General features: G+C 61.1%; 53 protein-coding genes and 7 pseudogenes (2 of these 60 only partly in view). 26 read left to right on the top strand and 34 right to left on the bottom strand.

All coding sequences use genetic code 11. From position 1 onward, the window contains the following. On the top strand, positions 1 to 854 hold the 3' portion of the coding sequence (locus AC6CIG_RS19980; RefSeq protein WP_457813148.1) for a glycosyltransferase family 9 protein. Its footprint begins 97 nt before the window's first position; only the last 854 of its 951 coding nucleotides appear in the window; the start codon falls outside the window, past its left edge; it ends in the stop codon at positions 852 to 854. Between the two features lie 115 nt (positions 855 to 969). Next, a complete protein-coding gene (locus AC6CIG_RS19975; RefSeq protein WP_457813149.1) occupies positions 970 to 1917 on the top strand; it encodes an aldo/keto reductase in 948 nt (315 codons plus the stop codon). A gap of 136 nt (positions 1918 to 2053) precedes the next feature. Here the strand turns inward: AC6CIG_RS19975 and AC6CIG_RS19970 are convergent. The 5 genes and pseudogenes from AC6CIG_RS19970 to tnpB form a co-directional block, all read right to left on the bottom strand. After that, positions 2054 to 2476: pseudogene (locus AC6CIG_RS19970) on the bottom strand (IS66 family transposase); the annotation flags it as partial. A gap of 122 nt (positions 2477 to 2598) precedes the next feature. Beyond that, positions 2599 to 3336, bottom strand: a complete 738-nt coding sequence (gene istB, locus AC6CIG_RS19965) for an IS21-like element helper ATPase IstB (protein ID WP_127615839.1) — start codon at positions 3334 to 3336, stop codon at positions 2599 to 2601. A gap of 12 nt (positions 3337 to 3348) precedes the next feature. Continuing rightward, a complete protein-coding gene (gene istA / locus AC6CIG_RS19960) occupies positions 3349 to 4878 on the bottom strand; it encodes an IS21 family transposase (protein WP_498323639.1) in 1530 nt (509 codons plus the stop codon). Positions 4879 to 5048: 170 nt separating this feature from the next. Further along, positions 5049 to 6251 (bottom strand): annotated as a pseudogene (gene tnpC, locus AC6CIG_RS19955) (IS66 family transposase); the annotation flags it as partial. Positions 6252 to 6325: 74 nt separating this feature from the next. Continuing rightward, positions 6326 to 6520 (bottom strand): IS66 family insertion sequence element accessory protein TnpB, encoded by a 195-nt coding sequence (gene tnpB, locus AC6CIG_RS19950; RefSeq protein WP_127624086.1) that lies wholly within the window; start codon positions 6518 to 6520, stop codon positions 6326 to 6328. A gap of 330 nt (positions 6521 to 6850) precedes the next feature. Here tnpB and AC6CIG_RS19945 point away from each other — a divergent pair, with 330 nt between their 5' ends. Genes AC6CIG_RS19945 through AC6CIG_RS19935 form a run of 3 tightly spaced genes read left to right on the top strand, consistent with a single transcriptional unit; the run spans position 6851 to position 9106 of the window. Further along, entirely contained in the window at positions 6851 to 7039 is a 189-nt protein-coding gene (locus AC6CIG_RS19945; RefSeq protein WP_203530131.1) for a hypothetical protein, read from the top strand. After that, on the top strand, positions 7017 to 8177 hold the full coding sequence (locus AC6CIG_RS19940; RefSeq protein ID WP_498323637.1) for a recombinase family protein: 1161 nt from the start codon (positions 7017 to 7019) through the stop codon (positions 8175 to 8177). Before AC6CIG_RS19945 ends, AC6CIG_RS19940 begins: the two co-directional genes overlap by 23 nt. Further along, positions 8165 to 9106 (top strand): hypothetical protein, encoded by a 942-nt coding sequence (locus AC6CIG_RS19935; RefSeq protein WP_498323635.1) that lies wholly within the window; start codon positions 8165 to 8167, stop codon positions 9104 to 9106. The genes AC6CIG_RS19940 and AC6CIG_RS19935 overlap by 13 nt, the downstream gene beginning before the upstream one ends. A 181-nt stretch (positions 9107 to 9287) precedes the next feature. On the opposite strand, the gene AC6CIG_RS19930 is transcribed toward AC6CIG_RS19935, so the two are convergent. The 4 genes from AC6CIG_RS19930 to AC6CIG_RS19915 form a co-directional block, all read right to left on the bottom strand. Beyond that, positions 9288 to 10295: a tyrosine-type recombinase/integrase gene (locus tag AC6CIG_RS19930; protein ID WP_498323633.1), complete on the bottom strand. Its 1008-nt coding sequence runs from the start codon at positions 10293 to 10295 to the stop codon at positions 9288 to 9290. Then, a complete protein-coding gene (locus AC6CIG_RS19925) occupies positions 10292 to 11224 on the bottom strand; it encodes a tyrosine-type recombinase/integrase (protein WP_498323632.1) in 933 nt (310 codons plus the stop codon). The genes AC6CIG_RS19930 and AC6CIG_RS19925 overlap by 4 nt, the downstream gene beginning before the upstream one ends. Further along, positions 11221 to 12459, bottom strand: coding sequence for a site-specific integrase (locus tag AC6CIG_RS19920; protein WP_498323630.1), 1239 nt, complete (start codon positions 12457 to 12459; stop codon positions 11221 to 11223). The genes AC6CIG_RS19925 and AC6CIG_RS19920 overlap by 4 nt, the downstream gene beginning before the upstream one ends. 247 nt (positions 12460 to 12706) lie before the next feature. Continuing rightward, positions 12707 to 13054 carry a transposase gene (locus tag AC6CIG_RS19915; protein ID WP_498323628.1) on the bottom strand — a complete coding sequence of 116 codons (348 nt, stop codon included), beginning with the start codon at positions 13052 to 13054 and terminating at the stop codon, positions 12707 to 12709. A 278-nt stretch (positions 13055 to 13332) separates the two neighbouring features. Here AC6CIG_RS19915 and AC6CIG_RS19910 point away from each other — a divergent pair. Further along, positions 13333 to 14737: pseudogene (locus tag AC6CIG_RS19910) on the top strand (mannose-1-phosphate guanylyltransferase/mannose-6-phosphate isomerase); the annotation flags it as partial. 394 nt (positions 14738 to 15131) lie between these two features. Here the strand turns inward: AC6CIG_RS19910 and AC6CIG_RS19905 are convergent. From AC6CIG_RS19905 to AC6CIG_RS19895, 3 genes are all read right to left on the bottom strand, one after another. Further along, positions 15132 to 15623 carry a hypothetical protein gene (locus AC6CIG_RS19905; RefSeq protein ID WP_457813154.1) on the bottom strand — a complete coding sequence of 164 codons (492 nt, stop codon included), beginning with the start codon at positions 15621 to 15623 and terminating at the stop codon, positions 15132 to 15134. 187 nt (positions 15624 to 15810) lie between these two features. Then, entirely contained in the window at positions 15811 to 16485 is a 675-nt protein-coding gene (locus AC6CIG_RS19900; protein ID WP_457813155.1) for an integrase catalytic domain-containing protein, read from the bottom strand. Between the two features lie 154 nt (positions 16486 to 16639). Then, positions 16640 to 16930, bottom strand: a complete 291-nt coding sequence (locus tag AC6CIG_RS19895; RefSeq protein ID WP_457813156.1) for a hypothetical protein — start codon at positions 16928 to 16930, stop codon at positions 16640 to 16642. Positions 16931 to 17702: 772 nt separating this feature from the next. On the opposite strand from AC6CIG_RS19895, the gene AC6CIG_RS19890 reads away from it, so the two are divergent. Genes AC6CIG_RS19890 through AC6CIG_RS19880 form a run of 3 tightly spaced genes read left to right on the top strand, consistent with a single transcriptional unit; the run spans position 17703 to position 19559 of the window. Then, a complete protein-coding gene (locus tag AC6CIG_RS19890) occupies positions 17703 to 17960 on the top strand; it encodes a type II toxin-antitoxin system VapB family antitoxin (protein ID WP_018096619.1) in 258 nt (85 codons plus the stop codon). Next, entirely contained in the window at positions 17957 to 18358 is a 402-nt protein-coding gene (locus tag AC6CIG_RS19885; RefSeq protein WP_102761949.1) for a type II toxin-antitoxin system VapC family toxin, read from the top strand. Before AC6CIG_RS19890 ends, AC6CIG_RS19885 begins: the two co-directional genes overlap by 4 nt. Before the next feature lie 25 nt (positions 18359 to 18383). After that, positions 18384 to 19559, top strand: a complete 1176-nt coding sequence (locus AC6CIG_RS19880) for a site-specific integrase (protein WP_275598567.1) — start codon at positions 18384 to 18386, stop codon at positions 19557 to 19559. 270 nt (positions 19560 to 19829) lie between these two features. Here AC6CIG_RS19880 and arsH read toward each other — a convergent pair whose 3' ends face one another. The 5 genes from arsH to AC6CIG_RS19855 all read right to left on the bottom strand — a co-directional run bounded on the left by arsH (position 19830) and on the right by AC6CIG_RS19855 (position 23059). Next, positions 19830 to 20585, bottom strand: a complete 756-nt coding sequence (gene arsH, locus AC6CIG_RS19875; RefSeq protein ID WP_102764421.1) for an arsenical resistance protein ArsH — start codon at positions 20583 to 20585, stop codon at positions 19830 to 19832. 18 nt (positions 20586 to 20603) lie between these two features. Further along, positions 20604 to 21671, bottom strand: coding sequence for an ACR3 family arsenite efflux transporter (gene arsB, locus AC6CIG_RS19870; RefSeq protein WP_498323624.1), 1068 nt, complete (start codon positions 21669 to 21671; stop codon positions 20604 to 20606). An 82-nt stretch (positions 21672 to 21753) separates the two neighbouring features. Continuing rightward, complete coding sequence (gene arsC / locus AC6CIG_RS19865; RefSeq protein WP_498323622.1) at positions 21754 to 22185, bottom strand: arsenate reductase (glutaredoxin); 432 nt, start codon at positions 22183 to 22185, stop codon at positions 21754 to 21756. Beyond that, the gene (locus AC6CIG_RS19860) at positions 22182 to 22709 is read right to left on the bottom strand and encodes an arsenate reductase ArsC (protein WP_379937790.1); all 528 of its coding nucleotides are present in this window, start codon (positions 22707 to 22709) and stop codon (positions 22182 to 22184) included. Before AC6CIG_RS19860 ends, arsC begins: the two co-directional genes overlap by 4 nt. Beyond that, positions 22706 to 23059 carry an ArsR/SmtB family transcription factor gene (locus AC6CIG_RS19855; protein ID WP_498323620.1) on the bottom strand — a complete coding sequence of 118 codons (354 nt, stop codon included), beginning with the start codon at positions 23057 to 23059 and terminating at the stop codon, positions 22706 to 22708. The genes AC6CIG_RS19860 and AC6CIG_RS19855 overlap by 4 nt, the downstream gene beginning before the upstream one ends. A 245-nt stretch (positions 23060 to 23304) precedes the next feature. On the opposite strand from AC6CIG_RS19855, the gene AC6CIG_RS19850 reads away from it, so the two are divergent. The 4 genes from AC6CIG_RS19850 to AC6CIG_RS19835 are packed head-to-tail and all read left to right on the top strand — an operon-like array spanning position 23305 to position 27086. Beyond that, positions 23305 to 24222, top strand: a complete 918-nt coding sequence (locus AC6CIG_RS19850; protein WP_498323652.1) for an ABC transporter substrate-binding protein — start codon at positions 23305 to 23307, stop codon at positions 24220 to 24222. A gap of 22 nt (positions 24223 to 24244) precedes the next feature. Then, on the top strand, positions 24245 to 25249 hold the full coding sequence (locus AC6CIG_RS19845) for a FecCD family ABC transporter permease (RefSeq protein WP_498323619.1): 1005 nt from the start codon (positions 24245 to 24247) through the stop codon (positions 25247 to 25249). Beyond that, positions 25246 to 26280, top strand: a complete 1035-nt coding sequence (locus tag AC6CIG_RS19840; protein WP_498323617.1) for a FecCD family ABC transporter permease — start codon at positions 25246 to 25248, stop codon at positions 26278 to 26280. Before AC6CIG_RS19845 ends, AC6CIG_RS19840 begins: the two co-directional genes overlap by 4 nt. Positions 26281 to 26288: 8 nt before the next feature. After that, positions 26289 to 27086, top strand: a complete 798-nt coding sequence (locus tag AC6CIG_RS19835) for an ABC transporter ATP-binding protein (protein WP_498323615.1) — start codon at positions 26289 to 26291, stop codon at positions 27084 to 27086. On the opposite strand, the gene AC6CIG_RS19830 is transcribed toward AC6CIG_RS19835, so the two are convergent. The 4 genes and pseudogenes from AC6CIG_RS19830 to AC6CIG_RS19815 all read right to left on the bottom strand — a co-directional run. Beyond that, the gene (locus AC6CIG_RS19830) at positions 27058 to 27759 is read right to left on the bottom strand and encodes a class I SAM-dependent methyltransferase (RefSeq protein WP_498323613.1); all 702 of its coding nucleotides are present in this window, start codon (positions 27757 to 27759) and stop codon (positions 27058 to 27060) included. The two genes, AC6CIG_RS19835 and AC6CIG_RS19830, sit on opposite strands and share 29 nt — an antisense overlap. Before the next feature lie 364 nt (positions 27760 to 28123). Further along, on the bottom strand, positions 28124 to 28849 hold the full coding sequence (locus AC6CIG_RS19825; RefSeq protein WP_498323650.1) for a calcium-binding protein: 726 nt from the start codon (positions 28847 to 28849) through the stop codon (positions 28124 to 28126). Between the two features lie 105 nt (positions 28850 to 28954). Continuing rightward, positions 28955 to 29077, bottom strand: a pseudogene (locus tag AC6CIG_RS19820) (hypothetical protein); the annotation flags it as partial. 26 nt (positions 29078 to 29103) lie between these two features. Beyond that, a pseudogene (locus AC6CIG_RS19815) lies at positions 29104 to 30057 on the bottom strand (calcium-binding protein); the annotation flags it as partial. A gap of 377 nt (positions 30058 to 30434) precedes the next feature. On the opposite strand from AC6CIG_RS19815, the gene AC6CIG_RS19810 reads away from it, so the two are divergent. Further along, positions 30435 to 30635 carry a type II toxin-antitoxin system VapB family antitoxin gene (locus AC6CIG_RS19810; RefSeq protein ID WP_018096606.1) on the top strand — a complete coding sequence of 67 codons (201 nt, stop codon included), beginning with the start codon at positions 30435 to 30437 and terminating at the stop codon, positions 30633 to 30635. After that, positions 30632 to 31015 carry a type II toxin-antitoxin system VapC family toxin gene (locus AC6CIG_RS19805; RefSeq protein ID WP_498323612.1) on the top strand — a complete coding sequence of 128 codons (384 nt, stop codon included), beginning with the start codon at positions 30632 to 30634 and terminating at the stop codon, positions 31013 to 31015. Before AC6CIG_RS19810 ends, AC6CIG_RS19805 begins: the two co-directional genes overlap by 4 nt. 92 nt (positions 31016 to 31107) lie before the next feature. Here AC6CIG_RS19805 and AC6CIG_RS19800 read toward each other — a convergent pair whose 3' ends face one another. The 4 genes and pseudogenes from AC6CIG_RS19800 to AC6CIG_RS19785 all read right to left on the bottom strand — a co-directional run bounded on the left by AC6CIG_RS19800 (position 31108) and on the right by AC6CIG_RS19785 (position 33988). After that, a complete protein-coding gene (locus tag AC6CIG_RS19800; RefSeq protein ID WP_498323611.1) occupies positions 31108 to 31497 on the bottom strand; it encodes an ester cyclase in 390 nt (129 codons plus the stop codon). A gap of 325 nt (positions 31498 to 31822) precedes the next feature. Beyond that, a pseudogene (locus AC6CIG_RS19795) lies at positions 31823 to 32197 on the bottom strand (type II toxin-antitoxin system VapC family toxin); the annotation flags it as partial. Positions 32198 to 32290: 93 nt separating this feature from the next. After that, entirely contained in the window at positions 32291 to 32911 is a 621-nt protein-coding gene (locus AC6CIG_RS19790; RefSeq protein WP_498323610.1) for a hypothetical protein, read from the bottom strand. A 366-nt stretch (positions 32912 to 33277) separates the two neighbouring features. Continuing rightward, positions 33278 to 33988 carry a LysM peptidoglycan-binding domain-containing protein gene (locus tag AC6CIG_RS19785; protein ID WP_411934084.1) on the bottom strand — a complete coding sequence of 237 codons (711 nt, stop codon included), beginning with the start codon at positions 33986 to 33988 and terminating at the stop codon, positions 33278 to 33280. Positions 33989 to 34224: 236 nt separating this feature from the next. On the opposite strand from AC6CIG_RS19785, the gene AC6CIG_RS19780 reads away from it, so the two are divergent. The 3 genes from AC6CIG_RS19780 to AC6CIG_RS19770 are packed head-to-tail and all read left to right on the top strand — an operon-like array spanning position 34225 to position 35707. Beyond that, the gene (locus AC6CIG_RS19780) at positions 34225 to 34674 is read left to right on the top strand and encodes an MgtC/SapB family protein (RefSeq protein ID WP_018096601.1); all 450 of its coding nucleotides are present in this window, start codon (positions 34225 to 34227) and stop codon (positions 34672 to 34674) included. Continuing rightward, on the top strand, positions 34671 to 35186 hold the full coding sequence (locus tag AC6CIG_RS19775) for a DUF421 domain-containing protein (RefSeq protein ID WP_498323608.1): 516 nt from the start codon (positions 34671 to 34673) through the stop codon (positions 35184 to 35186). Before AC6CIG_RS19780 ends, AC6CIG_RS19775 begins: the two co-directional genes overlap by 4 nt. Next, on the top strand, positions 35186 to 35707 hold the full coding sequence (locus tag AC6CIG_RS19770; RefSeq protein WP_498323607.1) for a hypothetical protein: 522 nt from the start codon (positions 35186 to 35188) through the stop codon (positions 35705 to 35707). The genes AC6CIG_RS19775 and AC6CIG_RS19770 overlap by 1 nt, the downstream gene beginning before the upstream one ends. A gap of 40 nt (positions 35708 to 35747) precedes the next feature. Here AC6CIG_RS19770 and AC6CIG_RS19765 read toward each other — a convergent pair whose 3' ends face one another. Further along, positions 35748 to 37034: a DUF2254 domain-containing protein gene (locus tag AC6CIG_RS19765; protein ID WP_498323606.1), complete on the bottom strand. Its 1287-nt coding sequence runs from the start codon at positions 37032 to 37034 to the stop codon at positions 35748 to 35750. A gap of 427 nt (positions 37035 to 37461) precedes the next feature. Here AC6CIG_RS19765 and AC6CIG_RS19760 point away from each other — a divergent pair, with 427 nt between their 5' ends. Next, the gene (locus tag AC6CIG_RS19760; protein ID WP_498323604.1) at positions 37462 to 38511 is read left to right on the top strand and encodes a PRC-barrel domain-containing protein; all 1050 of its coding nucleotides are present in this window, start codon (positions 37462 to 37464) and stop codon (positions 38509 to 38511) included. Between the two features lie 195 nt (positions 38512 to 38706). On the opposite strand, the gene AC6CIG_RS19755 is transcribed toward AC6CIG_RS19760, so the two are convergent. Together AC6CIG_RS19755 and AC6CIG_RS19750 are read right to left on the bottom strand one after the other, a co-directional pair. Then, positions 38707 to 39180, bottom strand: a complete 474-nt coding sequence (locus tag AC6CIG_RS19755; RefSeq protein WP_498323603.1) for a MarR family winged helix-turn-helix transcriptional regulator — start codon at positions 39178 to 39180, stop codon at positions 38707 to 38709. 267 nt (positions 39181 to 39447) lie between these two features. Further along, the gene (locus tag AC6CIG_RS19750; protein WP_498323601.1) at positions 39448 to 39861 is read right to left on the bottom strand and encodes a hypothetical protein; all 414 of its coding nucleotides are present in this window, start codon (positions 39859 to 39861) and stop codon (positions 39448 to 39450) included. A 165-nt stretch (positions 39862 to 40026) separates the two neighbouring features. On the opposite strand from AC6CIG_RS19750, the gene AC6CIG_RS19745 reads away from it, so the two are divergent. Then, positions 40027 to 41265, top strand: coding sequence for a bifunctional alpha/beta hydrolase/OsmC family protein (locus AC6CIG_RS19745; protein ID WP_498323600.1), 1239 nt, complete (start codon positions 40027 to 40029; stop codon positions 41263 to 41265). Between the two features lie 860 nt (positions 41266 to 42125). Here the strand turns inward: AC6CIG_RS19745 and AC6CIG_RS19740 are convergent. Both AC6CIG_RS19740 and AC6CIG_RS19735 read right to left on the bottom strand, forming a co-directional pair. Further along, complete coding sequence (locus AC6CIG_RS19740; protein ID WP_018096592.1) at positions 42126 to 42494, bottom strand: PRC-barrel domain-containing protein; 369 nt, start codon at positions 42492 to 42494, stop codon at positions 42126 to 42128. 78 nt (positions 42495 to 42572) lie between these two features. Continuing rightward, positions 42573 to 43685 carry a flavodoxin family protein gene (locus AC6CIG_RS19735; RefSeq protein ID WP_498323598.1) on the bottom strand — a complete coding sequence of 371 codons (1113 nt, stop codon included), beginning with the start codon at positions 43683 to 43685 and terminating at the stop codon, positions 42573 to 42575. Positions 43686 to 43933: 248 nt separating this feature from the next. On the opposite strand from AC6CIG_RS19735, the gene AC6CIG_RS19730 reads away from it, so the two are divergent. Next, positions 43934 to 45238, top strand: a complete 1305-nt coding sequence (locus tag AC6CIG_RS19730; RefSeq protein ID WP_498323597.1) for a PQQ-dependent sugar dehydrogenase — start codon at positions 43934 to 43936, stop codon at positions 45236 to 45238. Between the two features lie 19 nt (positions 45239 to 45257). On the opposite strand, the gene AC6CIG_RS19725 is transcribed toward AC6CIG_RS19730, so the two are convergent. After that, positions 45258 to 46223, bottom strand: coding sequence for a LysR substrate-binding domain-containing protein (locus AC6CIG_RS19725; RefSeq protein ID WP_498323596.1), 966 nt, complete (start codon positions 46221 to 46223; stop codon positions 45258 to 45260). A gap of 126 nt (positions 46224 to 46349) precedes the next feature. On the opposite strand from AC6CIG_RS19725, the gene AC6CIG_RS19720 reads away from it, so the two are divergent. Both AC6CIG_RS19720 and AC6CIG_RS19715 read left to right on the top strand, forming a co-directional pair. Then, positions 46350 to 46742 (top strand): RidA family protein, encoded by a 393-nt coding sequence (locus AC6CIG_RS19720; protein WP_018096585.1) that lies wholly within the window; start codon positions 46350 to 46352, stop codon positions 46740 to 46742. Position 46743: 1 nt separating this feature from the next. Continuing rightward, complete coding sequence (locus AC6CIG_RS19715; RefSeq protein WP_498323594.1) at positions 46744 to 47880, top strand: NADH:flavin oxidoreductase; 1137 nt, start codon at positions 46744 to 46746, stop codon at positions 47878 to 47880. 46 nt (positions 47881 to 47926) lie between these two features. Here AC6CIG_RS19715 and AC6CIG_RS19710 read toward each other — a convergent pair whose 3' ends face one another. Continuing rightward, entirely contained in the window at positions 47927 to 48811 is an 885-nt protein-coding gene (locus AC6CIG_RS19710; RefSeq protein WP_498323593.1) for a LysR family transcriptional regulator, read from the bottom strand. Between the two features lie 310 nt (positions 48812 to 49121). Here AC6CIG_RS19710 and AC6CIG_RS19705 point away from each other — a divergent pair, with 310 nt between their 5' ends. From AC6CIG_RS19705 to AC6CIG_RS19695, 3 genes are all read left to right on the top strand, one after another. Further along, positions 49122 to 51557 (top strand): penicillin-binding protein 1A, encoded by a 2436-nt coding sequence (locus tag AC6CIG_RS19705; RefSeq protein ID WP_498323591.1) that lies wholly within the window; start codon positions 49122 to 49124, stop codon positions 51555 to 51557. Positions 51558 to 51589: 32 nt separating this feature from the next. After that, the gene (locus AC6CIG_RS19700; protein ID WP_498323590.1) at positions 51590 to 53284 is read left to right on the top strand and encodes a peptidoglycan D,D-transpeptidase FtsI family protein; all 1695 of its coding nucleotides are present in this window, start codon (positions 51590 to 51592) and stop codon (positions 53282 to 53284) included. Positions 53285 to 53699: 415 nt separating this feature from the next. After that, the gene (locus tag AC6CIG_RS19695; protein ID WP_498323588.1) at positions 53700 to 54500 is read left to right on the top strand and encodes an SH3 domain-containing protein; all 801 of its coding nucleotides are present in this window, start codon (positions 53700 to 53702) and stop codon (positions 54498 to 54500) included. 64 nt (positions 54501 to 54564) lie between these two features. Here AC6CIG_RS19695 and AC6CIG_RS19690 read toward each other — a convergent pair. Together AC6CIG_RS19690 and AC6CIG_RS19685 are read right to left on the bottom strand one after the other, a co-directional pair. After that, positions 54565 to 54933: pseudogene (locus AC6CIG_RS19690) on the bottom strand (DUF6969 family protein); the annotation flags it as partial. Further along, positions 54930 to 55404, bottom strand: the 3' end of a protein-coding gene (locus tag AC6CIG_RS19685) for a GGDEF domain-containing protein (protein WP_498323587.1). The gene runs 806 nt beyond the window's last position; the window shows 475 of its 1281 coding nt (coding positions 807–1281); its start codon lies beyond the right edge, outside the window; it ends in the stop codon at positions 54930 to 54932. The pseudogene AC6CIG_RS19690 and the gene AC6CIG_RS19685, both read right to left, overlap by 4 nt.

Raw genomic sequence — 55404 nt, 5'->3', positions numbered from 1 at the left:
CCTTTGAGGGCCGGTTGACCCTTGTTTGCCGAACCGGCGCCCGTTGGACCTTTTTCGGCGACGTCGAGTTCGCCCGCGTCGTCGAAGTCCCCGCCGAATGCATCGGGCTGCAGTACTGCTTCAATGATGTGCCCGTGGCGGAGGCACTGGGCGACACGGACCTATTTATGTGCTTGAATCCCATATACGGAGAATCCGTCAAATCCCTCGTCCGCTCGTTACGACCGCCGGTTACGATCGGCTTCGATGCAGAATGCGTGCTGCCGCTCGAACTCGACTTCACACTACACAATGCAGACCTCGCCTTTCGGCTGCCGCAGTTGGTGTCGCCCGGTATCGTAATCGAGCCGTTCGCTGCCAAGCCGGCCGTGGGGCAATCCGCAAACGCACTCGCAGCGAAAATCCGCGCGACCCTGCCCGGTGACGCCACGCTGATCACCGTGCACGGTGACACTAAACCGGAAAAATGCTGGGCACACGAGCGATGGACCGCCTTTGCGGCGCTAGTGCAGCGCGAAGAAGGGACCTTCATCGCCGATCTTGGCGTTCGCCCCATCGATTTTGGGGACGGCATACTGGACGAAGACCGGATTATTCGGTTTGGAGAGCTGCCAATGCGCGAATCCATGGCAATCGTCGCGGCATCGGACTGCTTTGTCGGCGTTGACTCCTGTTTCTTACATGCGGCAGACCTGAGTCGCATCCCCGGTGTGGGCATCTTCGGCCCTACCGATGTCCATGAGTTCGGCTTCAGGTTTGCGCCGCACCGACATTGTGCTCGCCGGGATCTTGCGGGCCTCGAAGCCACGCTAGTATATGAAGCGCTGCTCCAGCTGCGTGACCACCATGTCTGATGGTACCCCGTCTATGTCGGGTCATGCAACCAGAGCCGGCACCTTAGGCGTCGCGCAGGCGGGCATCGCCGCTACAACTAGCGGTTTTTTTAGGGACTTCGCAGGCGGTCTGACGGTGTCCTCGATCGGCTTTGGGACAGGTGGAATCGACGGGCAACTCGAACTCAGCTCGAGAGAAGGCATTTTCTCAGCCTTCCATCTGGCCGTCTCGGGCGGCATTAATCTCATCGACACCTCCGATATCTACGGCTTTGGAGAGGCCGAAGCAGTCATCGGCCTCGCGCTCGCAGATCTTGCCCGCGATTTAGGCTCTAGACGTTCCGGACTCGTCATCTGCTCGAAAGGTGGCTACTTTCGACCGGGGACCGCTCTGCTCGAGCGGCGCGGGCGCTCGCTGCAGTCCGACCTTGGTATCGTTAGACAGTGTCATTCCATTCACCCAGCATATCTCGACAACGCACTGAGTCGTAGTGCCGCGCGATTGCGGTTGGGCACGATCGACGCCTACCTGCTTCACAATCCTGAGGAACAACTTCTGGCAGGTCCGGACCAGTTCGCCCACCGAGTACGTAGAGCCTTTGAATTCCTTGAGCAAGCCGTGGCGGACGGCCGGATTCTTTTGTATGGGATATCGACCGCTGACGCCCTGCTTGAACCCCATCCAGGGCCGCATACGTTGGATAGATTAGTCGGGTATGCCCGTGACGTTGCCGGCGATACGAACCACTTCAAGGTAGTGCAAGTGCCGTTCAACCTTGCTAGGCCGGATGCATTGTTTCGGCTCAATCATTTGGTGGCGGGGCGAAGCGTTTCGACCTTCGAGGCAGCGGCGCATCTCGGGCTAGCCGTAATCACGAGCGTTTCAGTGAATGGCGGAAGCATTTCCAAATTCATTCCTGGGGAATTGCGCGAGGCATGTCCGAGATTGAAAAAAGACATCCAGATTGCGTTGCAGTTTGCCCGCTCGGCCCCCGGCGTATGTGCGTCTCTCATAGGCCTTCGCAGCGTCGCCCACGTGTCCGATGTGCTCGGCCTTTGTCAAACATTGCCCCTCGCTTTGTAAGCGGCGCGTCAACTATGTGAACATCATCGGCAAGTCTCTCGTTAGCGCCGTCTCCAGCATGTGCTCCGTGGTGTGCCAGACGCTCGATAAACAGTCGGCGCAGCCCGATTTTCCGTAAGCGACAAGTTGAGGCCGTTCAGGCGGCGTAGTTCCACGGCATGAGTGCGTCGATTTCGCTGCTCGGCCAGCCGTTGGCGATGCTCTCGAGGGTCTGGGTGAGCCAGGCGACCGGATCGACGTTGTTCATTTTTGCCGTCTGCAGCAGCGTCGCGATGGTTGCCCAGCTTCTTCCGCCGCCGTCGCTGCCGGCAAAGAGTGAGTTCTTTCTCGTAATGGCCTGGGGCCGGATTGCTCGCTCGACGATGTTGGAGTCGAGCTCGATGCGGCCGTCGGTCAGAAAGCGTTCGAAGATGGCACGACGCGAGATCGCATAGCGGAGCGCCTCAGCCAGCTTCGATTTGCCGGAGACCCGCGGCAGGGTTTTCTGCCAGAGAGCGAAGAGCTCGGCGACAACCGCGGTAGAGGTTTGCTGACGCGCCGCGACACGGGCCTCAGGTGCCGATTCCGATGAAGCCGCCCCTTTGTTCCGAGATGATTGCGCCCCTGGATTCCGGGATGATCTCGCCCCCTGTTGGTGGGGTCTGCAGGCGATAATTGTTGTCAGTTCATTCAGGCGAGGTGTCAAGCTTTTCGCGGTAGGTTTCGGCGCAGACTGTCGCCGCTCAATTCGACACGGTGGGCATTGTGGACGAGGCGATCCAAGATGGCATCGGCGTAAGTCGGGTCTCCTATGACGCTGTGCCATGCGGATACGGGAAGCTGGCTGGTGATGATCGTGGATCGACGGCCATAGCGATCTTCGAGGATTTCGAGGAGGTCGTGTCGGGCCTGTTCGTTGAGTGGCTCAAGTCCCCAGTCATCGAGGATCAGGAGCTGAACATGCCCCAAGGTCCGTTGGAGCCGGGCATACCTGCCGTCACCGCGAGCGAGCGCGAGCTGAGCAAACAGTCTCGGGACACGCTGATAGAAAACGGAGCGATCGTCTCGGCAAGCCTTGTGACCAAGAGCACAGGCCAACCAGCTCTTTCCGACACCCGAGGGTCCGCAGATGGCAAGATTGTCGTGGGCATTGATCCAGTCGCCAGCGAGCAGCTTCATGAAGAGGGCGCGGTCAAGGCCGCGTTCGCTGCGATAATCGACATCTTCCGGGGTAGCCTGGTGGCGCAGCTTGGCGAACCTGAGGCGTGCCGCAAGCTTTCGATCGTAGCGGCAACTCCATTCCCGTTCGAGCAGCAGTCCGAGCCATTCGGCGTGTGAGAGATGTTCGGCTTCGCCGTTGGCAACGAGCTCGCCAAAAGCCTTTGCCATACCGGCCAGGCCCATGGCGTTCAGCCTATCAAGTGTTGGATGAGCTAGCATCTTTCCTTCTCCTTAGTGGTAATAGCGGGGTCCGCGGATGTTGGCGTGATGGATCGGTTCATGAGACGCCGATCCGTTCGGGGCAGTCGTTCGGTCAAGATGATTGTCGAGGATGGAGCGCACCGAGCCATAGGTCCGAGCCCCAATCTCCAGCGCCCGGCCGCAAGCGGCATTGACCCTGTCGCGGCCAAAGCTCTTGTTGAGGCGGATGATCCCGAGGCAAGCTCGAAAGCCCTGCTCGGGATGCGGCCTGTCGGCAAGGATGCGCTCGCACAACAGCGCAACATTTGGCCCCATGGCAGAGGCTTCGCGTTGAATCCGTTCGATCGTCCAGTCGGCGAAACGGCGATGTGCCGAGGGCATATGATCGGCGATCGTCGTGTGCTTGCCGTTGCCGCTGGAACGGCGATGGGCGGCAATACGCTCGCCCTTGTGGAAGATCTCGATCGTATTGGCGGTAATACGAGCCTCGACCTGCTCGCGGGCGAAGCGATAGGGCACGGAATAATAGTGCCGCTCGATCTCGACGTGATAATCCAGCCCGGCACGGCGGATACGCCATTCGGCAAAGACATAACGTTCGACAGGCAGTGGCCGCAAAGCCGGACGATCCAGTTCGTCGAACAAATGGCGGCGTGTGACGCCGACGCGGCGCAAGACACGCTTGTCGTTGAGGTCATGAAGCAAGTCGGCAATCGCCGCATTAACCTCGGCCAGGCTGTAGAAGGCGCGATGGCGCAACCGGCCCAACAGCCAGCGTTCGACGATACGAACCGCAGCTTCCACTTTTGCCTTGTCACGCGGACGTCGGGGCCGCGTCGGCAGGACGGCACTGCCATAGTGAGCCGCCATCGCGCAATATGTCCGGTTTACCTGGGGATCGAAGTGGCAGGCCTTGATGATCGCCACCTTGGCATTGTCGGGAACCAGCAAGGCTGGCGCACCGCCAAAGAACTCCAGCGCCTGGATATGGCATTCAATCCAGTCGGGTAGTGTCTCACTCCAGCGTGCCTGCGCGAACGAAAGGCTGGACGCTCCCAGAACCGCCACGAACAGGTGGGCCTGCCGTGTCTTGCCGGACAACCGATCAACAACCACCGTGACCGTGTCGCCGGCATAGTCGACGAACAGCTTATCGCCGGCCGCGTGGTCCTGCCGCATCGTCACAGGCAGCTTCATCGCCCAGCCGCGGTAAAGGTCACAGTACCGACTGTAACGATAGCCGTCCGGATGTCGGCTGATGTATTCGTCCCAAAGGATTTGCAGCGTCATGTGCTTACGCTTCAATTCCCGATGGACCAGCGCCCAATCCGGCTCAGGGCTCCGACGGTGCCCTGTCTTCGTCCCGGCCGCTTTGTAAAGCGCCCCCTCCAGGACGGCATCGCTCACATCGTCACCCAACGGCCACGATAGCTCCGCGATGGCCGCACGTCGCAGCGTCTCGCGCACCGTTGAGGGCGCGGCTCCAACCCGGATCGCAATCGACTTGTGCCCAAGTCCTTGCTCGAAGCGATATTTCAATATCTCGCGGACACGCCGCATCTCCAGTCTCTCCGCAGGCATCCCGTTCCTTCCTCGTCACAGTCGAAGGAAGAAACTTCACACCAGCAGAACACCCACGCCAGATGCCTCACCAAGGGGGCGGCATCATCTCGGAATCAGGGGGCGACTATTTCTCGGAATTGGGGGGCGAGATCATTTCGGAATCAGGGGGCGGATTGCCTCGGAATTTGCACCTCAGGGCTTTGCCCGCGCACGGTCTCCTCGATCTGCCAGAGCTTCGCCATCCGCTCGACCGTCTCCGTTGCGACCTTTGAGCTTTCCGCAGCATGCAGCTCGTAGAACTTGCGCCGGCTGTGTGACCAGCAGCCAGCCAATGTGACGCCGTCATTGCCGCCATCGGAGCGGACCAGCTTGTTGTAGGCGGCATAACCATCCACCTGCAGAATGCCGCGATAGCCGTTGAGATGCCGGGCGACGCATTCGCCGGCTCGGCTATCTTCGAAGCGATAGGCTACCATCGGCGGCCCACTGCCTCCGAATGGTCGATCATCCCTGGCATACGCCCAAAGCCAAGCCGTCTTTGTCGATCCGGAACCGGGCGCGAGCGTGGGTAGCGTGGTCTCGTCGGCGAAGATCCGCTCGCCCTTTTTGATCTCATCGAAGAGGTAGTCGGCCAGGATCTCCAACTCGAACCCCAGCTTTCCCATCCACTGCGCCATCAGCTTGCGATCGAGCTCGACTTGGTCGCGGGCGTAGATCGCCTCCTGCCGATAGAGCGGCAGGCCATCGGCATATTTGGAGACGGCGATCTGGGCCAAAAGCGCTTCCGTCGGAATACCGCCTTCGATGATGTGTGCCGGCGCTGGTGCCTGGATGACGCCGTCCTCGTTTTTGAAGGCATATTTCCGCCGGCGGGTGACGATGACGCGGAACTTCGCCGGCATGACATCCAGCCGCTCCGAGACGTCCTCGCCGATCAGCACCTTCTGCTTGCCGGAATGTTCCGGCAGATCCTCCGGCTCGATCACCACTTCGACCCGCTCCAGATGCGGTGCGAAGCCCTTGCGCGGCCGCGGCGGACGTTTGCCATCCGGACGCTCGCGGCCCTTGTTGACCTTCGCCCTGATCGCGGCGATGCCGGTCTCGATCTCCTCGAAGACAAAGGCCTGCTGCTCGTCGTCGATGGTGGGAGAGCCGAGCTTTTCCGATCGCCGGCCGAAGCGGGCGCGATCAAAGGCTTTCAGGATCTGCGTCAGCCGCTCGATGCGCTCGTCGGCATCGGCGTTGCGCGCCTTGAGATCGGCGACCTCGCTCGCTAGGGCCTCGGCCCGCGCCGCCTTTTCGGCCATGGCAAGCACCATGGCTTTCAGCGCTTCAACGTCGTCTGGGAGTTTGAGATCGGGCGGCGTCATCGGCCCGACCAGAGCACATTTTGCTCCGGTTTTCCCGCCCTTTCAGGCTGCTGATTCACTTCGCCGCAGGGCTTTTACCCAACAATCTCCGGCGGCTTCACCGGCACGGCGCGAACCCGCTTCCAGTCCATCCCATCGATGAGCGCCAGAAGCTGGGCATGGTTGAGCTGAACTCGGTTATGGCCGATCCGCGGCCAGCAGAACTGCGCTTTTTCCAGCCGCTTGGCATAAAGGCAGACGCCGGAGCCGTCCCACCAGACGATCTTCACTCTGTCCGGACAACTACCGCCATTCTGCATACGTTTCTCGCTTTTCGACGATTGCCTACCCTTGGCACCCGCTGTTCGGAAAGAAGGTGCAGGTCTCGCCGTTCAGGCGTGGCAAGAGTTTAACCTGCATCTACACGGATGAGCGTCCTGATCTGTGCCGCGAGTTGCCGAATTGGATGTTCGATCAAAGCTACTGCGCCAACATGGCGCTGGGGCTGCCCGAGATCAGCATCGCCGGCCTCAACGAGTTGGCAGCGGCGCTGGCATCGTTCGACGCGACTCGCTCACGAGGCGCAAAATCCCGTCCTTCGAGGAAGAAGGAGAAGGATGATGCGAAGCAGGCGACATCAAAATCGCGACCAACTCATTCTGCAGTTGGAGCGCCAAAATCTTCAGGTTCCGGCCGTCAAGAACGTCAAAGGGTTGGTGGAAGCGCTAGCGGATCTTCTGCTGGAAGCTTTGGAAGCGAACAGAATGACGAAGACGGGAGGCGTTGATGAACACGAAGATCACGCCTGACCATCTTGGCCGCGCCGCTGTGGTCTATGTCCGCCAGTCCACAATGACTCAGGTCACCGGCAATCTGGAAAGTCAACGCCGGCAGTATGATCTGGCTGGAGCTGCCGCAACGACCGGCTTCGCATCGGTGAGCGTAATCGATGACGATCTTGGCCGCTCCGGTTCAGGCAGCATGGAACGGCCTGGATTCGAACGGCTTGTGGCACAGGTTTGCTCCGGCAATGTAGGAGCGGTCTATTGTATCGAGGCATCTCGCCTGGCGCGCAATGGCAGGGACTGGCATCATCTGATCGACCTTTGCGCGCTTGCGGGGACGCTGGTCATCGATCCGGATGGCGCCTATGATCCGCGGCTCGTCAACGATCGTCTGCTGCTTGGATTGAAAGGCACGATGTCGGAGTATGAGCTTAGCTTGATGCGTCAGCGCGGCATCGCCGCACGTGATTCTAAGGCAGGACGCGGGGAACTGCGGTTCATGCTGCCGCCGGGCTTGTGCTGGAGCGAAGTGGGCAAGATCGAGATTGACCCGGACGAACATGTGGCAGAGACGATCAGGCTCGTTTTTGCCAAATTCCGGGAGCTGGGAAGTGGACGACAGGTCTTTTTGTGGCTGCGGTCGGCCGATATCAAGATGCCGGTTGTTCTGCGCAATGTCGACGTCTGCAAGCTTGTCTGGAAGGCGCCGGCCTACCACAGCGTCATGCAGATTCTCCACAATCCACTCTATGCAGGCGCCTATGCCTTCGGAAGACGCGCGCAGCGAACGCGGATCGTCGATGGCCGCGCTCGCAAGGCTACGGGGGTGCGCAAGCCGAGGGACGAATGGAGCGTGCTGTTGCGCGACAATCATCAAGGTTACATCAGTTGGCGGGAGTATGAGGAGAACCACAAGCTTCTGACCGAGAACGCGCACATGAAGAAGAATTGCGATCGCAAGTCAGCGCGTGGCGGTCGTGCCCTTTTGACGGGACTGATGCGATGCGGTCGCTGTGGCCGAATGATGCGCGTCTTTTACGGCAGCGCAAAAGGCAACGCCCATCGCTATCAGTGCCGCGGCGACGATGCTCACGTGGGTGTCGGCCTTTGTATCGGCATTGGCGGCGTCAGGTCGATCGCGCCGTTGCGATGCAGATTTTAGAAGCGGTGTCGGACCGTGCTGTCGAAGCGGCAATCTTCGCCTCGGATCAAGTCGAGCGGTCCCGAAGAGATGTCATTGCGGCAATCGAGCGGGACCTCGAAGGCGCACGCTACGAAGCGCTGTTGGCCAGTCGCAGGTATGAGCTTGTGGACCCGGCCAAGCGGCATGTTGCACGCGAACTGGAGGCCCGATGGAATGATGCCCTGGAGCGAGTAGGCGTGCTTGAGCGCAAGATCAAGGACCTGTCTGCACTGTCAGCAGCACGCCCCGTCATCGATCGTGGCCGTCTCCTGCAGCTTGCCCAGGATTTGCCGACCGTATGGAATGCACCCTCCACGGAGACGCGAACGAAGCAGCGGCTCATCCACATCCTGGTTCAGGAGATTATTTGCGATCTCGATGATGCGACCAACGAGGCGGTGCTCCTGATCCATTGGACCGGCGGTCGGCACACAGAGGTACGTGTGGCGCGCGTCAAGACCGGAAGATATCCTGCCGAGCTCGCACCATCGGCCGTCGAGGCACTGCGCAAACTAGGCGGACATTGGCCAGATCGGGAACTCGCGGTCTCCCTCAATAGGATGCTTTGCAAGACAGGTGATGGCGAGAGCTGGACGACCGTGCGTGTTCGTGACATGCGCGAGCGCCTGGGAATTCCCGAATATGATGCGACCAAAGTGGACGTACCGATGATCAGCTTGATGAAAGCGGCGGAGAAACTCGGTATTTGCGTCGGATCGGCCAAAAGCCTGGTGCAGAGAGGAATTTTGCCTGCAACGCAAATCCTTCCCGGCTCGCCGTGGATGGTTCCCGTCGAAGCATTATCCTCGGAAGCCGTCCGGATAGGGGTGCAGGGTGTCGTCGATCGACGCCCCAAGTTTTATGAAGATTATCAATACGATAAAGTCGTCCGGTTGCCCGGAATCTAATGGAGGGATGCATTATGAAGCGCACTGTGCCCGTTTGGCCCGGAAGACGTAAAGCGCGCCGTTGAACGGTTATGTGGCGCGCCACATAACCGTTCTTATGCGTCGAGCGAGATTATGTGGCGGAGCCCGTCTCGGCGCCAGCCGAGGCCTGCCAAATCTAGAATTCTCCGCCACATAATATTCAGATGCTGTTCAGCAGTTGCAGAACGGCGTCATTTGGTCGGAAACGCACGCCGAGATCGCCGGAGACTCCAGCCTTCTCGAGTCCTTTGCGCATCATTTCGACATCCGCGGCGGCATAGCGGTGGGTCGTGGCGACCTGTGCGTGCCCGAGCCAGGCTTGGATCGTCAAAAGGTCCACGCCCGACTGGAGAAGCTTCATGGCAAGTGAGTGTCGGAAGATGTGCGGCGATATGGGCTTTTGGGCCAAGGCAGGCTTGATGGTCACGGCCTGGGCCGCCGCACGCCGCACGATATGGGTTGCTCCGAAGCGCGTCAGGCGCTCTTGGCGGGCGCCGATAAAGATCGGTCGTGGCTCGTGGTTCGCAATACCGTGCTCGGCCAACAAGGCTGTCAGTGCTCTCGCCAGATCCTGAGGAATGGGGATGACGCGGTCTCTGCGCCCTTTGCCGCGCAGCAGCACTTGCGGGTGCGACCGCTCCAACTGAAGGTCGTTTGCGTTGACGCCGGTAGCTTCGGAGACCCGCGCGCCGGTCCGTGCCAGGAACAGTAGAAACGTACGGTCACGCCGACCACGGGACGTCCTTGGATTGGGCGCCGCAATGAGGGCGTCCACTTCGGCCTTGGTGAGGTGGTGTGTCACCTCGATGTGCGCCCGTTTTATGGGAATCGTCAGCACGCGTTGGGCGACACCGAAGGACGCCGGGTCGGCGGCTGCGACATGGTGGAAGAAGGATCGTATCGCCGCAAGGCGGGCATTGCGCGTGGCGACGGCATTGTTCCGCTTCTCTTCGAGTTCGTCGAGAAAGGCGAGAACGAGGTCTCGATCGAGATCTTCGAGTGCCAACGCCGCCGGCTTCTTCCGCAGCCGGGCGGCAGCAAAGAGGATCAGCATGCGCAAGGCGTCGCGATAGCTGGCCACGGTCGCGGGAGTGGCGTTGCGTTGTTTGGTCAAGCGCCGGCGAAAATAGGACTCCAAGAGCGGCGCCAGGAGTAGGTGTTCACTCATGCTGCGCCTCCATCGAGGAAGGCGCGCTCCGCCGCCATGGCGAGAAGATCCACCGAGCCAGTGAGGTAGTAGGCTGTGTCGCTGTAGCTGGCGTGGCCGAGATAGGTGGCGAGCAACGGGAGCAGCGCCTGGACGTTGGCGCGCTGCTGGTGCCAAAGGCTCAGGCGGGTCACGGCAAACCGGTGCCTCAGATCGTGCGGCCGCAACGGCTTGCCGTCATCAAGGCCGGCGAACTTGCGGACCTCAGCAAAACCGTTTTTTAGGCCGGTCGCAGAGAGACGGTTGCCACGGGAACTCAGAAAGAAGGCCTGGTCCTTAGGCTGAGGAAAAGCTGTGTCGCGCTCACGCACGTAGTGGCGAAGGGCAGCCTGGGTCGTCGTGTGAACTGGAACGAGACGGTCCTTGCGGAACTTCGTCTTCCGAACGAGGAGAACCCCGTTGGTCAGATCGACGTCGGTACGATCAAGCCTGACCACTTCGCCCGATCGCAGTCCCGAGCTTGCCAACAATCCGATCAGCGTCGCCATCGTGCGCCCCCTGAGGGGGATGTCTGGGGAAATGCGGGCGCATGCGTCGATGAGCGACGCCAACTCTGACTCGCTGAGGATCCGCGGAGGCGGAATCGCCCTGGACCTGGGAAATACTCTGCGCTCCAAGGTCTCGGTTTGGGCGTCATAGACGGCGAGGTACTCGTAGAATCGGGTGAGCACGCCGTGACGAGTGGCGCGGCTGTTGGCGGCGCCGCCAAACGACAGGACGAAGTCCAGCGCCATCGTTCGGGTGGCGGGCGCATCGAACTGAGCGCGTTCAACGTAGCGGACGAAAGCCCGCAACGTGCCGGCTTGTTTGCTGAAAGAGTAGCCGAGCGAGTGGCGCAGTTCGATGTAACGCTCAGCCTTCTCGCCGAGGAATCGGGCAAAGGCGGTCATGCCGCGCCTCCCGGAAAGGGGAGTGCGACCTCGGCGAGCTGCGAGGTCGCAACCTTCACGTACAGCGCCGTTGTGTTGATGCTGCGGTGGCCAAGAAGATCGGCGACCTCGTTGATCGGCCTTCGCTGCCCGACAAGCTGGGTAGCAAGGCTGTGGCGCAGGAGATGTGCACCTGCGACCCGCCCGAGTTCGACCCCGCCATGCCGCAACCGCTTCCGCACGATCCTTGAAACAGGCGCCGCACACTTGAACGGTCCCATCGGCGGCGTGAACGACAGAAACAGATACGGACTATCCACCTTCGGTCGAGCGCGCAGGATGTAATCGGCGAGTGCGGCGCCGGTCTCCTCGAGGAGTGGCACCACCCGATCACGCTTGCCTTTGGTCCGCCGGACAAAAACCTCGCCAGTACGCCAGTCGATATCGCGAAGCCGAATGGCGCGTAACTCGCCGTTGCGAATGCCCGTGGTGGCGAGCAGCAGCAGGACGGCTCGATCGCGGATGCCGACCGGCGTCGTTGCGCCGATTGCATCGATCGCGTGCCGAACGTCATCCCATGCAAGGCGCGGCGGCAAATGCGCCAAACGCCAAGAGGGCGTCCTTGGGACGATGCGGGCGAGATCTTGGTGATGGCGACCAGCCCAATATAAAAACCGAAGAAATGTTCGAATGTGAGAAGTCGCTGCCGTGCGACTGCCGGAGGTTGCCGATAGCGACAGCCGATGCTCGACAGCAGCAAGGACCTGCTCAGCCGTCAACGCCTCGAGGTCCTGGTCGGGATGGTCATGGCGGAACCAATCCAGAAAGCGGCGGCCGCCCAGAAGAACGCCTTCGCGGGTGTTCGGCTCCAGCCCCCGTACCCTATGCAGATAGTCCGAAAAGGAGGCCAGAAGCGGAGCATCCGGATCATCCTCTTCACTTGGAACAGCAATAATGAACCGCTCCGGAGCCACTCGCCGTGCGTGTCCTAGCGCCGACATTGCTCCAATGCGCGGCGTATCCGTAGGAAACGTGCGCAAATAGCTATCGACGACATCTTGATGGATCGGCATCGGACCGCAGCATGCCCCGGCAAACCGGCTGAAGCGCGCAATTCGGCTCAGATAAATCTTGGCCGACGCTCGTTTGTAACCAAGTCTGAAAAAATGCTCCGCGAGGCGATCCATCTCGCCACCGAGCGCACCACTACGCAGGCGCTTGAGCACCCCACCATACGAAAAATAGAACTCGAGCATCTTGCCTCTCCGGAGTAGCGGCGCAGGGGGATCCCACACCCATCCGAGAGGCACGAAATATTATGTGGCGCAGAATTCCAGACCCGGCAGGCCCCGGCTGGCGCCGAGACGGCCTCCGCCACATAATCTCGCTCGACACATAAGAACGGATCATTGCCGGCATCCCGCACCAGCGACAGCAAGCTGTCCGGCCCCTTGCGGAAGTCGACCGGATGACTGGCGAGGAACACCTTTACGCCGGATGGGATCATGCCGACCGCACCGCTCGGATCACCCGCTGCAAGTGCGCCTCACTGACGTCAGCGCGAGCACGCACGATCACATCGCCAATGACGATCTCGATCACCGCTTCGCCAGCAGACGCCGCGACTACCTCGCAACGCGCCGGTTCCGTGGGAACCTTCCGAGCGTCTAAGGCTGCACGACGCCAGCCAAAGAGCTGCGACGGGTGAATGCCGAGCCGATGAGCGATCGCCGAGACGCTCGCGCCTGGCTCCAATGCATCCGCCACCGCCCGTGCCTTGACCTCATCCGACCAGCGCCGGCGAAGCTGCCGCGGGGCACCCTCAAGGCGGTCGGCAACAGCTTCGATCATATGGAAGGTTCTAGTTCCAGAACTAGGCGCAGACATAGAAGCTCACAGCAGCTCATCGTGTCCGCTACCGATATCCCACCGCTCACCCCTTCCGCCAGACGGGGTCTGCTTGCCGCTTACGATTTTCCTGAATTTAAAGCCCCATTAAATCTCAGTCGGCGGCGCGCACAGATATTTTCACTACAGCACCACGTGCTGAGAGGTGGTACATTTAGGTAGATAGTTTAGTGTAATATATTTATTATGCAGTAAGCCTCTCTCTGATAGCGTGGTTATACATGCCAGCAAAGATTGTTCCTGTCATCCTTGCAGGAGGCAAGGGCACCAGGCTTTGGCCGCTGTCACGTGCGACGGCTGCAAAACAATTCTTGCAGATGCTAGGTGAGAAGACCCTGTTTCAGGAGACCTTGCAGCGAGTATCCGATGCATCGATCTATGAAGCACCACTCGTCGTAACTAACAAGGACTACCGTTTTTTGGTTGCCGAACAGGCGCGCGAGCAAGGCATCACGCTTTCAGGCACCGTGCTGGAACCTCTGCCCCGTAGCACCGCCGCCGCGATTGCTGTTTCCACTCGGATCTTGGCCGATCGGTATGGTGACGACGCATTAGCGCTGGTTCTGCCGTCTGATCACGCGATCAAAGCCGACGGAACCTATGACGCGTGCATCCGTAAAGCTTGTACTACCGCTGCAGCGGGTAAGCTGGTGACGTTTGGTATAAAACCGTGCGGCCCAGCAACCGGCTACGGCTACATCGAACTTGGTGGCGACCTCGGCAATGGCGCCCACGCTGTTAATCGTTTCGTGGAGAAGCCGGACGTGGAAAAGGCAACTGAGTTCTTGAAAGCCGGCAACTATTACTGGAACTCGGGTATGTTCTTGTTCCGTGTGGGCAGCTTCATCGCCGAGCTGCAGGAGTATGCACCCGAAGTCCTGTCGGCTGCCTACGCAGCGGTGGATCGCTCGGAAGTTGATGCTGACTTTCTGCGCCTTGAGTACGAGGCATTCAGCCGGGCTCCTTCAATCTCGATCGACTACGCTGTGATGGAAAAAACGAAGAACGCCGCGGTAGTTCCCTCATCCATAGATTGGTCTGATCTCGGCACTTGGGACGCCGTATGGAAGATCAGTGAACGAGATCCAGAAGGCAACGTGATACAAGGGAATGCGACGGTCCAGGGCACTAGAAATTCGTTGGTCATGTCTCGCACAATTCACCTAGCTGTGCAGGGTCTTGATGGTGTCGCCGTTATCGCCAGCGAAGACGCAGTTCTCGTCGGGCGTCTAGACGATGCCCAGGAGATTGGCAATCTGGTGAAACGGCTTGCAGCTGACAAGGATACAGCTCGCTTCACTGAATCGCACCCAACGTCACTGCGGCCATGGGGTGGCTACACCATCATGTTCATCGGTGACGGGTTCCAGGTTAAGAAATTGTTCGTGCACCCTGAGAAGATGCTCTCACTGCAGCAACACTTCCACCGCGCAGAGCATTGGATCTGCGTGAAAGGTATTGCTGAGGTGACCATCAATGACACGGCGACGATCTTACACGAGAACCAATCGATCTACATTCCACAGGGTTCAGTCCATCGGCTAAGCAATCCTGGCAAGATCTTTCTTGAGATGATTGGAGTTCAGGTCTTTTTTGGGCGAGGATGACATAGTGTGCCTCGTTGACGCTGAACCTGATCAGAAATGCTGCCTTCCGCGCACTCACCATCGGCGATGTCAAGCCACGGCCAGGTGTGTAGACTTTTCGCGTAAGCCCGCGGCGACGACCTGTTGGATGTCCGTTGACGATCCATGCCGCGAAACGAGGATGTTCCGCTCGTCGAAAGGCTGATTAGGCCACGATCGAACATCAGTAGGCGGTCCCGGAAAGCGCGATACCCTTGCTAAGGTTATCAGGACCGACGGCTGCGACGGGCGAGTGAGCGCAGCAACCACTTCGACACGACCATCGCAATCACTCAGCTTCAGTCCGGTGGTCGCGCATCCCCTATCGTAGGCTTTGACGAGAAGGCAGCGCAAAGACTGTCAAGCGAATCGAGGAATTGACCCCTCCTATTGCCTCACCCAGGAATGTTACCGAAGTTTGGTGCGCTGAGCCCATTATCTTCTCCTGCCGCGGCGGGGGAAGATAACGGCGCGCGCTTCATCCAGTCTCCATCGAGAATAATCTGCCCGGCTGTTTCGATACGCCAAGCCTTAACGGCCATTTGCACCGTCCGCAGGCTTTTCTTGGTGAAGCGTGACGGATCGGCGCTCATGAGGCGCTCTAGGACCGAGGCGGCCGAGACCGCCGGATCCGCCTCAAGCCACGCTCGAACCTGGGGCTCGAATGGCTCCAGCATGCTTGGCCTTTTCGGGTAAGGCTTGGTCCGACGATATGGCCTCCGATGTGTCGGCCGTTTCTCGCCAACCTGCCAGGCTGTCTTCAGGCTCAAGGTGAAGCGTTGCAGATCGACGGCGACCGGTTCTTCGGATCTGGCGTTTAGGCCACGTCGATCGACCCGCTTTCCGAGCTCCTCCTGGGCGGCGCGGATCCCGGCAAACAGTATCACTGGATCCGCCCTTCCAACATCGCCTGCAGCCGATCCTTGTCGGCCTCGGCCACACCGGAATGGGCCAGCACCCGCGCAACAGGGCGGCACGGGCGGATGGTAGCGTTTGATCACACGAGCGCCGATCCGTGTCTTCTCCCGCAACTTGAACGAAGGTTGGAACAGGTTGCCATGCAGACGCACCACCTCATAGAGGCGAGCCAGTGCTGTCGTCGCCTCCGCGCCGACGAACCCTTCCGTAACCGACCAGCCTTCGCACGATCGCACCGTTCTTCTGCTCGACCCAGGCTTGATCGTTCTTTCGATACGCGCGCGAACGGGTCACCTCCAAGCCCTGGCTTCGACACCAGCAGACCACCAGTTCGTTCATGAAGGCACTGTCATTGTCGAAGTCGACGCCAAGCAGCGGAAACGGAAACTGCGAGCGGGCCTGCTTGATGGCAGCGATCACGAGGCCGCTTTCGCGCGTCCGCACCGGCACGCACTCGGTCCAGCCCGTGGCGATATCGGTCAGCACCATCGTCTGCACGAAGCTGCCGGACGAAGAGGTGCCCGAATGGGCCACGAAGTCGACCTCGACGTAACCGGGCAACGGATCGTTCCAGTCCCCGAAAGTGCGCACCGGGACCGACCGGCGAACCGCGGAACTCATTCCGGCACGCCGACGCTGGGCACCGCGAGCCACCACACGTACCCCTGACAGCAACCGATCCATCGTCGCTGCACTGACCATTAGCAGTTTATCGCGAAGCTCGCTGTTCAGCTCGAGCCGACCGTGACGCTCAAGGGCTGGCAGTAAAATCGGAATCAGCGGCTTCAGGCGTTTCGAGCAAAGACGATCGGACGCTTCCCAAAGAGCCACCAGCGCTTCCCTGACGTCGGGACCATACTGGACAACATACTGCCGGGCGGAAGGCGGCTCGGACGGGCTTGGCGATCAGCTTAGTGGCCGACCTGTTCTGGCCTTGCAGTAGGGTGGCGGCCTGCTTTAGCTCGGGAGGAGCCAGCAGTTAGTCTTAGTCTAGCACCATTTCTGGTTGCGATCTTGCCCGACATTTTACACTCGCCGCCAACAGCGGCGACAATTCGCCATACCCAGTATTCAAGATTTCCGCATGGGTGCGCGGCTTGCCTTGGTCGTAGTACGCGAAAACGCTCGGGATATCCTCCCGCAAGTTCACGACCCAGCTTGTGAAGGTCATGTCGGACAGCAGGCCGTCTATGATACAGTGTTGCAGGTCGACGCCATTGCCATGGACGTTGAAAATTGGCGGAGCACCGTCTTCCTTGAACTCACCGATACGCATCTGATGGACCAGGTAGCGAACTTGACCTGGTGGGGCGTGACCATGGGTTGCGGTTCCCAGCGTTCTTGATCACCGCTTTGAGCTAAAACGTTCGGTCAATGGTGCTTCAACCGTCAGGGTTTTCGACGTCGTTGGCGAAGGCCTCCTTGGTCTCGGTCACGCCCTTACGTCGGCCAACCAATAGCGGCAGGTTTGGTTGTTTGCGGAATCGATGTCGATAAGGGAAAGACAGACGCCGGCGTCGGTGACGCATCGATTTCTGCGGTGATGCTGACCACCTGAGTTGCCGAGCGCTTGCTGAGGCCATATGACCTGTAGCTCTCTGGGTGACACAAGCATGCTCCCGAGGAAGTACGATTAGTAAACCTAATATGGGTGACGCTCGACCGCGCTGTCCGCTGGGCCGCTAGTTAACTCAACTCTGACAGCAGATTGGCTTTCTCCCTCTTCGCACCGGGGCCCCACGATTGCCTGCGCAAGCTCCGCCGGATCGGACGCGCCCGTCCCGCCCCGCCACTCCCCCGATCGCATCTGCACCGGTTACCGCACCGCACGGAGCCACGTCATTGAACAATTAACCATATGAATTAATGTTTGAAATTTCAGAAACAGAACCTAATGGCGCCAACGTTTCCGTCATCCGGACGCCAATTTTCACGCGCCATCATTATCGATAGTATTCAAGTATCGATAGCGAGCCATCTGAAGGTGATTTCCTTGCCATCTGGAGCCAAAATCGTTATCTTCGAAGGGATTCGATCGAGGAAACGCAATGTCCGAACCGCAACTGTCCGTCCGCAGCACCAAGGCCCGGGATCTGGCGCACGCGCTGGCGCGCCGCACGGGTCAGCCGATCAACAGGCTCGTCGAGCAGGCGCTCGAGCACTACGATCTGGAACTACGCCAGCAGTCTGCCCGGACGCCGATCGACGTCCTGTCGGACTTGATGGCCGAAGGCCGGCGTGCGGTCCCGGCCGGCACGACCTCCGCGCATGACGATTTCTACGACGAATACGGTTTGCCGCGATGATCGCTGTCGATACGTCGGCCATTCTGGCGATGGCGTTGGCAGAGCCGGAGGCCGAACGATTCACGGCGTTGGTCGGTCGGGAGGCAATTGCGATCGGCTGGCCTACCCTGCTGGAGGTGCGTATGGTGCTGACAGGCAAAGGATTTCCCAACTCTTCGGACATTGTCGATCAGCTTGTCGAGCTGCCCAACGTCGCGGCGATTGCTTTCGACGAGGCGCATTACCGGGAAGCGGAAAGAGCGTTCGACCGCTTCGGCAAAGGTCGCCATCCGGCCACGCTCAACATGGGCGACTGTTTTTCCTATGCTGTTGCGAGGATCGCCAAGGCGCCGCTGTTGTTCAAGGGGAACGATTTTGGCCAGACGGACCTGAAAATTCACCCGGCATCATCCGGTTGAGGGACAATTGCCGACCAAGCCCGAAATGATCGACAAACATAGAGCGGCGGAATCGGACAGCCAAGCGGTCCACCGCCGCGCCGAAGAACTCGACGTGCTCGACGCCATACTGCCCTTCGACCGCCGCGACCAGCTCGCCGCGCTGCTGACTGACGACGACGTCGCCACACTCAAGCATCTGGCTCAGGAGGGCATGGGCGAGAATACGCTACGCGCGCTGGCCTCCGATCTCGGTTACCTCGAGGCCTGGTGCCGCCTTGCCACCGGCGCTCCCCTCCCCTGGCCGGCGCCGGAAAGCCTGCTCCTGAAATTCGTCGCCCATCACCTCTGGGATCCGGTCAAGCGGGCCGAGGATCCCTCTCATGGAATGCCGCCCGATGTCGAGGCGGGATTACGCGCCGAGCGCCTGCTCAGGACCCCCGGCCCGCACGCGCCGGGCACGGTGCGCCGGCGGCTGACCTCCTGGTCGATCTTGACCCGATGGCGAGGCCTGACCGGCTCTTTCGGTGCGCCATCGCTGAAGAGCGCGCTGAGGCTGGCGGTGAAAGCCAGCAGCCGGCCGCGGCAACGCAAGAGCAAGAAGGCGGTAACCAGCGACGTCCTGCGAAAGCTTCTCGAGGCCTGTGCCAGCGATCGGCTGGTCGACTTCCGTGACTGCGCGCTGCTGTTGACCGCCTTTGCCTCCGGCGGCCGTCGCCGTTCGGAGGTGGTGGGGCTTCGGGTCAAGGACCTCGAAGATGAGGAGCCGGTGCGCGCGGATCCGAACGACAAAACCTCCCCTCCCCTTCCCTGCCTCAGCATCCGCCTTGGCCGCACCAAGACGACTAATGTCGACGATGACGAACAGGTGCTTCTCATCGGCCGCCCCGTGACCGCCTTGAAACGGTGGTTGGCGGAAGCCGGGATCAACGACGGGCCGATATTTCGGCGTATCGATCAATGGGGCAATGTCGACCGCCGTCCACTGACGCCGCAATCGGTCAATCTGATCCTGAAAGGTCGTTGCAAACAGGCGGGCCTTGATCCGGCGCTGTTTTCGGCACATGGGTTGAGATCCGGATATCTGACCGAGGCCGCCAATCGCGGTATTCCGCTGCCCGAAGCAATGCAGCAGTCGCTGCACAAATCGGTGACCCAGGCGGCCAGCTATTACAACAATGCGGAACGGAAGAATGGACGAGCGGCCCGGCTGATCGTCTAAGCAGTACTATGCGCCGAAGAATGCATCGGCTCGTTTCTCGAACGACTGCCCGCTAACGGCTCTTAGGACATTTTTGCCTCCGCGAGGTCCCGGGGAGTAACCTGGAACCGACTGGCGCGACACTGGGAAAGCATATCTGGCACTCTGCGAGCGGCGGCCAGCGTTCCCGACATCGCTGAACCGCCTCACCATTCGATCGCCTCCTTCGGCGATTGAATACTCAAGCGTGCAGATCTTTGGATCGGTTGCCGCTGTGAACGGTCTCGGCCTTTACGCCGCACCCTTTTGCGGGGCGATCGCGATGGCGGAGAGGTCGGTCTCCGGGTTAACCGGCGTTTTCGCTTCCTTGCGCTCTGAATAGCGGTCGACCAATTGAGCCGAGTGCGGCCGCAGGAGGATCGTAAAGCGGACGAGTTCCTCCATTACATCGACGATGCGGTTGTAGTAGCTGGAAGGCTTCATGCGCCCGTTCGCATCGAATTCCTGGAACGCCTTGGCGACGCTCGACTGGTTTGGGATGGTGTACATGCGCATCCAGCGTCCAAGGATACGCAGCGTGTTGACTGCGTTGAAGCTCTGCGAGCCGCCCGACACCTGCATGACAGCGAGGGTACGGCCTTGCGTCGGACGGATGCCGCCCATGTTCAGCGGCAGATGATCGATCTGCGCCTTCATGAGTCCGGTGATCTGGCCATGGCGCTCTGGTGAGCACCAGACCATTCCTTCGGACCAGATCGCATGCTCACGGAGCTCCTTCACGGCCGGGTGATCGTCGCCCTTGACCTGGTCGGGCAGCGGCAGGTCCGAAGGGTCGAATATGCGGGTCTCCGCGCCGAAGTACTCGAGAATTCGCGCCGCCTCCTCTACCGAGAAGCGGGAGTAAGAGTGCTCGCGCAGCGATCCGTAGAGGAGCAGGATGCGGGGCTTGTGGTCCATCGCACCGAGGCCTTCCGCCGGATTGCGATGTGCGTAGGCAGGGTCGAGAGCCGGCAGGTGGTTGATGTCGGAAACGGTGCGCAATCTCATTTCAGGGTCTCCTATGCTTCAGACAACCGCGGGAGCCGTTTCGGCGAAGTAGCGGCGGCCGAGCCACAGTGCGAGCTGCACCAGCAGAATCAGCACGGGCACCTCCACCAGCGGTCCGATGACCGCGGCGAAGGCCACTGGCGATGCAAGACCGAAGGCGGCAATGGCAACCGCGATCGCCAGTTCAAAATTGTTGCCCGCTGCCGTGAATGCCACGGCGGTGGTGCGCGGATAGTCGGTGTCGATCAGTTTCGCCATGAAGAAGCTGACGGTGAACATAATGACGAAGTAGATCGTCAGGGGGATCGCGATCAGGACGACATCGAACGGCAGCCTTACGACATCGCCGCCCTTCAGACTGAACATCGCCACGATGGTGAACAGCAGCGCCGCAAGGGTGATTGGGCTGATCTTCGGAAGGAAGGCGTTCTCGTACCAGTCCTTGCCCTTTGCCCTCGTAAGAATGCGACGCGACAGGTAACCGGCGAGGAACGGTATCCCGAGATAGATCAGCACTGCTTCGGCGATCGTCCAGAAGGACACGTCGATCACGCTTCCTTCCAGGCCGAAAAGCGGCGGCAGAAAAGTGAGGAAGAACCAGGCGTATATGCTGAAGAAGAGTATCTGGAAGATCGAATTGAAGGCGACGAGACCTGCAACGTATTGATTGTCGCCGCGGGCAAGCTGGTTCCAGACGAGAACCATGGCGATGCAGCGGGCGAGACCAATCAGGATAAGGCCCGTCATATATTCCGGATAGTCGCGCAGGAACAACACGGCGAGGCCGAACATAAGCACCGGGCCGATCAACCAGTTCTGCACCAGGGAGAGCGTTAGTATGTGCTTGTCGGCAAAGACCTGATGGAGTTCCTCGTAACGCACCTTGGCCAGCGGCGGATACATCATCAGGATGAGTCCGATCGCGATCGGAACGTTAGTAGTCCCGACGGAAAGACCGTCGAGGGCTGCCGGCAAGCCCGTGAACACGGTGCCGAGCACAAGGCCGAGCGCCATGGCGGCAAATATCCAGACCGTAAGATAGCGATCGAGAAACGAGAGGCGGATTGTGGGTTGGGCGGGACGCAACTGCGTTCTCCTTGAAAATGAAGTCCGGTGCGCAGCCTCGATCGAGGCGTCGCTTCGCTTGCTCTGGTCTGCTCTGCTTCGGCTAGACGCGCCGGCCGCTCGCGTCGACGACGACCTGGCCGTCTTCCTTCGCGAAAGCGCCCTTCTGCTCCTGGGGCAGGATCTCAAGGACGACCTCGGAAGGTCGGCACAGCCTGACGCCAAGCGGCGAGACGACAATGGGGCGGTTGATCAGGATCGGATGCTGCAACATCGCGTCGAGGAGCTGGTCATCGGTGAGAGCCGGATCGCCGAGGCCGAGTTCTTCGTAGGGTGTACCCTTTTCCCGAACCAACTCGCGAACGGGTATACTCATACGGACGACGAGCTGCTCCAGCAGCCGCCGGCTTGGCGGAGTCTTCAAATACTCGACCACATGCGGTTCGATTCCGGCGTTGCGTATCATCGCCAAGGTGTTCCGAGACGTGCCGCAATCGGGGTTGTGATAAATGACGATGTCGATCGGCTCTTTCATGCGACGTCGGGCCTCTGTGCAGTGGAACCTTCCATCTGGCCGATCTCGTGCAGTTTTGCCGTCAAGCTGAGCCGCTCCAAGCTTTCCACCGGGAGCGCTGCGAAGGCGGCAATGCGGAGTTTCATGTAACGAAGCGTCGTGGCGAACGCGACGCGCTTCTCGGCGTCTGTCCCCTCGACGGCTGCCGGGTCTTCGACGCCCCAGTGCGCTGTCACGGGCTGTCCCGGCCAGACGGGGCAGGCCTCGCCCGCGGCATTGTCGCAGACGGTGAAGACGAAATCGAGTTGGGGAGCGCCGGGCACGGCAAATTCGTCCCAGCTTTTCGACCGAAGCCCTTCGACGGGATAGTGGTGGCCTGCGAGCGTCTCGATGGCGAACGGATTGACCTCGCCCTTGGGTTGGCTCCCCGCGGAATAGGCATTGAACTTGCCGGCTCCGTCCTTTCGCAGAACGCTTTCTGCGATGATCGAACGTGCGGAATTGCCCGTGCAGAGAAACATCACATTGAACGTCGTCTTGGTCATCCGGTTACCTTTTCCTTTGAACGACAGGGATTGAGTTCCTCGATCAGCGGAGCGCAGAGATCGGCATCCCCTCCGCAGCAATCCTTGAGGAGAAAAAGGGTGAGATGGCGCAGACGCGAAACATCCGCGCGGTAAACGATGAGGCGGCTGCGGCGTTCCGAAGACACCAAGCCCGCCCGAGCAAGAATATTCAGATGCGTCGACATGGTGTTGTGGGGGACCGCCAAGGTGCGCGCAATATCGCCGGCGGGCAGCCCATTGGGCTCATGCCGGACAAGAAGGCGGAAGGTCTCCAGCCGGGTCGATTGAGCGAGCGCCGCAAGGGCCAGAATTGCATTTTCCTGTTCCATATGTCGAGAATACTCGAAATGTGGACAGTGTCAAGCGTCAATGCCGTGGACCATCGCCTTCGAGGCACTGGGCAACGTGAACACCGTCCCATACGCGGAAGCGACTCTCGGAATTGATCGGAAGTGCAGGTAAGTGGATTGCAGGACTCCTCTTTAATAGCTAAAGCGGTGTCGACATTCATGTGGAGGACATCGCCGTGGCGAACGCACGTAGAATCGCAATTCTCTCTGCTCTTCTGGCAGTGATGGCAGGAGGCCCCGCTCACGCCCAGGACAGCAAGACGCTGACGATCACCGACGACCGTGGCGTGAAGGTGGAGGTACCGCTTCAGCCGAAACGCATCGCCTCGATCTCCTACTTCGCGGATGACGTGGCTCTTGCCCTTGGCATCAAGCCCGTGGCGAGCACCTATATGACGGCGGGACGGGAGCCGGACTTCCTCCTCGGCATGACGGCAGGCATGAAGCAGATCGGCCAGCGGGCCAAGCCAAACCTGGAACTTCTTGCGGAAGCCAAGCCCGACCTGATCGTCGCCATCCGCCGCTACACCGTCGGCAATGCGCCGCACCTCGAGAAGATCGCCCCCTATGTCGCTTACAACATGGAGCTTTTGGACGGGAGCGACCGTGAGATCGCCGAGCTCTCGAAGATCCTCGGCAAGCCCGAGCGCGGCCTCCAGTTGAACAAGGAGTTCCGCGAGCACCTAGCGGAATTCGCCGCCGGGGCTCCGAAGGAGGTGAACCCTCGCTTCGCGATCATGTGGGGTGGCGAGACGCCGTTCGCATTCCACACGGAGAACACGGCTGCGTCCATCGTCGCGGCGATTGGTGGCGAGAACATCGCCGGCAACATGACGCCGGGCGGCGAATTCGGCGTCGATCTCAGCCTGGAGACCATGCTCGAGAAAGACCCTGAAGTCCTCTTTATTTACGACTCGGGCCCCGATCGCCCGCATGAGAACAACCCGATCTGGCAGGAACTGACGGCCGTCAAGAACAATCGGGTGTTCTATGTCGGCGACCAGTGGGTCGAGACCAACGGCCCCATCGCGCGCGAAATCGTTCTGCGCGAGGCCGCCCACTACCTCTATCCCGACGTCTTCCCTGCCGTGGACGTGAAGGCGGAAGCCGCCAGGATCATTCCCGCCGAGGCTCAGAAATAGCGGACGAGCGATCGCGACGGCGATGGGCACCCGGAAATCCTCCATATCCATAGGCCTCGTCTTCGCGGCGACCTTGCTGATCGTCCTCGTCGGGCTGCTGTTTGGGGCGCGGACACTTTCCATCGACGCCGTTCTGCGCGTGCTCTTTGCTCCCGACGGCAAGATCGAGTCGATCCTGGTTTGGACCCTGAGGCTGCCGCGAAGCCTGGCGGCCGCCGTCGCGGGTTCGGGCCTCGCTGTCTCGGGCTATCTGCTGCAGGCACTCACCCGCAACCCGCTCGCCGATCCGGGGATTACGGGCGTCACCGCCGGCGCCGTCGCGCCCATCGTCGGCTGCTTCGTCTTGCTGCCATGGTTTTCATCCGCCTACTACCCGTTCGTAGGCCTCGCGGGCGGTCTCGCCGCCGCTTGGGTGACGTTCTGGGTGGCACGCGGCGGAACCGGGCGCCCGCTTCATCTCGCCCTCGCGGGCGTCAGCGTGTCGCTGTTTCTCGGGGCGATCACGATTTACATGCTGCTCCTGGCGGGGCCGCAATCGACCGCACTGCTGTTCTGGCTGTCGGGCGGCTTTGCCGGACGCACCTGGTCGCACCTCATCCATATGCTTCCCTGGGTGGGCCTTGGGGTAGTGGGAGCGCTGTCGCTGCACCGGGTAATCGCCATGTTCGCCCTGAGCGATCACGCCGCCGCCGGAATGGGCGTGCAGCTTCATTTCTGGAAACCCGTCCTGCTGCTTCTCGGCATCTGTCCGGTAGCGGGCGTCGCCCCCGTTGCAGGCCCCGTCGCCTTCGTCGGTCTGGCAGCCCCGCATATCGCCCGGCTCCTGCGGCCCTCGGGAACTGCGTTTGAGATCGCGCTCACGGCGGCCATCGGGGCGCTGATGGTGACCTGCGCCGATTTCATCGCTCGCACCATTGCTATCCCGAAGGAGCTTCCCGTCGGCATCATCACCGCGCTTCTCGGCGGGCCGATTTTCATCTATCTCATCCAGCGAGGACGCGTCGGTATCGAGGGAACGACCGCATGACTCCAGTCCCGCTCGGCCTTACCCGACCGAAACCGTGGCTCCTGCCCGCGGTCATTCTGCTGGTCCTGTTCTCGTTCGTCGCCGCTGTGCTCCTTGGCGTGGTCGACATTCCCGCAGCGGACGTCGCCTCGGTTCTGGCCGGCAGCGGTTCGCCTGAAGCACGTTCGATCATTCTCGACATCCGTCTGCCACGTATCGTCACGGGCATCCTTGCCGGGATTCAGTTCGCCGTCGCAGGGCTATTGCTCCAGACGATTACCCGAAACCCTCTCGCCGATCCGTCACTGATGGGGGTGTCGCAGGGCGCGACTTTGACGGTCACAGCGTTCTTGCTGTTCACCGTCTACATCTTTAATCCCGGTTCCAACACCGTGGCCGAGCTGCCGATCGCATGGCTGCCGCTGGCGGGAATGGTTGGTGGCATCGCGGCGGGAGGAGTCATCTACATTATGGCTTTCCGGCTCGACCTCAGTCCGCTGAGGATCACCCTCTGCGGGATCGCGATTGGGGCGGTTCTGCACGCGCTCGCCATAGGACTGATCGCGGGCTGGGGCTCGGCCCGCATCGAAATCATTCTCGAATGGCTCTCCGGAAGCCTTTATGCGCGCACATGGGATCACGCGATCTTCCTGCTGCCGTTTACGATCGCCGGCCTGGCCGCCCTCCCTCTGATCTATCGTCCGCTGGTCCTCTTGCAGTTCGACTCCGCTGTCGCCCGTTCCTTTGGGCTCTCCTATCGCAAGCAGTTTTCGCTTGCCCTGCTCGTATCCTGCACGCTCTCCGCAAGCGCCGTGGGGGCAGTGGGCCCGATCGTTTTCGTCGGGCTCATGGTGCCGCATCTGGCGCGCTTCCTCGCAGGGCGAGATTTCCCGCTGGTGCTTCCCCTGACGGTCGTCCTCGGAGCGGTCATCGTCACCCTCGGGGACCTGATTGGTCGTCTGGTCGGGCAAGCCGAAGAAGTGCCGATCGGAGTGGTCACTGCCATCGTCGGGGTGCCGGTACTGCTCGCCCTTGTACGCAAAGCTCCCTGAGATCGCCCATGCCTCTGAGATGTACGCAATTATCGGTTAACTACGGTCGCCGGAAGGCGCTGAACGGCTTTCGGCTATCGGTGGAGAAAGGCGAAATCCGCACCCTTATTGGGCCGAACGGCTCTGGAAAAAGCACGGCACTACAGGCAATGGCAGGCTTGATCCGGCCCGCGGAGGGGCAGGCGAAGATCGGGGATGTCGCGGTGACTTCGATGTCGCGGCGCACCATGGCCAAAAAGCTGGCCTTCTTGCCGCAGCAGCCCTCCGCCCCCGACGAGATGACGATCGCCCAGCTTGTGCGGCAGGGGCGCTTTCCTCACGTCGGGCTCTTCCGCTCCTACGACCATAAGGACGAGGCGGCCATCGAATGGGCGCTTGAAAGCACCGGCCTTACGCGTCTGGCGAATCGAACGCTTCAGGAGCTCTCAGGCGGCGAACGGCAGCGGGCGTGGATATCGGCGGCGCTGGCGCAGGAGGCAGCCATCCTTCTGCTCGACGAGCCGACGTCATTCCTGGACATCGGATATCAGGTGGAGGTTCTGGACCTCGTCCATCGCCTCAGCCGAGAGAAAGGCGTGACGATCGTCATGGCGATTCATGACATCAACCAAGCGATTGCCATCAGCGACCGCATCTCGCTGCTGGAGAAAGGCGAGTTGCGCTTCGACGGGGAGCCGAAGGCGCTGGCCGAAAGCGGCCTGATTGAAAAGACATTCCGGGTGAAGGGGCGGTTCGTCGAGGTTGCCCCGGACAAGCCGCCGCATTTCGACGTCGAGCTTACGCGCTTCCTGCGTTCCGGCGCTTGATCAGGCGGAACACGATCTTGGTCTCAGTGTAATAGTTCAGGGCATCGGCAAAATCCGGAGTCCAGCCATCCTCGACGAATGGAATGTATCCGTCATACTCCAGCTTCCGGCCGGAGACCTCGAAGCCAGCCCTCGCAAAGGCGCGGCAGTAATCGGAAATGGAGCGATCCTGGACGACGGTGTTCGTGCGCCTCGCCACGAGCTCGCGCCATTTCGGCCAGAGCGGGTTGTCCGTGTGGCAACCGGTAACGGCATAGTACACTCCACCGGGCTTCAGAGCCTTGAAGATGTCCGCGGCATGGGCGTCGATGTCCTCGAGGAGGTAAATGACCTCATGGCTGATCGCGAGATCGAACTCGTCGACCCAGCCTTCGAGCGTTCCACCAACAGCGTGTTGGACGGGGATGTTGCCCTTGAGAGTCTCGGCCTTTGCGATGGATTGCTCTGCAATGTCGATGCCGAGCGCCTTGCGGAACGGCCTGATCGCATAAAGATGCCGCAGCAGGCCGCCTTGGTTGCAGCCGAAGTCGAGGACGTTCTTTTCCGAAAGATCGCGCTCGACGATGAGCCCTACGAGATGCCGCCAGATCGGGGCGTGTCCGTCCGCCATCCTGTCTTCCGCGTCCAGGTCGACGTACCATGTGGTGATGGTTTTCTGTGCCTCATGGCTCATATGCCGTCTCCCGTGCGATTCTTCTGATGCGACTCTCATAGGGTCGCCAGAACGACGTGGATAGGTCAAATCGAAATGAATTCGACCTCGATATTCCGGATGAGTGCCGCCGATAACAACGCCGCCCTTCGGCATTCGGAGCGCATGCCGGAGTCGCGACGAGGAGCTACGATCATCGCAATCGCCGGCCCTCATGAGTGGCGCGGCATGCGATCCTCTTAGCCCAGGACGTGAACATCCCGGGAAGACGGCCTGCAACCGCCTCGTGGAGGAAGGCTGAACTCGTTTGGGCGGCACCTCACGGTGAGCGCCACATTCCAATCGACGCCAATTGACATGCCCGGTTTGGGCACCGCCATGCGCCTCAAAAGTAAAACTCGGTGAAGGACAGGTTCTCGGCCGAAATCTCCGTGAGGGTGACGCCCTCGATCAGGATGCCGGCATCGTGGAACCCGTCGAGCATGACGAAGACGCCGTCCTGCGTGTCATGCGCGGCCGCCAGGAAATCCGCGTAGCTGCGGATCGATGCGATCTCGCCATCGGCGTCGATGGCGAAGCTGAGGATGTCGCCCGCCAAAGCGCTGAAATCCGCGATGCGGTCGACGCTATCGGTCTCAAGGGACGAGACAGACCACTGGAAGATGTCAGCATCGCCGCCGCCGTGCAGATAATCGGCTCCCTCCTGGCCTGACAGCCGGTCCCTGCCCGTATGTCCCCACAAGTGATCGTCACCCGAGCCGCCACTCAGATCGTCGGCTCCAGCTTCGCCCCGCAGATCGTCGGAGCCGGCGCCGCCAAGCAGGCGGTCGTCGCCAAAATCGCCGGAAAGAAAGTCGTCGCCGTCGCCGCCGAGCAGGCGGTCGTTGTCATCGCCACCGAACAGGCGGTCGTCTCCGGCCCGTCCTTCCAGAAGATCGTCACCGAAAACGGCTGAGAGCTGATCAGCCCCGTCGGCGCCACGCAGCGTATCGTCAAGATCGCCCAATCTCCCGCTCGACACGGTGAAGCTCTCGATGTCGGTCCATGTCAGCCCGGTCGAGATCGATCCACGCGTCGCGTCGAAATCGACAGGCCCGAGCAGATGGGACACTTCGAACGCGAGGTGATCGTTGCCTTCCCCCCCGTCGACACTGCCCGAGCTCCCCGCTCCGATCCGGTCATCCCCTGTGCCGCCGTCGACGCTGTCCGAGCCCCACGCCCGGATCTGGTCATTCCCCGCGCCGCCTCTGATCGTTGCCGGGCCGCTGCCGGAGAAACGCGAAATCCGGTCGTCGCCATCGCCGCCGTCGATGACGTCGCGACCGTCGAAGCTTTCCACGATGTCGTTGCCCGATCCGCCAAAGAGCCGCCGTCCATTCTGTCATCGCCGGCGCCGCCCTCGAGGATATCATTGCCGGCTCCCGCTCTGACATTGTCATCCCCGTCGCCGCCGGACATCGTGTCGGCTCCGCTCCCGCCGGACAGGCCGTCAATCCCCGCCCCGCCGAAGAGGCGGTCATTGCCGGCATCGCCGCTCAGGCCGTCATTGCCGTCTCCGCCCGACAAGACGTCATTGTCCAGGCCGCCGTTCAGGTTGTCGTTGCCGTCTCCGCCTTCGATTCGATCGTCACCCGCACCGGTATTGGCGAAGAGATCGTCGAGGCCGCCGGCGATCACCGTATCGTCGCCGCTTCCGGTCCAGACACGGGCCGTCTCGAGGTTGCGCAGGACCGTGCCGGTCGATGCACTGCCCGCGGCGAAGTCGATGGTGACGCCATCCGCGTCTTCGGAATTGTCGATTGTCACCAAATCCCGTCCGGCGCCGCCATCGATCATAGCCGAAGACAGCGTCGTGGTGATGGCGTCGGACCCGTCACCGGTCACGATGACATCGTCGCGCGTACTGCCGTAGACGATGTCATTTCCACTGCCGGTGAGCAGCTCAAGGCGCTCGATATCCCGGAAGAAGACATGCTGGGCCGTCGAGGGATCGCGGCCGATCATGGCGTGACCCTGCGGACCGTTGAAGATCACGTCCTCCGTCGCCAAGGAGGCATTGACGGCGAGGGTATCGTGGCCAGCGCCGCCGGTGACCGCGCCGCCCGTCCCGGCGAGGATCAACCGGTCGTCGCCGTCGCCACCGTCGAGGCGGTCATAGCCGCTTGTGCTCCTGACGACGTCGTCTCCCGCACCGGCATCGATAAGGTCATCTCCGCCACCGCCATCGATGTCGTCATTGCCGGCAAGGCCCCAGATGCGATCCGTCTCGTCCGTCCCGCGCAGCGTATCGCCCCCGCCCGTCCCCACGATCTTCGTCATGAAACCGCTCCCCCCAGCTGAGACACGAGGCGTCCGGATAGACAGGCTGATACCTCATAGTTGATCGCGGAAATATAGTTCCGCTTCTCTGCAAGTTCAATTGTAATAATAATCTGATATTATATTTAATTATGATCGAAATTTGAAACAAATTACTGAAGACAAAAGCGCCTCTCCAGCACGAATGCCGCTACACTTCGGCATCTCCGGAGTTCGGGAAGATCGACCTGTATCCCTCGCCTTGAGCGGAATCGAACCCTCGGCCCTAGCCAGCCTTAAGCTCGTGCGGCCGATGCGGTCGCTACAATGGCCAATCCAGGCGTAGATTTCTTCACCAAATGGTGCTATTTGTAGCACCAAAATCAGGAACCCGAACGATGCGATCGACTATCAACCTCGACGACGCTCTCATGGAAAGGGCTAAGTCCCTAACCGGCACGAAAGAAACCGCCGCTCTGGTCCGCCAGGCATTGGAGACGCTTGTCCGTGTGGAGTCAGGAAAACGCCTCATCGCGCTCGGGGGAACTATGCCGGATGCGGAGGCAGCTCCACGCCGCCGGAGCGCAGCTGCCAAGTGATTCTTGCCGACACTTCAATCTGGATTGATCATTTCCGGCATACCGATGCCGAGCTGCGTAGGATTATTGAGGACGATCGTCTCCTCTGCCATCCGGCCGTGATCGGAGAGCTTGCACTCGGCAGTCTTCGGGAACGCAGTAGCGTGATAGCATTCCTGATGGCTCAGCGCGAAGCACTCGTCGCAACGCACCACGAGGTCATGATGATGGTTGATCGCCACGCCATTTTCAGCATGGGGATCGGCTACACGGATGCCCATTTGCTGGCCTCGGTTCTCCTCGATCGGCGAGTGGCTTTGTGGACGAGAGACAAGCGTTTGCGGGCAGCGGCGGAAAAGGCGGGGGCGTCGCTGCACACCCCCGCCCATACACGGAGCTGAACACTGAATAAGAGGCCATGGCCGTTGCTCTTGATGGTGGTGTCAGGACCGTTTTCGCACCCGAAGCGGTCGTTGATCAACTCTCTCTCTTTTTAGTATGGGAGCTGGGCCTCTATTGCGGACTTGTCGATTACCGACCATACCGAGCGGATCTTCGATCCTACGAACTCGTAGAAAACGTTCTCCGTGAAGGACACTCGACGTCCATTGACGCTTAGACCCATGAACTCGCCTTTCGGGGAGCAATCGAATGAAAGCCGGGCAGCAAGGCGCGGAGGTTCGCAGACAAGCAGTTGAATGTTGAACTGCAAATTCGGAATGTCTACGAAATCCTGCACCAGCATTTCCCGGTAGCCCGATAGCCTTAGAAGGCGATCGTTATGCCGCACATCGTTGTCAACGAATTGACCAAGCTCGTCCCAGGCTTGTCGATTAAGGCAATCCAGGTAGGCACGATAAGTGTCAGCGAGGTCTCCGATCATAATTTCCTCCAATAGGCGCACGCAACGCGGCTTCAAACGTCGAGAGATAGCGTACTGCCGCATCCTCCAATCCGGCAATTGGCAGGGCGACCGCAAGGTCTTTCCCATAGGAGTTGATCCACCAGTGTCTCCGGTTTTGCGGCGCAAAGTCGCCGGCTGCCGCATTAGCTCTATTCTTCGGGCTCTCCGCCCCGCGGACGATCGGCTACAGGCAGATGCGCCCGCCGCTTCGGTGAGTTATCCCTCGCCTTGAACGGGTTCGATCCGGCCATCCAGCAATCGAGCTGCCCGGCCAGGGACCGCCTGTATTCGGATAAGTGAAAGGTCAGCCTTGCCAGGGATCGACGATAACAACGCCGGTGCCTTCGAAGTCTCCGGTGTTTCGTGTCACAACGGTCATGTCGTGAACCAGAGCCGTCGCCGCAATCAGCGCGTCTGCCTCATTGCGCCGGTCGGGGATGTGCAGGTGGGCACAACGTGTCGCAACCGCGTCGTCAATTGGCAGAATACGGCCCGCGAACTCCGGACGCACGTGACTGTCGAGGCAGGAACGCAGCCGAGCGCCTTGTGCGGCGTCTCGGCGGTGTACCCCAAGTACACCCCGCTCCAGTTCGAGAATTGTGATCGCCGAAAGGAAAAAGCGCGATGCATCTTCCGCTCCGATCCATGCGACGACATTGGCATCGGCTTTGCCGTCACCCCGAACGGGACCAGCGCGTGCACCAGGGTTTCAATGGCGATGTCCGGCACCGCAGCTTTCCATCCGATACATGATGCGATGCCGGGAACACGCTCAACGATCACGTTCCAAATCGGCCATCAGCCTTCTTCTGTCCCGCCTGTTTCTGATTTGCTCCGTTTGTAGCTCTCGTCCACGGATCACCGGTCCGCCGGCATTTTCGAGCACAACGAAAACTCTGCGCGCGCCGATGGGAAGGTCTTCCGAGCCGTAATGGCCCACGATTTCGACCATGATGGAGCGAACTTCGCTGTGCCATTCGCCGGCAGGCGGGCTTTCCGATTCGGCATGCAGCGCGTGGCGCATCAGGGTCCTGAAGGAACCCAGATCCCTGATCTCGCCGCTCCCTAAAGGGCCTTGCCGCGTGCGCTGCCGAGCTTCGGCCGGAGCCTCTCCTTCCGGATGCAGCATGTCCGTTACAGGGCAGATGAGCGACCCCGCAGTGGTCTCCAATTTAACAAGCACGCTCACCACGTGGACTGGTCCCGAGCTCATATTGCTGAGGAAGCAGTGAGCGTCCAATCCGGCTCCCGCGCCGCGCGTAATCAACAAGGTGGCGCGGAGCTGCCTTCGATAGTTGCTGACGAACACCTGCAGGTAAACCACCCAGACGGCTAGGGTCCCCAGCCCGGTAAGCGCGGTGATAAGTTCGCGATGATCTTCAATCCACTGCATCCCGTTTCTCCGGCGGAAGTGCGATCCTTTGGTGTCGCCAATACCTTGGACGCCAATGCCATTTGGCGGTGAGCGATCCAATCGCATGGAAGCCCCAGCGGCGGGCGAGGGCTCGCTCCTGTAACCGCTGAACATCCGTTGTGTTGCATTACGGGGAATGGCTGCCCGGCCGTCTCCACCCGCACCCAACGACCGGGGAAGAAGCGGGCCTCAGAGCTGGCTGAAGCACACCTTCAATTCGGAAGAAGGTTTTCCTGACTGGCGAGACCGCATACGCCGTTTCCCGGCGCGCAATCAGCGTCGTGGAAGACTCTTGCTGCGGGTAAGGGCGAGCAAGTCTGTGACCAGACAGAACCAGCGTCGACATCAGTCGGCAGTAGGACCAACGTCGAACGGTTCGGAAACCACACGGACGCGGCCGTCCACCGTCTCGACGGCAAAGGCGATCTTCTCTCCCTTTTGTGCCTGTTCAGGAACGGGGACTGTTGCCTCCAACAATCCCGCTTCGTTAGTGCGCGCACGGGAGATGGTTCGGAAATCCGCCTCCTCGCCGATGCGCACGCCGATCGTCACCTCGACCCCGCCCGGCAGGCCGTTTGCATTGAGGTCCACGTTATCGCCGGGACCGACATCTTTCGGAACGACCATCAGCTCGGCTCCCCGACTTTGGCTGGTTGAGACGCCCGGGAGACCGAGCCGCTCGCCCATTTCCAGAATGTCCCGGTTGAGGTCCGGCTGGTCGGAAAGGTAATCTGAAACCGACCTTCCCGCAGCTTCCGCAGCCTCATTCACGCGTTCACCTGCTTCGGTGACCGCCTGTCTTGCGCGGCTCAGCCAGTCACCCTCTGCGGATTCCGGCATCTTCAACTGGAGCCCTGCACGGATATCACCGGCGTCGAGAGAGGGGTTGGCGGAAAGCACAGCACCTGCAGTCGTTTCGCATCGCGCCGCGAGCTGCTCCAGCGTCTCTCCCTCGTCCACCACCTCGGTTTTTCCGCACACCTGTGCAGCGACTGTCGGCGAAACGGCAAAAAGCGTCACAGCGAGCGCGCATAGTTTGACTTTCAATTGCGGCATCCGTCGCCTCCTCTGACTGATTTTGCGTCGACCTAACAGAGCTTGGCCGTTCTGGTTCCTGGCACACGCCGTTGTGATTGCCTGAATCAGGCGCCCACGGCGAGGACTACCGTTTGCGCTACCGGCGTTGGCCGGAACCAATCCGGCAAAACCCGGTTTGATCTTCCCGGCTCGTTCAATCGGCGCCTACACCTGCAACGGAGGTTTGGTTCCAAGCGACCCGTGGGAAGGAGATGATGGAACTGGGGCTCGATCTTGAACGGCTGCTTGTTGACGTGGTGACCGTCGCAATCGCCTTCGCTCTGGCATTTCCGATCGGGTGGGAACGCGGTCGGGGCCGCTACAGCGTCGGCTTCAGAACGCTCCCCATCGTGTCGGTAGCTGCCTGCGGGTTCGCGCTCCTGGTGGACACGAATTCTCCAGGGGCCGCGGAAGCTCAGGCACGCGTCTTACAAGGCGTAATCACCGGTATAGGGTTCATAGGTGGCGGTGCCATCGTCAAGCAACGGGGCAATGTGAAGGGGCTGGTTACCGCGGCGAGCATCTGGAACGCCGGTGCCATTGGTGCCGCGGTAGGATTGGGACGCCTCAACATAGCTATCGTGCTCAGCCTCATCAATCTCATCAGCCTTTTGGCCTTGGCATATCTCGGCATTCGTAGCGACGAAGATGAGAGCAGCGGATGAGTGAGTCGATGCTGTTTCACGGGTGGGAGAGCCTTCTGCGGATCATCATCGTAGGCAGCGCAGCCTATGCGTTTCTGGTCGTCGTCTTGCGTGTCTCCGGAAAGCGAACGCTCAGCAAAATGAATGCATTCGATCTCGTCATCACCGTTGCCCTGGGATCGACGCTCGCGACTGTACTGATGGACCGGAGCGTCCCTCTCGCCGATGGGGCGATCGGGCTCGCGCTGCTTGTCGGCTTGCAATTCTCAATCACATGGTTGTCGGTTCGTTCGAAGTGGGTCCGGGAGATGGTGAAGAGCGAGCCAACATTGCTGGTTCGAAACGGTGTCTGCCTGGACGACGCGATGCAGAGCCAACGCATCACGCGTGAGGAGATAGATGCCGCCGTTCGGCAATATGGGCTCGTCACGGTTGAAGAGGCCGCATGCGTCATGCTTGAGACTGACGGTTCCTTGAGTGTGGTTCAGAACGGCATCTCTGGCACCGGCGCTACCGATCAAAGGAGAGCATAATGGCACCCCAGCCGGAGCTGCATCGCGGCAGGCAGTTTGCCGTGCAAACCTTTGCCGGCCCAGGTGTTCCCCTCGCCCTGCAGGCCGACGAAGAAGCTGCAGAGCTCTCCCCGCCCGAGCAGGTGGAGGTTGCCGTGCGAATTATAAACAGGGAGCGCCGACGGGAGGGTCTCGTTCCCGTGAAGGCAAGCGGCGCGCTCAACAGAGTCGCTCAGCGTCTCCTGCCGAAGGGTGAGTCCGGGGAAAGAATCATGAAGCAGCCGGACAGCCTTTACGACCTTTTACCAGCCGACTCTGAAACCCGGTGGAAGAAAATTGAAGTCGTAGCGGGCGGATGCGGAGGTTGTGGCGCGAAACCTACCGCTGCCGACATTCGCTACTTCGTTGATCAGTGGCTCCAGGACCCGCAGAACGGGGGGACACGTCTTAGCTCTGAAGCGACACAAATCGGCTTCGCGATGTTCGCCAATGGCGAGGGGCGGAAAATTGGGATCGCCGTCACCGGAGACACCTCTGAATAGATCGTTTGCCAAGCCCTACCCCAATTTCCCAGACCGGATCTCACAGCGGCTTGTGGCCGCCCCTATATTCCGCTGCTGTACCGAATTCGACAGCCAGCTCGTGCAGCCGAGCCCTATCTGCCTCCAAGGGGAGAGAGGAGGCCGCGCGATCAAAGGCGATGCGCGACTGACGCAGAGCGGCAGCGTTGGAGTCAGCATCACCCATGCGGGCGAGAGCCAGGAGTGCCTTTTGGATCCGCAGTTGCACCTCGATCAGGCCTGCGCCGTCGCGCGCCACGGCCATGAATGCGTCCTCGAACAGGTCCGCGGTGGCGAGCGGTGGCACATGGACATTTGGATGCTTCGGCTCATCCCGATACGATCCATTGGCCCGCCCGTGCGCCCAGATGCTTAATAGCCGGGTCGAGCGGCCAATGACATCGATCGCAGTACCTGGATCATTGACCGCTGGAGAGAGGGCTCGACAGGCGATCTCACTCATTACGGCGAGGCCGAAACGCGGGTCCTGATCAAATGACCTTTCGTCGTCGATCGAGAACGCCGCACGCACCGCCTTGCGGAGCGCCCCCAGGTCAGTATCACCATCACTTGCTCCAATGCAGGCGATCGGCGTGTCGGCGTAGACGAACGTTCCGGGGATAACGTTGAGGTATATCTGGGTATCGTGCTTGTCGCAGAGTCGGGACAGGGCCGGCATATCGACGTTCTGAACATAACCGATTGCGTCGCCCGTTACCGCGGCTGCCGTTTCCGGGATGCTGCTCGCCCGGTCCGACAAGGCCCTGCCGCCGAGATAGGGCTCCGCAAGCCGTACCTCGATGGCCTTCCTGGCCGCCTCCTCCACTCGTACGGTCGTTTCGCCGACTCGGCCGAGGCGGGTCAGGTGGTCGATCCAACGCAGCAACGACACGACCACGAGCGTGATGACCACGACTGTGAAGACGAACAGAACGACACGCCCGCGCTCGCCATAGGCGCCCGTTTTGAGCACGACCAAGCCGACGATGCTAAACAGAAAGGAACCGATAAAGGTCGAGAGAACCGTCTGCGTCAGGCGGTCTTCGATAAGCAGCTTGGTGGCACGCGGGGTGACGTTGCTGGTAGCCGATCCATAGGCTGAAACCATGATGTTGAGCGAGAAGGTGGTCACAGCCAGCATGCTGGAAGCGATGATGGTAAGAATGCTGTCGACGGCATCGGCGCCAATCCTCCCTGGCATCATCCAGGGAATGTAGCGATCGACGACCGCCGCGAAGATCGCGGCGAGCACCCCCAGGGCGCCGATCAGTGTAGCGTGCACCCAGAGCCGGCGCGTCAGCTGCGCCATCAACCATCGCCAACGCGGCATGCTCTCACCTCCGCCTGAATCACTGTGGAACAGAGCCATCCGCCTAGAGCCAAGGCTTCAGCAGCCTGTAGAACGTTAAGGCAACGCGGATAGTTGCCAGCATCCGCCGTCTAACCGTCCCTGGCTGCCTGCCGTCGATGCGATCCGTCCGCTCGTTCAGGAGTTGGGAGATCGCGGTCACCAACAGCATAACACGTCCCAAGCCATCCTCCACAGCGGACGCTGCGCTTCGGCCATGGCGAACGGACCAAAACACTTCGCGTCAGACGCCTGAGTGGCCATGTGGCCAGCCAGGCATCATTACCTGGGCGATCCTTGGAACCAATGCATGCGGCAACAGTTGGCCTTGAGAACGGTACCGATTCGAGGGTGCCCTTACGGAAGTGCGGCGGTTCCGGCGGGGCTGATGGAAGGGACCAATCCGATGAAACAGAGCAGACTACTTTTTGCGCCCCCGTTGCTCGCATTCGCAGCCCTGATAGCAACGCCTGTGTTGTCGCAGGCATTTGCGCAAAACACCGAGAACCCCTGCCGCATTCCGCCCGACGGCGACCAGAAGTCACTCAGCCAAACGCTCTATGACTGCAATGGCGTGATTAAGCCGCCAAAGGTGGGCGACAGCGAATTGGTCGAGCCGGCGCCAGATGTGGGCAAATCTCGTTTGATTCGTCCGGGAGACCTGCCCGCACAACAAAGTGGCGCGGACGCGCCGCCGCAGACCGGAACGGCGAACCCCGCCGCAGGAAGGGTCGTTCTTTCCAATTGGAGCTATCAACCGCTTTACACCTCCGGGTGGAGCGTCGACCAGGTCTTCGACGACGCCGTCGTGCTAGGCCGCGAGGGTGAAGAGATCGGCGACGTCGAGAATATCGTCTTCGACCGCGACGGCGAAGTTCTCTCGCTTATTGCCGAGGTGGGCGGCCTTTGGGAGGTGGGCGACACACATGTCAGCATTCCCTGGAACGATCTGAAGTTCTCAAAGGACGGATCTCGCATAACGGTGCCGATAACGGAGGACACTGTCGACGACTATTCGGCGGCAGCCGCGCAACCACCCGGCGCGCTTCACAAGAAGGAGGCGGGCCAAGTTGCGACCGTGGAGGAGGACCTGGCGACCGGGCCGCAGCTGATCAAGGCCACGGACATCATCGGAGACACCGCCTTCCTGAACAATGCTGAACGTTATGGCTATATCAGCGACATTCTCGTCAAGGATGGCCGGCTCGCGGCCGTGGTCGCGGACACAAGAATATACGGTCGCGGCTATCGCGCATTCCCCTACGCGGGGCCTGCGGCGTGGGCCAGCGGTAGCGGACGCTACGAACTCGGTTACGGCGTCGCTGAGGTCAGGAAGCTGGAGAACTTCGACTATAGCCGGATGCTGTACAAGGGGCCGACAGAACACACCGCAAAGTCCAGTACCGACAATGCGCCGGACAGCTCGACCGCCCAGTGATGAATGCGCCTCCGACGGTTCGGCGCTCCAGCGTGGTCCTTGTCACTGATCGGACTACGACACAGCGGGTCGCCTCCGTAAGGGGGCCCGCTCTGAGAACCTTGTGGTATCCGACCTCGAATTCATCTCCGAGTCGGTGATCCGGATCGGGGTAGTTTGGGCAGTTCGCCACGTGACCAGCGGACTGGACCGGGGTCACCCGGTCCGAGCCAATGCGCGGAGACGCGAGAGAGATTCAATCAGCAACGGCTCGTTATCGAGCATCGCACCCAGATGTCTTTTGGCCAGGAAGTTCAGAACCCGTTCGCCATAATCGGTGAGGCCGACAAGGACGCGGCGTTTGTCGTCGGCAGATGGGATCCGCAGTGCCAGTCCAGCCGCCACCAGCCGGTCGACGAGCTGAACCGCGCCGTGATGTTGTATCAGCATCTCTTCTGCGAGCTGTCGGAGCATGATTCGGCTTTGGGGAGCAACTTTGAGTACCAGCAGTGCTTGATATTGTTGCGAAGTCACGCCCGCCTCGGAAAGGACCGCCTCGCTGAAGGAGAGGAAGCGACGCATGGCCAGCCTGACTCCGGCCAGCCCCTCGAACACCCCCTGATCAAGCGCCTCCTCATCGGCAATCTCAGGGACTTGTGTGCGGGACCTAGAACCTGCGCCGGAGGGCATTCGTAACATCCTTTGTTTGAATCACGTTATGATATATACTGGTTGCACCTCAGGAGGGAGGAGGCGCGAGCGCGCCCACTTATCTGAACGGCGAATACCGCAAAGTGCCGCGCTCGCGAACTATATCGCCTAATGCTGTCATTGCGAGGGCATGTCTTTGGCAAGCTGAGGTATAAATCAAATGACGAAGGGGCAGCCTGAAATCATTTCAGGCTGCCCCTTCCCTCGCCCCAGCCGCCACAGCCAATATTCGTCCAAAGACGCCGTTCAGCTGCTCGTCTCGACTTCCGAGAGCGATGGAAGTTCCTCCAAGCTTACAAGCGCATCGGCACAGGTATCGGCCGCATCCGGAACGGGCTTCGACAGACCAGCAACGACCGCCCAGCCCCCCTCCTCGATGAAATTGTCTTGTTCCCAACTGGACTTCGACTTGAGTTCCACAAGGTTTTGTGCCGCGTCGGGGGCGGACACGAAATTGTGCACGCAAACGTTTGAAATGAGCTCTGCACGAGCCTGCCGGACCGCGAGATCGGCCATGGTTCCGGCACGCCCTGCTGTCGTCCAACCGCCCCATGTGAAACCGACGACCATAGTCAGTATCGATGAGCCGACAACCGACCAGAACCATACACTCTTGGAAGGTCGGTACGCCGCCCAACCGCTGTCATTCGTTTCAGCCATGTTTCTCCTCCTCCGTTTTATATCATAGCATGATACAATTTTTGTTCAAGCAAACTCTTGAAGTGGGCCCGAGTTCAAAGGCGGCGAGCGGGCCGGCGCCATTCTGTCTCGCCGTATGGCCTTGCGGATGTAGAATGATGATTTCCTTGCAGCGGAGAAGTCACCATGTCTTTCAACTCGCAACGGCTCCAATTTTCCGGCCATTCCGGCGCGACGCTCGCCGCGCGCCTTGATCTACCGAACGGGCCATTGCGCGCCTACGCGCTTTTTGCCCATTGCTTCACCTGTTCCAAGGATCTCGCGGGAGCGCGCCGCGTTGCAGCAGAGCTGGCGCGCGAAGGTATCGCTGTTCTGCGTTTCGATTTCACGGGTTTGGGGTCGAGCGAAGGTGAGTTCGGCTCGACCAATTTCTCCTCCAATGTTGCCGACCTGCTCTCAGCCGCCGACTATCTGCGCCAACACTATCAAGCGCCGTCGCTTCTGATCGGCCACTCGCTCGGCGGCGCCGCCGTCCTGGCCGTCGCCGGGGACATTCCTGAGGTCCGCGCCGTTGCTACGATCGGTGCGCCGGCCGATGTCGGCCACGTCTTGAAGAACTTCGGAGCGAGTCTCGAGGAGATCGAGAAGACCGGGTCGGCCGAAGTTGATCTTGCCGGGCGCAGGTTCCTCATCAGAAAGCAATTTGTCGAAGACGCGCGTGCACAGCGCATAAATGACTCTGTTGCGAGCCTGAGAAAACCGCTTCTCATTCTTCACGCGCCGTTGGACCAGACGGTCGGAATCGAGAACGCTACTGAGATCTTCAGCGCGGCGAGGCATCCGAGAAGTTTTGTTTCGCTCGACAGTGCCGATCACCTGCTCACCGACCCTGAGGATGCGGCCTTTGCCGGACGGATCATTTCGTCATGGCTGACGCGCTATCTTGCCGCCGATACGCCGCAGGGCACCGGACCGATTGAACATGTGCGTGTGATGGAAACGGGCGAAGGCAAGTTTCAGAACGCGATTCAGGCTGGCGGTCATCGGCTGTTCGCCGATGAACCCGAGAGCGTGGGTGGGCTCGATTCCGGACCATCGCCCTATGACTTCCTGTCCATTGCACTTGGCGCCTGCACCTCGATGACGCTGCGCCTCTATGCCGACCATAAGCAGCTGTCGCTCGGACGCATCGGCGTCGACGTCTCGCACGCGAAGATCCATGCAAAGGATTGCGAGGAGTGCACCGAACCGGAACGCAGCGGCAGCGGCAGGATCGATCGTTTCGAACGCGTCATTTCCATTGATGGCGGGGTCTCGGAGGAGCTTCGCGGCAAGATCGCCGAAATTGCCGACAAGTGCCCGGTCCACCGCACGCTCGAGGCAGTGGCGAAGATCAGGACGACCGTGAAACCAGGATCACATTAGCTCCATTCGCCCGAATCGGCCTTCCGTTTTCAGGGAACGCTGAGCAGTTGATGTTGAATAGTCGACTAACCGGGTCTGACACCAGAACGCCCACCGCGCCGGGTGCGAATGATCTCTCGTGGAGGCAACTTGAATCCGCGTTCGCGAGAGGCGAGCAATCGTGCTGAGGTTTGCAAGAAGCCCATAGGACAGAAGCATGACAATCGACGCTTGACGAGCTGAACGGTGCCATGTGCGCCGAAAGGCACCACATTCTTTGCGTATATCATGCTATGATATATATTGCATGGCACTCAGCCGGGAATGCGCGCGACGTAGTTCCAAAGGGCAAACGGCGGGCTCGCGAAGTGTATTGCTGCTGAATAGTGTCACCTCGGACGACCTCGCCAGCAATGCGGCCGACGACCCGGTCGGCTCAACTTCCACACGAAGCGGTCCCGGCTGCGCCAGGGAGGTTCAGATGCAAGTAACGGACGCTTGGGAAGAATGGTGGCGAGGGCTGGGACATGTTGCCCGGTGCAACCGTGACATGGCACGAACACGCGAAGCATTTGAAGCTGGGTATGCGGCCGGCCGTCTCACCCGTCAACGAGCCGCTGATGACGCAGCCGAAACTGCGCGAGGTGCCGCTCCGGGGGCGCACGGACACGAGACCTGGAGAGCCACGCGAGCAGCGCGGGAGAGTACTTAGCAGCGCACTTTCGGAGTAGTCCCGATTCAGGCGGATAGATCATGTCTGTTGGCGCTTGCCGCCAAGGCGCTCCGCGATCAACACCGCTCGAATCATAATCCGGCAGCGAAGCGGCAATGGACAGCACTCCCCGAGGAACGCGGACGGGGCGCGCTGAGCATTTGCGAATTCATACCCAGTACGGTGGAATGCCATAATAGTCGTAGACTTTACGGCCGCTTTCGGGCCCCCAGTCATATTCCCGGTCTGCGGGATAGCGCGGGGCTCCTTCGACCTGTTCCTTTGTGATGTTCACCTGGAACCCGCCGAGATCCGTATTGTAGTCGAGCATTTCCCAGGGAAGCGGATAGTGTTCATGTCCAACCCCGAGAAAGCCACCGAAGCTCATCACGGCATAGGCGACGCGTCCACCGCGCTTTTCCAGGATGATTCTCTCTATTGAGCCTACCTGATTGCCGTTCATGTCGTAGACAGTGGTGCCCACGACCATGTCGCTGGCGATGAGGTCATGCGATTGATGCAAATTTGGGTCGGCCATCGTTATTCCTCCTGTGGTGGCCCAACGCTCCTGGATATGAGTTGTTCCTCGGATCGCTTCGCAAGGGCCAGAGCTTGACTATTTCTGCCGTGGGGCCGGGAGCTCGCCTCCGGCCGAAACGAGCTTGCCGGCGCGTTTGAGCATCACCGCCTCGACTAATGTTCGCGCCGCATTGCGGACCTCTTCCTGCACGGCCTCATCCGCATCAAGCTCCTGGTGACTGAGCGCGTATGGCTTCCAGTAGCCGATATAGCGATCCATCTCCGCCAAGGGCCCCGCCGGCTCGAGATGCATGTAGCACAGCCAGTCGGACAGGCTGCGTCGAACGTTCTCGGCCCCCTCCACGTCCCCGTGAACGATGACGGAGAAGAGCCGCCCGGCGAGATGCCGAGGATAGTTCCAGCCTTGGAGTTCAAGCGCCTTTGCGAGCTTCGCGTCCTTGCCCTGTGTCAGGGTGGGGTCCGGATTGCCGCCATCCGCGCAAACCAGCCGATCCATCATCAGCTTTACCGGCGACGAGACCTGATACCAGTTCACAGGCGTGACGATCATGATGCCGTGCGCCTCTACCCACATCGGATAGATGTCGTTCATCCAGTCGTCGACCTGGCCAAGCGAGTAGTTGGGATAGCAGGAGCACGGCCAGTGGCAGAGGGCCGGCGAGGTGGAAAAGCAGGCTTTGCACGGGTGGATCGTTCGCCCATATTCCGAAGTAAGGCGGTGCAGCTCGAGTATGCTGGTCTTGACCCCCGCCGTTTGATCAATCGTTTCCTGCGCGATCCGCGTCAGCCGATAGGATTTCGACATTTCGCCGGGACAAGTGTGTTCGCTGCGCGATGACCCGCTGATCAACAGGATGCGCGCGGGACCCCGACGGTCCGAGTGACGCTCTTGCGCAGCATGAATTGCGTCGCGCGCTGCGAGCCAATCGACGGACAGGTCGTAATCGGGGTCCTCGAATGCAGTGCCGGCCTTGCGCGTGTTGGGTGCTTTTCGCTCGTTGGAATAGGCATCCCAAGCCGCCGCAGCGATCTTATCCAGTTCCGATCGAAGACCGCTGAATACCGGGTCTTGGAAACGGCTGAGGAAGCGGCGGCGAAATTCGTTCTCGGCCAGCCTGGGGCTTGGCGTTCCCGTTCGCGGCTCAAGCACTGGCGGGAGAGATTGCGTCCCGGGGATCTTTGCCATCATCCCATCCAACGTAGCTGGCAAGCTCCTTTGTAATCGACCACGACGCCGATTGTTCCGATTGGCCGACTTTGGTCCCCCTCAGCGCACGCCCTCCGACGCGTGCGAGGAGACGCGCGCGACCCCGATAGCAGCGCTGGCGGATCAGGCAATCGGCAACAGGAGACGTTTCCCAGCCACAGAACAATGCAGTTTGAGGGTATCCACCCGCGGGCGCTTCGGCTAGCTTTCGCAAAAGGTTAGGAGGACACATGGGCCTGTCAGACGTTTTTGGTCGATTGGTCGCACTGATCGGTGCCGCAGCAATCCTTGTTCGCCGCCAGAACGGCGCTTCTCTGGAACCCGCCTATGGTAGCGTCCCAAAGATCCCGGGAGCCAAACCGCAAGGCATTCCCACCCTGAAAATGCCTACGGCCAGGGGATGGACGGATGGGCAAGTGCCGACTGCAGCGGCTGGGCTCAAGGTGAACGCATTCGCGGCCGGGCTCAAACATCCCCGCTGGATTGAGGTGTTGCCGAATGGCGACGTGCTGGTCGCCGAGGCGCTCAGCGAGCCCGGGGGCATCAAATCTGCCTTCGACTACGCCATGTTCACCACAATGAAACGCGCCGCTGCAGTGGGCGCAAGTCCGAACCGCATCTCGCTTTTGCGCGATGCGGACGGCGACGGCGTGGCCGAAAAACGCACCGTATTTCTCGACGGGCTCAATCAGCCGTTCGGCATGTCGTTGCTGGGCGATACCTTATATGTCGGCAACACGGACGGGGTGGTCGCGTTCCCCTATGAAAGGGGCGACACCAGCATCCGCGCGACAGGGCGAAAGCTGGCAGACTTCGAGGGCGGCGGGCACTGGACACGCAGCCTGCTTGCCAGTCGCGATGGACGAAAGCTCTTCATCGGCGTCGGGTCGCTCAGCAATATAGGCGAGCGCGGCATGGCGGCCGAGGAAGGACGGGCGGCTATTCACGAGCTTGACCTCGAGAGTGGTGAACGCCGCATATTTGCCTCCGGTTTGCGGAACCCGGTAGGCATGGCATGGGAGCCAACGACAGGTGCACTCTGGACGGTCGTCAATGAACGCGACGGGCTGGGCGACGAGACGCCTCCCGACTATCTGACATCCGTTCGCGACGGTGGTTTTTATGGATGGCCCTATTGCTACTGGGGGCAGATCGTGGACCACCGGGTGCCGCAGGATCCGGCCTTGGTCGCAACCGCTTTGACGCCGGACTATGCCCTGGGCGGACACACTGCATCGCTCGGTCTTTGCTGGCTTCCCGCAGGCACTCTGCCCGGCTTTCCGGATGGGATGGTTATCGGTCAGCATGGTTCCTGGAACCGCAGCTCGCTGAGCGGCTACAAGGTTGTCTTCATACCGTTCGCAAACGGACGCCCCGCCGGCCCCCCGCGCGACATTCTGACCGGCTTCCTTTCGCCCGACGAGCGGGCGTCCTATGGACGGCCGGTCGGAGTCAGCCTCGGCCCGGACGGCTCCTTGCTGGTGGCGGACGATGTCGGCGACGTGATCTGGCGGGTGACGGGCGAGGCGGCGTGAGCGACCAACGGGTGCGCATTTATGTCGGGGATCGATCATGTTGGCGAGGCTGGGTAAGTGACCGCTGGCCGAGTCGATACTCCGTATCGCCGAATTGCGCCATTACCCAGTCGCGCAGCACGCGCGTCGCGGGCCGGTCGGCCATGCGCGGGCTGTAGACGAGATCGCAGCGGTCGCCTTCGAGCGACAGTTCGAATGGCTGGACGAGGATGCCGGAGGCGAGCTCTTCCGCGACCAGGGTGAGGCTCAGTAACCCGATCCCCTGCCCGGCCACCACGGCCTGGACCGCGTGGATTTCGTCGGTGAATGAAATTCCCGCGCTCGCGTCGATGTCGGCGACGCCGGCCCGTGCCAGCCATTGCCGCCACACGGGCGCGCGCGGATCGTCGCGCCGTGCCGGACCCCAATCGAAATGGATGAGCGTCGCATGCCGGAGATCGGCAGCGCTGGTTCGAACCAGGCGCGGCGCGCAGACCGGCGCGAAGCGATCCGCAAACAGCGGCTCCGTGACAAGCCCCGGATAGTTGCCGCCGCCGAAACGGATGGCGGCATCGGCATCCGCCTCCAGATCGACGGCCAGGTTGGAGGCGTCGAGCCGCAACGTCCAATCCGGATACGCCTCGCGAAACGAGCCTGCGAGCGGCGCCAGCCGCTTCGCGACGAAGGCGACGGTGGACGTGAGCCGCGCCACCTGTCCCGCCTGCTGGCGGCGCACGTCTGCGATCGCCTGTTCGAAGCGGTCCAGGCCGTCGCGCAGCACCGGATACAGCGTCTTTCCCGCGGCGGTCAGATGCACCTGTCGCGTTGCGCGCTCGAAGAGCTTGACGTTCAGCGTCTCCTCCAACTGGCGGATCTGGTGGCTGACGGCGGTCGCCGAAACGTTGAGTTCCTCGGATGCGTCCTTAAAGCTCAGCCGGCGGGCAGCAGCCTCGAAGACCCGCAATGCGCCAAGCGACGGCAGCTTTCTCATCACTTCCCCACGCATGATTTCAACTCATCTATCGACTGAGAAATGCTCCTTTGTCAATGCGCGAATGTACCAACATATTGCCCTCGACGAGCAAGGCGACAGTGCCTAGCTGAGCAAAACTCAAGCATGAAAGGACACCACATGTTTCTCGAACAGGTCGTCACGAAGCCGGATCCCTATGCTCCGTTCCTGCTTTCGCAGGCAATCAAGGCCAATGGCTTCGTCTTCGTTTCGGGTCAGGCGGCGATCGGCGACGATGGCGAGATCGTCGGCGAGGGCGACTTCGACCGCCAGGCCGAGCAGGCTTTCGGCAATCTCGATCGCGCCCTGAAGGCCTCCGGTTCCGGGCTCGACAAGGTCGTCAAGGTTACGATTTTCCTGCGCTCCATGGAAAATTTCGCAAAGATCGTAGAACTGCGCCGCAGGTGGTTTTCCGCGCCCTATCCCGCCGACAGCATCATCGAGGTGTCCTCGCTCTATTCGCCAAAGGCGCTGATCGAGATCGAGGCCATCGCGCTCGACGGGAGCCGCTGACATGAACGCGCCGGCGATCATCCCCTCACCGGTCTTCACCGGTACCAGCTTCAAAGGTCTCGATTTCGCCAACCGCCTGTCGGTCGCTCCGATGACACGCATCAGCGCCTCGTCCGCCGGTGTGCCGGGCGAACGCATGGTGCACTACTATCAGCGCTTCGCACGCGGCGGCTTCAGCCTGGTGACGACAGAAGGCATCTACACAGACAAGGTCTATGCGCAGACCTATTCGGGCCAGCCCGGCCTGACCGACCGGGAACAGGCGGACGCCTGGCGCCGCGTCGTCGATGCGGTCCATGCGGCCGGCGGCAGGATCTTCGCGCAACTCATGCATGGCGGCGCGCTGTCTCAAGCAAATCCTCACCGTTCCGGTACAGTCGGTCCCTCGGCCATCCGCCCGAAAGGCAGCCAGATGACCGGCTACCGCGGCGACGGCCCCTATGCCATGCCGCGCGAGATCAGCGAAGCAGAGATCGCCGCCGCGATAGAGGGCTTCGCCGGTGCCGCGCGCCTGGCGATCGAGGTGGCCGGTTTCGACGGCATCGAGATCCACGGCGCCAACGGCTATCTCCTGGATCAGTTCTTCACCGACTACACCAACCATCGCAAGGATCGTTGGGGCGGCGACATCGTCGCTCGCCTGGGCCTGTCCCTGGAAGTGCTGAAGGCCGTGCGCGCGACCATCGGCCAATCCGTGCCACTCGGCCTGCGCCTCTCCCAGGGGAAGGTCAACGACTTCCGGCATAAGTGGACGGAGCGGGAAAAGGGGGCGGCGAGAGTGTTCGAGGCACTGGCTGCGAGCCCGGCCGATTTCGCTCACGTGACGGAGTTCGAAGCCTGGCAACCGGCCTTCGAAGGCGGCGACATCTCTCTCGTGTCGCTTGCCCGCCGTCACGCTCCGCGTCTGTTTCTCATCGCCAATGGCAGCCTGCACGATCTTGCGCGCGCTGAGCAGGTGGTGGAAGCCGGAGCGGACATGATCGCGCTCGGACGCGGCGCGCTCGTCAATCCCGATTGGCCGCATCGCATGGCCGAAGGCAGCGCATTGCGGCCGTTCGAACTTTCGATGCTCGCGCCGACCAGCGAAATCAAGGACAGCGAACTCGCCCTTGACATGAGGGCGCGGCGACCAGCCTGAAGCCAGGTATGCCGGGGCGGGCATGCCCCGGCAGCTAACCTGCCGCCTATGGCATGCCGGCAGGGTTGGACAATTGTTGCTTCAGCCACGACTTGAACGCGGTCATGCCCCTGGTGAACTGGCGTGACTTCAGCCATGTCAGCCAATAGTCACCCGCTGCCACCGTGATGTCGAAAGGCTGCACCAGCCGTCCGCTCTCGATATAATGCTCGAACATGGTGATCGGCAGGAGGGCTGCGCCTGAGCCCCGGGCGGCCGCCTCTGCCAGCGCCAGAGAGGTATCGAAAACCATGCCGCGCAGGATGGGAGGCTGGGCGCCCGCTGCCCGGAACCATTGGGCCCACTCATCGGATCGGTACGAACGCAACAGCTCGATTCCGGCGAGGTCGACCGGTTCCTTGAGCCGAGCAGCAATCCGAGGCGAGCAGACCGGCGATAGCGGTGCGACCGACAGATGCATTGCGTCCGTGCCATGCCATGACCCGTCCCCGAACCGGATTGCGAAGTCGAGGCCGTCGCCGGCCAGATCGACGCGGTTGTTATTGCTCAGGATGCGCAGGTCCAGGTTCGGATGTGCATCATGAAAATCCCGCAACCGTTGCATCAGCCACCCGATCGCAAAGGTGCCGACGACGCCGACGGTCACGACTTCCTGGAAATTTCCTTCCTCGAAACGGCTTAGGGTCGCACACATGCGCTTGAACACGTCGCTCATCACCGGCGCAAGCGCCGACCCCTCATCGGTAAGGGCGAGGCCCCTCGGCAGCCGCCGGAACAACTTGACGCCAAGCAGATCCTCGAGCGACTTCACTTGATGGCTGATCGCGGTCTGCGAAACCCGTAGCTCCAGTCCGGCACGGGTAAAGCTGCAGTGGCGCGCCGATGCCTCGAAGGCACGCAATGCATTGAGGGGCAGTTTTGGGAGTTCCATGGAATCAGCTTCGTTTAGACCAAGTTTGATTCATGCCTACCCGCAAGATTGCTCGTTTGTCGAGTGCTATCGCTTCTGCCATTCTCCCCGCAGTTCAAGGCAATATTAGATCACGACGATTTTTGGGCGAGCAGGCCAAAGATCACGAACGTGATCGATTCCAACAGGTTAGAGCGGGACCCGGGCGGAAAGCCGCACACACTTTCCTCATCCCGCTCCAGGCATTCAATCACGACCGTCGCGGCATCCGCCACGGGCGGCATCTATTCTTGTGTCAAGTTTTTGTCTGGTCGGAGCCACTGATATCGGCATGAAGGTCATCGGTCATATATTCGGCATCGCCTCGGCTGCGTTGCTGGCTATCTTCGGCACGGGCGCCGTTTATCTGTCGGGAATCGCGAAGGACCTGCCGGATCACCGCAAGCTTGCGGAATGGGAGCCGGCGCTCATGACGCGGTTTTACGCGTATGACGGAACGCCGATTGCCGAATACGCCAAGGAAAGGCGTCTGTATCTGCCTATCGCCGCGATCCCGCAGCGCGTGAAGGCGGCCTTTCTCGCGGCGGAAGACAAGAGCTTCTATGCCCATTCCGGAATCGATGTCGTGAGCATCGTCAAGGCCGCCTGGTCCAATGCCGTGAATCTGGGCTCCGGCCAACGGATGATCGGAGCCTCGACGATCACCCAGCAACTTGCCAAGAACTTTCTGCTTTCTTCGGATCGCACCCTTGAACGCAAGATCAAGGAGGCGGTGCTTTCGATCCGCATAGAGCACTCGCTCAGCAAAGACAGAATTCTCGAACTCTATCTGAACGACATCTACCTGGGGCTCGGGGCCTACGGCATCGCCGCCGGTGCGCTGACCTATTTCGACAAGTCCGTCAGCGAATTGACCGTTGCCGAGGCAGCGTATCTCGCTGCTCTGCCGAAGGGACCCAACAACTACAACCCGCACCGGCATCCCGAACGCGCGGTCAGCCGGCGCAACTGGGTGATCGGCCAGATGCAGCGCAACGGCTTCGTCAGCGCCGCGGAGGCAAGCAGCATGATGGCGAGACCTCTCGGCGTTAAGCCTCGGGCCGAAACCCCCTTGATGGCGGAGGCAAACTATTTCGCCGAGGAAGTGCGCCGGGAAGTCGCCGGGCAATATGGCGAGGCGGCTCTCTATAATGCCGGGCTTTCGGTGCGCACGACGCTTGACCCGACCCTTCAGGCGGCTGCGCTGAAGGCGCTTCGGGCCGGCCTCGTCGAGTACGACCAGGCGCGGGGATTTCGGGGGCCGGTCGCACATATCGATGTCTCCGACTGGACGGCCGCCTTGGCTGAACAGAAGACTTTGACGGATGTGAAGGAGTGGCGGATCGCCGTAGTGCTCTCCTGTTCCGATGCGGGTATACGCATCGGACTTCGCAGTGCAAAGCCCGGTCCCGAGCACTCGCCGTCCGGCCCCGAAACGGGCTTTATCGGCAGCAGTACCATGCGGTGGGCGCTGAAGCTTTCTGCCGGAGGCAGGATCAGGCAGGTCGACTCCATCGACAAGGTCCTCTCGCCGGGGGACGTTGTTCATGTCGAGAAGGCGGAAGACGGTTACCTCCTGCGACAAATACCCGAAGTGCAGGGCGCGATCGTGTCGATGGACCCGAATACGGGTCGCGTGCTGGCGAGCATTGGCGGTTTCTCCTTTGCACAGTCACGCTTCAATCGCGCGACGCAGGCTTTGCGCCAGCCCGGCTCGGCCTTCAAGCCCTTCGTTTACGCCGCCGCCCTGGATACCGGCTACACGCCGGCGACGCTGGTCATGGACGCACCCTTTTCGATGCCGGACGGGGCGGGCCGTCTTTGGAAGCCGAAGAACTACGACGGCAAATTCGGCGGTCCTTCCACTCTGCGCACCGGCCTTGAGAAAAGCCGCAACCTGATGACGGTGCGCCTCGCCCGGCATCTGGGCATGGACGTCGTTGCCGAATACGGCCGCGCCTTCGGCCTCTACGACAAGCTCGCCCCCTACTTGCCGATGTCGCTCGGAGCCGGCGAAACCACGCTGACGCGGCTCGTATCGGCCTATGCGGTCCTCGCCAATGGCGGACACGCCGTCAAGCCCTCGATGATCGACCGCATCCAGGATCGTCACGGTCGTACGATCTTCCGTCACGACGATCGCGGCTGCGATCGATGCAACGCCGCAAGCTGGCAGCATCAGGAAGAGCCGGTGCTTCGCGACACCCGCAAGCAGGTGCTCGACCCAATGACGGCCTACCAGGTGACATCGATGCTGCGCGGCGTGGTCGAGCGTGGAACGGCGCACCGGGTGGCGCAGCTCGGCGCAGCGGTCGCCGGCAAGACCGGGACCACGAACGACGAGAAGGATGTCTGGTTCGTCGGCTACACCCCGACGCTGGTGACCGGCGTCTTCATGGGATACGACGCACCGAAACCGATGGGCTACGGCGAAACGGGCGGCGGACTCGCGGCCCCGATCTTCATCGACTTCATGAAGGTGGCAATGCGCGGCAAACCTGGCGTGGACTTTCCCGTTCCGCAAGGCTTGACCTTCGCGAGCGTGAACCGCCGCACGGGCAGGCGGGCCGCTTCAGGAGACCCCGGTTCGGCTGTCGAGGTCTTCAAACCGGGAACCGGGCCGTGCTCGACGGAATGTCCCGTCATAGACGGGTTCGGCGCGGAGGGAGCCGAATTCCCTGCCGCGTTGCGCGAGCAGCTTCTGACAGCCCCCCAAGGCCTCTATTGAGCCATTGCCTCCTATCTCGTCGAGGGATCGAAATGAGGAAACACGCCTTCGTCCTGCGAAACAGTGCACGCGGCAGGCGGTTACGCATCGTCTGCATCATGGCAGCGTTCGCCGCCATTTTCGCCGGCACGTTCATACGACTTGTGCAACTCGGCATGCAGGAAGAGGCGGGTCGCGAAACCCGCCTCACCTATGACAGTGCCCCCGGTGGACGACCCGCGATCCTCGACAGGAACGGACAGCTGCTCGCGACCGACATTCCGACCGCGTCACTCTACGCCGAGCCGCGGTCGATTCCCGATCTGGACGAGGTGGTCGAGAAACTCACTGCGATCTTCCCGGAACTCGACGCGCGCGAACTCCATACCCGTCTACGACGCAAAGATGCGTTCACGTGGATCAAGCGGCAGATACCACCGGACAAGCAGCAGGCGGTGATCGATTCCGGATTGGCGGCGGTCGGCTTTAGGCCCGAAAATCAACGGCTCTATCCGAACGGTCCGTTGGCTGCCCATGTCCTTGGCGCCGTGGACATCGACAATTTCGGCATCGCCGGCATCGAAAAATGGATCGACGCAAATTGGCTTGCGGACCTGCGCGGCACCGGCATCGAACTTAAGGGGCGTGAGCTCCAGCCGGTCGAGCTTTCAATCGACCTGCGCGTTCAGTACGCCATGGAGCAGGAACTCGGCAAAGCCGTCACGAAATTCGCAGCTGCCGCGGGTGCCGGGCTCCTGCTCGACGTCACGAATGGCGAAATACTGGCGCTCGCCTCCTATCCGGCCTTTGACTCGAACAATCCGGTGGACGCCTTCAAGCCCGACCGGATAAACCGCGTCACCGCCGGCGTTTTCGAGATGGGATCGACGTTCAAGGCTTTGACCACGGCAATGGCGCTGGAGTCGGGCCGGTTCGATCTGCAATCCGTCGTGGATGCGAGCAGACCGTTGCGCTTTGGACGGCAGCGCATCCACGATTATCGCGGGAAATACAGGCCGCTCACCATTACGGAAGCCTTCATTCACTCCTCGAACATCGTCATGGCGAAAATGGCGATGGCGCTCGGCCCCGAAGCGTTGCGGACTTTTCTCGGACGTTTCGGCGTTTTGTCTCAGCTTGCGACCGAGCTGCCGGAGAGCGCCGCACCGCTGCGCCCCTCCTCCTGGAGCGAGGTGACCACGGCAACGGTTTCCTTCGGCCACGGGATCGCCGTCACGCCACTGCAAGCCAGCATGGCCGTCGCCGCTCTGGCGAACGGCGGAAGGCTGATCAGGCCCACCTTCATAAAGGACAGCCCCGTATCCGAACGAACCATGGCGGAGAACCTCGTGTCTGCGAACACCAGTGAGGCGATACGCCACCTCCTGCGCCTCAACACCGCCGTCGGCTCAGCAACGAAGGCCGTCGTCCCCGGCTACGTGATCGGCGGCAAGACCGGCACGGCGGAAAAGGTGGTCCAAGGCCGCTATTCCAAGGTTCTCAACGTCACATCCTTCATGGGCATCGTACCGGCGGACGATCCTCGGTACCTGCTGCTCACCTTACTGGACGAACCCCGCGGCCTGGCGGAAACCCATGGCAACCGCACCTCCGGATGGAATGCCGTGCCGCTCGGCGGCGCCCTTTTGCATCGCATCCTCCCGATGCTCCTCACGCCCGTTTTCCCATCGCCGCCAGATGCCGAAGCTGTTCCCGTGGCGATGGGAGAAACGTCTGTAGAGGATTAGTCAAGCGATTGACGCGTGAATGATTGCGGGACGGTTGTCGTTTAGATGATCCTCATTCAATTGCGGCTGCGGTTTCGTGCCCGCCCTCACCGATTGGCGCTAGGCGCATGTTACCGACGACCCCTGGATACTTCTGGCAGGGCTCGGAGCGCGCAGAGCCCGTTTCTGCCGGGCACAGGTGCTGAAGAGACTGGAAGCGTCCGCCGTTGTGCCCAACGACTTCCTGCCTGGGGCCCATGGCCTAAGTGTTCAAGCTGCGTTCATGCAAAAGGCGCTATAAAGCATTGAAAGACAAGAGGATGGTGGCCGCCTGACGCAAGCTGTCAGGCGCTCCGACTATACCCGGGACCGGAAATGCCCGAACAGCAAGTTCCGGATGTGGTGGTAGGACGCATGCCTCCAGGGAGTTGAAAACATGAAATCCACGCTTTTGAAAATTGCCGCGACCGGTATGCTTTTGCTTGCTCCGTCGATCGCTCAGGCGGCAGAAGGCCTCGCAACGGCGAACGTCAATATGCGCGCCGGCCCAAGCACAGCATATCCGGCGATTACCGTGATACCGGCTGGCGAATCCATCGAAATCTACGGCTGTCTTGCCGACGTGCCATGGTGCGACGTGGAATTCTACGACGGCCGTGGATGGGTGCACGGGCGATATATCCAGGCACTTTATCAACAGCGCCGGGTTTATGTGGGTCCTCAATATTATCGCCGCCTCGGTATTCCTGTCGTCGTCTTCAGCTTCGGCAGCTATTGGGATCGTCACTACCGCGACCGTGACTTTTATCGCGACCGCGATCGCTGGCGCCGCGGGCCGGACTTCTATCGCGGCCCGGATCGCCGTGTGGAACCCGACCGCCCGCCCAGCCGCAGACCTGATTTCGAGCCGAGGCCGGCTCAGCGTCCGGAATTTGAGCGGAGGCCCGATTCTGGTCGCAGCTCTGAAAGACGCCGGGACTTCGACGATCACCCAGATCGCCTTCCGGATGTCGAGCGCGTGCCCAACCGCAGGCCCGATGTGGATCGGCGGGGGGACTCTGACCGTGAACTGCGCAACGACCGCGATCGCAACCGGAACTTCGAACGTGGGGGCGATGATGGCAATCGCGTCATCCGCCGCGGCGACGACAACCGCAACCGGAGCGGTGGTGACGATGACCGCCGCAGGCCGCAGCGACGTGTCTGCCAACCGGGCGATCCGGGTTGCCCGAACTAACGTGGCCCGGGGCGGCAGAAATGCCGCCACCGCACATCGGCCGCAAGGGTCGGCTACACCTACAATCTGAGTGCTCGAGTTCTGAAGTGACCTCCAGCGCCCGGTCCTGGCGCGCTTCGACGCCTTCAGGCTGGCGGTGTGTGAGCAAGGCGCGGTCGCGCTCACGGATCAGTTCGGCTATTTGCGGCTCGTAGGCGGCGAAAATTGCCGTCAGCCAACGGTTCACGAGATAAGACGGCCGCGGCATCTGTACGTCGAAGCGCGGCAAAAGAGCGATCGTGCCTTCCGCGCCGAGCCAGTCATCGCCGACCACCCACTGGTTCACCGTGAAAAGCCGCAGAAGGCGCCCGTGAGCGTCGACCCCGACCGCCGCGCAGCGGAGGAAGCGCGAGCTTGGGTGCCGCCGCGGCGCAGGGCGCTCCCGCGGCGCTATACGGTCGGCAGGTCAGGCTGATAGAGGACCACCCGGTTACGGCCCGCTTGTTTCGCCAGGTAGAGTGCAGCGTCGGCCTGGTTCTGAAGCTTCTCCGGCGCGATGATCTCTTCACCTGGCGCCTGCGCCGCCACGCCAATGCTGAGAGTGACGTAAGGCGATACGCGGGATGCCGGGTTAGGAAGGGAGGCAGCTTCGACGCTCGCCCTGATTCGTTCAGCCGTAGCCAGCGCCGCTTCTTCATCTGCGCCCGGAAGCACGACGAGAAACTCCTCACCGCCATAGCGGGCAACATGATCGCGGTTTCGCCTGACGCTGCTCTGAATGATCCCGGCAACTTTGACGAGGCAGCGATCGCCCTCGGCGTGACCGAGACGATCATTCAGGTTCTTGAAATCGTCGATATCGCACATCAGCATGGCGGTGCCCGGCGGACGCTCCGCGCCTGCGCTCCAGAGACGACTGAGGGTT

The sequence above is a fragment of the Sinorhizobium sp. GQ132 genome (assembly GCF_059758575.1).
This window is presented reverse-complemented; position numbering and strand designations above follow the sequence as displayed.

Bases quoted from the DNA above. Each gene is read 5' to 3' on its own strand.
- AC6CIG_RS19755 (WP_498323603.1), bottom strand. From the start codon at position 39,180: ATGCCCTCCGGCGCAGGTTCTAGGTCCCGCACACAAGTCCCTGAGATT.
- AC6CIG_RS19940 (WP_498323637.1), top strand. From the start codon at position 7,017: ATGAACACGAAGATCACGCCTGACCATCTTGGCCGCGCCGCTGTGGTC.
- AC6CIG_RS19915 (WP_498323628.1), bottom strand. From the start codon at position 13,054: ATGATCGAAGCTGTTGCCGACCGCCTTGAGGGTGCCCCGCGGCAGCTT.
- AC6CIG_RS19935 (WP_498323635.1), top strand. From the start codon at position 8,165: ATGCAGATTTTAGAAGCGGTGTCGGACCGTGCTGTCGAAGCGGCAATC.
- AC6CIG_RS19845 (WP_498323619.1), top strand. From the start codon at position 24,245: ATGGGCACCCGGAAATCCTCCATATCCATAGGCCTCGTCTTCGCGGCG.
- AC6CIG_RS19835 (WP_498323615.1), top strand. From the start codon at position 26,289: ATGCCTCTGAGATGTACGCAATTATCGGTTAACTACGGTCGCCGGAAG.
- AC6CIG_RS19945 (WP_203530131.1), top strand. From the start codon at position 6,851: ATGCGAAGCAGGCGACATCAAAATCGCGACCAACTCATTCTGCAGTTG.
- AC6CIG_RS19850 (WP_498323652.1), top strand. From the start codon at position 23,305: ATGGCAGGAGGCCCCGCTCACGCCCAGGACAGCAAGACGCTGACGATC.
- AC6CIG_RS19895 (WP_457813156.1), bottom strand. From the start codon at position 16,930: ATGCGTATCGGTGAGTTCAAGGAAGACGGTGCTCCGCCAATTTTCAAC.
- istA (WP_498323639.1), bottom strand. From the start codon at position 4,878: ATGCGGCGTGTCCGCGAGATATTGAAATATCGCTTCGAGCAAGGACTT.
- arsC (WP_498323622.1), bottom strand. From the start codon at position 22,185: ATGAAAGAGCCGATCGACATCGTCATTTATCACAACCCCGATTGCGGC.
- AC6CIG_RS19775 (WP_498323608.1), top strand. From the start codon at position 34,671: ATGAGTGAGTCGATGCTGTTTCACGGGTGGGAGAGCCTTCTGCGGATC.
- AC6CIG_RS19705 (WP_498323591.1), top strand. From the start codon at position 49,122: ATGAAGGTCATCGGTCATATATTCGGCATCGCCTCGGCTGCGTTGCTG.
- AC6CIG_RS19840 (WP_498323617.1), top strand. From the start codon at position 25,246: ATGACTCCAGTCCCGCTCGGCCTTACCCGACCGAAACCGTGGCTCCTG.
- AC6CIG_RS19715 (WP_498323594.1), top strand. From the start codon at position 46,744: ATGAACGCGCCGGCGATCATCCCCTCACCGGTCTTCACCGGTACCAGC.
- istB (WP_127615839.1), bottom strand. From the start codon at position 3,336: ATGCTAGCTCATCCAACACTTGATAGGCTGAACGCCATGGGCCTGGCC.
- AC6CIG_RS19780 (WP_018096601.1), top strand. From the start codon at position 34,225: ATGGAACTGGGGCTCGATCTTGAACGGCTGCTTGTTGACGTGGTGACC.
- AC6CIG_RS19725 (WP_498323596.1), bottom strand. From the start codon at position 46,223: ATGCGTGGGGAAGTGATGAGAAAGCTGCCGTCGCTTGGCGCATTGCGG.
- AC6CIG_RS19735 (WP_498323598.1), bottom strand. From the start codon at position 43,685: ATGATGGCAAAGATCCCCGGGACGCAATCTCTCCCGCCAGTGCTTGAG.
- AC6CIG_RS19765 (WP_498323606.1), bottom strand. From the start codon at position 37,034: ATGGCGCAGCTGACGCGCCGGCTCTGGGTGCACGCTACACTGATCGGC.
- AC6CIG_RS19750 (WP_498323601.1), bottom strand. From the start codon at position 39,861: ATGGCTGAAACGAATGACAGCGGTTGGGCGGCGTACCGACCTTCCAAG.
- AC6CIG_RS19720 (WP_018096585.1), top strand. From the start codon at position 46,350: ATGTTTCTCGAACAGGTCGTCACGAAGCCGGATCCCTATGCTCCGTTC.
- AC6CIG_RS19830 (WP_498323613.1), bottom strand. From the start codon at position 27,759: ATGAGCCATGAGGCACAGAAAACCATCACCACATGGTACGTCGACCTG.
- AC6CIG_RS19710 (WP_498323593.1), bottom strand. From the start codon at position 48,811: ATGGAACTCCCAAAACTGCCCCTCAATGCATTGCGTGCCTTCGAGGCA.
- AC6CIG_RS19890 (WP_018096619.1), top strand. From the start codon at position 17,703: ATGTCCGAACCGCAACTGTCCGTCCGCAGCACCAAGGCCCGGGATCTG.
- AC6CIG_RS19855 (WP_498323620.1), bottom strand. From the start codon at position 23,059: ATGGAACAGGAAAATGCAATTCTGGCCCTTGCGGCGCTCGCTCAATCG.
- AC6CIG_RS19925 (WP_498323632.1), bottom strand. From the start codon at position 11,224: ATGACCGCCTTTGCCCGATTCCTCGGCGAGAAGGCTGAGCGTTACATC.
- AC6CIG_RS19695 (WP_498323588.1), top strand. From the start codon at position 53,700: ATGAAATCCACGCTTTTGAAAATTGCCGCGACCGGTATGCTTTTGCTT.
- AC6CIG_RS19745 (WP_498323600.1), top strand. From the start codon at position 40,027: ATGTCTTTCAACTCGCAACGGCTCCAATTTTCCGGCCATTCCGGCGCG.
- AC6CIG_RS19700 (WP_498323590.1), top strand. From the start codon at position 51,590: ATGAGGAAACACGCCTTCGTCCTGCGAAACAGTGCACGCGGCAGGCGG.
- AC6CIG_RS19930 (WP_498323633.1), bottom strand. From the start codon at position 10,295: ATGAGTGAACACCTACTCCTGGCGCCGCTCTTGGAGTCCTATTTTCGC.
- AC6CIG_RS19740 (WP_018096592.1), bottom strand. From the start codon at position 42,494: ATGGCCGACCCAAATTTGCATCAATCGCATGACCTCATCGCCAGCGAC.
- AC6CIG_RS19800 (WP_498323611.1), bottom strand. From the start codon at position 31,497: ATGATCGGAGACCTCGCTGACACTTATCGTGCCTACCTGGATTGCCTT.
- arsH (WP_102764421.1), bottom strand. From the start codon at position 20,585: ATGAGATTGCGCACCGTTTCCGACATCAACCACCTGCCGGCTCTCGAC.
- AC6CIG_RS19730 (WP_498323597.1), top strand. From the start codon at position 43,934: ATGGGCCTGTCAGACGTTTTTGGTCGATTGGTCGCACTGATCGGTGCC.
- AC6CIG_RS19760 (WP_498323604.1), top strand. From the start codon at position 37,462: ATGGAAGGGACCAATCCGATGAAACAGAGCAGACTACTTTTTGCGCCC.
- AC6CIG_RS19790 (WP_498323610.1), bottom strand. From the start codon at position 32,911: ATGCAGTGGATTGAAGATCATCGCGAACTTATCACCGCGCTTACCGGG.
- AC6CIG_RS19770 (WP_498323607.1), top strand. From the start codon at position 35,186: ATGGCACCCCAGCCGGAGCTGCATCGCGGCAGGCAGTTTGCCGTGCAA.
- AC6CIG_RS19880 (WP_275598567.1), top strand. From the start codon at position 18,384: ATGATCGACAAACATAGAGCGGCGGAATCGGACAGCCAAGCGGTCCAC.
- AC6CIG_RS19885 (WP_102761949.1), top strand. From the start codon at position 17,957: ATGATCGCTGTCGATACGTCGGCCATTCTGGCGATGGCGTTGGCAGAG.
- AC6CIG_RS19860 (WP_379937790.1), bottom strand. From the start codon at position 22,709: ATGACCAAGACGACGTTCAATGTGATGTTTCTCTGCACGGGCAATTCC.
- AC6CIG_RS19785 (WP_411934084.1), bottom strand. From the start codon at position 33,988: ATGCCGCAATTGAAAGTCAAACTATGCGCGCTCGCTGTGACGCTTTTT.
- AC6CIG_RS19920 (WP_498323630.1), bottom strand. From the start codon at position 12,459: ATGCTCGAGTTCTATTTTTCGTATGGTGGGGTGCTCAAGCGCCTGCGT.
- AC6CIG_RS19810 (WP_018096606.1), top strand. From the start codon at position 30,435: ATGCGATCGACTATCAACCTCGACGACGCTCTCATGGAAAGGGCTAAG.